This is a genomic window from Pauljensenia sp. 20925_1_25, from assembly GCF_041433955.1.
Lineage (GTDB): Bacteria > Actinomycetota > Actinomycetes > Actinomycetales > Actinomycetaceae > Pauljensenia.
Genome location: NZ_JAPWCL010000017.1, coordinates 1 through 55,813 on the forward strand (window position 1 = coordinate 1; position 55,813 = coordinate 55,813).

At 65.3% G+C, this 55,813-nt stretch carries 57 protein-coding genes and 2 pseudogenes (1 of these 59 cut by a window edge); 28 read left to right on the forward strand and 31 right to left on the reverse strand.

The features are described 5' to 3' along the window. Nucleotides 1-823: 823 nt before the first annotated feature. Nucleotides 824-1,069: pseudogene (locus O3932_RS07875) on the forward strand (LLM class flavin-dependent oxidoreductase); the annotation flags it as partial. Between the two features lie 36 nt (nt 1,070-1,105). Here the strand turns inward: O3932_RS07875 and O3932_RS07880 are convergent. The 3 genes and pseudogenes from O3932_RS07880 to O3932_RS07890 all read right to left on the reverse strand — a co-directional run bounded on the left by O3932_RS07880 (nt 1,106) and on the right by O3932_RS07890 (nt 3,916). Next, nucleotides 1,106-3,010, reverse strand: coding sequence for a heavy metal translocating P-type ATPase (locus tag O3932_RS07880; RefSeq protein WP_371537526.1), 1,905 nt, complete (start codon nt 3,008-3,010; stop codon nt 1,106-1,108). Then, nucleotides 3,007-3,375: a helix-turn-helix transcriptional regulator gene (locus tag O3932_RS07885; protein WP_003780589.1), complete on the reverse strand. Its 369-nt coding sequence runs from the start codon at nt 3,373-3,375 to the stop codon at nt 3,007-3,009. Before O3932_RS07885 ends, O3932_RS07880 begins: the two co-directional genes overlap by 4 nt. An 88-nt stretch (nt 3,376-3,463) precedes the next feature. Next, nucleotides 3,464-3,916: pseudogene (locus O3932_RS07890) on the reverse strand (hypothetical protein). Nucleotides 3,917-4,118: 202 nt separating this feature from the next. Between O3932_RS07890 and O3932_RS07895 the strand changes: the two are divergent. From O3932_RS07895 to O3932_RS07910, 4 genes are all read left to right on the forward strand, one after another. Next, complete coding sequence (locus tag O3932_RS07895; RefSeq protein WP_371537528.1) at nt 4,119-4,583, forward strand: hypothetical protein; 465 nt, start codon at nt 4,119-4,121, stop codon at nt 4,581-4,583. A gap of 294 nt (nt 4,584-4,877) precedes the next feature. Then, on the forward strand, nt 4,878-6,290 hold the full coding sequence (locus tag O3932_RS07900; RefSeq protein ID WP_371537530.1) for a DASS family sodium-coupled anion symporter: 1,413 nt from the start codon (nt 4,878-4,880) through the stop codon (nt 6,288-6,290). 7 nt (nt 6,291-6,297) lie between these two features. Then, nucleotides 6,298-8,400 (forward strand): sensor histidine kinase, encoded by a 2,103-nt coding sequence (locus tag O3932_RS07905; RefSeq protein ID WP_371537597.1) that lies wholly within the window; start codon nt 6,298-6,300, stop codon nt 8,398-8,400. After that, nucleotides 8,397-8,867, forward strand: a complete 471-nt coding sequence (locus tag O3932_RS07910; protein ID WP_009647416.1) for a response regulator — start codon at nt 8,397-8,399, stop codon at nt 8,865-8,867. Before O3932_RS07905 ends, O3932_RS07910 begins: the two co-directional genes overlap by 4 nt. 810 nt (nt 8,868-9,677) lie before the next feature. Here the strand turns inward: O3932_RS07910 and O3932_RS07915 are convergent. From O3932_RS07915 to O3932_RS07935, 5 genes are all read right to left on the reverse strand, one after another. Beyond that, complete coding sequence (locus O3932_RS07915) at nt 9,678-9,944, reverse strand: hypothetical protein (RefSeq protein ID WP_009648429.1); 267 nt, start codon at nt 9,942-9,944, stop codon at nt 9,678-9,680. Continuing rightward, nucleotides 9,941-10,450 carry a hypothetical protein gene (locus O3932_RS07920; RefSeq protein WP_371537532.1) on the reverse strand — a complete coding sequence of 170 codons (510 nt, stop codon included), beginning with the start codon at nt 10,448-10,450 and terminating at the stop codon, nt 9,941-9,943. The genes O3932_RS07915 and O3932_RS07920 overlap by 4 nt, the downstream gene beginning before the upstream one ends. Continuing rightward, a complete protein-coding gene (locus O3932_RS07925) occupies nt 10,443-10,718 on the reverse strand; it encodes a hypothetical protein (RefSeq protein WP_371537534.1) in 276 nt (91 codons plus the stop codon). Before O3932_RS07925 ends, O3932_RS07920 begins: the two co-directional genes overlap by 8 nt. Nucleotides 10,719-10,978: 260 nt before the next feature. After that, the gene (locus tag O3932_RS07930) at nt 10,979-11,635 is read right to left on the reverse strand and encodes a hypothetical protein (protein ID WP_299239252.1); all 657 of its coding nucleotides are present in this window, start codon (nt 11,633-11,635) and stop codon (nt 10,979-10,981) included. A 106-nt stretch (nt 11,636-11,741) separates the two neighbouring features. Then, nucleotides 11,742-12,491, reverse strand: a complete 750-nt coding sequence (locus O3932_RS07935; RefSeq protein ID WP_009648431.1) for an NADPH-dependent oxidoreductase — start codon at nt 12,489-12,491, stop codon at nt 11,742-11,744. Nucleotides 12,492-12,514: 23 nt separating this feature from the next. On the opposite strand from O3932_RS07935, the gene O3932_RS07940 reads away from it, so the two are divergent. Together O3932_RS07940 and O3932_RS07945 are read left to right on the forward strand one after the other, a co-directional pair. Continuing rightward, entirely contained in the window at nt 12,515-13,450 is a 936-nt protein-coding gene (locus tag O3932_RS07940; RefSeq protein WP_371537536.1) for an alpha/beta fold hydrolase, read from the forward strand. 72 nt (nt 13,451-13,522) lie between these two features. Further along, complete coding sequence (locus O3932_RS07945) at nt 13,523-13,918, forward strand: hypothetical protein (protein WP_009648428.1); 396 nt, start codon at nt 13,523-13,525, stop codon at nt 13,916-13,918. Nucleotides 13,919-14,003: 85 nt separating this feature from the next. Here O3932_RS07945 and O3932_RS07950 read toward each other — a convergent pair whose 3' ends face one another. From O3932_RS07950 to O3932_RS07990, 9 genes are all read right to left on the reverse strand, one after another. Further along, a complete protein-coding gene (locus O3932_RS07950; RefSeq protein ID WP_371537537.1) occupies nt 14,004-14,522 on the reverse strand; it encodes a GNAT family N-acetyltransferase in 519 nt (172 codons plus the stop codon). Beyond that, a complete protein-coding gene (locus O3932_RS07955; RefSeq protein ID WP_371537539.1) occupies nt 14,522-14,830 on the reverse strand; it encodes a DUF1778 domain-containing protein in 309 nt (102 codons plus the stop codon). Before O3932_RS07955 ends, O3932_RS07950 begins: the two co-directional genes overlap by 1 nt. Nucleotides 14,831-15,644: 814 nt before the next feature. Then, nucleotides 15,645-16,427: an amino acid ABC transporter ATP-binding protein gene (locus O3932_RS07960; RefSeq protein WP_371537541.1), complete on the reverse strand. Its 783-nt coding sequence runs from the start codon at nt 16,425-16,427 to the stop codon at nt 15,645-15,647. After that, complete coding sequence (locus O3932_RS07965) at nt 16,427-17,299, reverse strand: amino acid ABC transporter permease (RefSeq protein WP_009648433.1); 873 nt, start codon at nt 17,297-17,299, stop codon at nt 16,427-16,429. The genes O3932_RS07960 and O3932_RS07965 overlap by 1 nt, the downstream gene beginning before the upstream one ends. Before the next feature lie 12 nt (nt 17,300-17,311). After that, nucleotides 17,312-18,175: an ABC transporter substrate-binding protein gene (locus tag O3932_RS07970; protein WP_371537545.1), complete on the reverse strand. Its 864-nt coding sequence runs from the start codon at nt 18,173-18,175 to the stop codon at nt 17,312-17,314. Between the two features lie 235 nt (nt 18,176-18,410). Beyond that, nucleotides 18,411-18,563 carry a hypothetical protein gene (locus tag O3932_RS07975; RefSeq protein ID WP_009648419.1) on the reverse strand — a complete coding sequence of 51 codons (153 nt, stop codon included), beginning with the start codon at nt 18,561-18,563 and terminating at the stop codon, nt 18,411-18,413. A gap of 187 nt (nt 18,564-18,750) precedes the next feature. Next, nucleotides 18,751-20,043: an amidohydrolase family protein gene (locus tag O3932_RS07980; protein WP_371537547.1), complete on the reverse strand. Its 1,293-nt coding sequence runs from the start codon at nt 20,041-20,043 to the stop codon at nt 18,751-18,753. Between the two features lie 83 nt (nt 20,044-20,126). Then, nucleotides 20,127-21,593, reverse strand: a complete 1,467-nt coding sequence (locus O3932_RS07985) for an adenosylhomocysteinase (protein WP_371537550.1) — start codon at nt 21,591-21,593, stop codon at nt 20,127-20,129. A 110-nt stretch (nt 21,594-21,703) separates the two neighbouring features. Next, complete coding sequence (locus O3932_RS07990) at nt 21,704-21,907, reverse strand: hypothetical protein (protein ID WP_009648420.1); 204 nt, start codon at nt 21,905-21,907, stop codon at nt 21,704-21,706. Nucleotides 21,908-22,148: 241 nt separating this feature from the next. On the opposite strand from O3932_RS07990, the gene O3932_RS07995 reads away from it, so the two are divergent. The 9 genes from O3932_RS07995 to O3932_RS08035 all read left to right on the forward strand — a co-directional run bounded on the left by O3932_RS07995 (nt 22,149) and on the right by O3932_RS08035 (nt 28,916). Continuing rightward, nucleotides 22,149-22,934: an ABC transporter ATP-binding protein gene (locus tag O3932_RS07995; protein WP_296502640.1), complete on the forward strand. Its 786-nt coding sequence runs from the start codon at nt 22,149-22,151 to the stop codon at nt 22,932-22,934. Further along, entirely contained in the window at nt 22,931-24,298 is a 1,368-nt protein-coding gene (locus tag O3932_RS08000; protein WP_371537553.1) for an ABC transporter permease, read from the forward strand. Before O3932_RS07995 ends, O3932_RS08000 begins: the two co-directional genes overlap by 4 nt. 292 nt (nt 24,299-24,590) lie before the next feature. Continuing rightward, entirely contained in the window at nt 24,591-25,091 is a 501-nt protein-coding gene (locus O3932_RS08005; protein WP_034505540.1) for a hypothetical protein, read from the forward strand. Nucleotides 25,092-25,227: 136 nt separating this feature from the next. Then, the gene (locus O3932_RS08010) at nt 25,228-26,091 is read left to right on the forward strand and encodes an HAD-IIB family hydrolase (RefSeq protein ID WP_009648920.1); all 864 of its coding nucleotides are present in this window, start codon (nt 25,228-25,230) and stop codon (nt 26,089-26,091) included. Between the two features lie 169 nt (nt 26,092-26,260). Continuing rightward, complete coding sequence (locus tag O3932_RS08015; RefSeq protein ID WP_371537556.1) at nt 26,261-26,758, forward strand: hypothetical protein; 498 nt, start codon at nt 26,261-26,263, stop codon at nt 26,756-26,758. A 134-nt stretch (nt 26,759-26,892) separates the two neighbouring features. Continuing rightward, entirely contained in the window at nt 26,893-27,402 is a 510-nt protein-coding gene (locus tag O3932_RS08020; protein WP_371537559.1) for a hypothetical protein, read from the forward strand. A 22-nt stretch (nt 27,403-27,424) separates the two neighbouring features. Further along, nucleotides 27,425-27,985: a hypothetical protein gene (locus O3932_RS08025; RefSeq protein WP_299239150.1), complete on the forward strand. Its 561-nt coding sequence runs from the start codon at nt 27,425-27,427 to the stop codon at nt 27,983-27,985. Nucleotides 27,986-28,069: 84 nt separating this feature from the next. Next, nucleotides 28,070-28,495 carry a hypothetical protein gene (locus O3932_RS08030; protein ID WP_034505534.1) on the forward strand — a complete coding sequence of 142 codons (426 nt, stop codon included), beginning with the start codon at nt 28,070-28,072 and terminating at the stop codon, nt 28,493-28,495. Nucleotides 28,496-28,535: 40 nt separating this feature from the next. After that, the gene (locus tag O3932_RS08035) at nt 28,536-28,916 is read left to right on the forward strand and encodes a hypothetical protein (RefSeq protein ID WP_009648919.1); all 381 of its coding nucleotides are present in this window, start codon (nt 28,536-28,538) and stop codon (nt 28,914-28,916) included. A 134-nt stretch (nt 28,917-29,050) separates the two neighbouring features. Here O3932_RS08035 and O3932_RS08040 read toward each other — a convergent pair whose 3' ends face one another. Next, complete coding sequence (locus tag O3932_RS08040; RefSeq protein ID WP_296502656.1) at nt 29,051-29,647, reverse strand: hypothetical protein; 597 nt, start codon at nt 29,645-29,647, stop codon at nt 29,051-29,053. A 151-nt stretch (nt 29,648-29,798) separates the two neighbouring features. Between O3932_RS08040 and O3932_RS08045 the strand changes: the two genes are divergently transcribed. The 3 genes from O3932_RS08045 (at nt 29,799) to O3932_RS08055 (ending at nt 32,179) form a co-directional block, all read left to right on the forward strand. Next, a complete protein-coding gene (locus tag O3932_RS08045; RefSeq protein WP_299239335.1) occupies nt 29,799-30,320 on the forward strand; it encodes a peptidylprolyl isomerase in 522 nt (173 codons plus the stop codon). A gap of 107 nt (nt 30,321-30,427) precedes the next feature. Further along, on the forward strand, nt 30,428-31,306 hold the full coding sequence (locus O3932_RS08050) for a rhomboid family intramembrane serine protease (protein ID WP_371537562.1): 879 nt from the start codon (nt 30,428-30,430) through the stop codon (nt 31,304-31,306). 111 nt (nt 31,307-31,417) lie between these two features. Further along, nucleotides 31,418-32,179, forward strand: a complete 762-nt coding sequence (locus tag O3932_RS08055) for a Rossmann-like domain-containing protein (RefSeq protein WP_296502664.1) — start codon at nt 31,418-31,420, stop codon at nt 32,177-32,179. A gap of 98 nt (nt 32,180-32,277) precedes the next feature. Here O3932_RS08055 and O3932_RS08060 read toward each other — a convergent pair whose 3' ends face one another. Then, nucleotides 32,278-32,541, reverse strand: coding sequence for a cell division protein CrgA (locus O3932_RS08060; protein WP_009649261.1), 264 nt, complete (start codon nt 32,539-32,541; stop codon nt 32,278-32,280). Between the two features lie 125 nt (nt 32,542-32,666). On the opposite strand from O3932_RS08060, the gene O3932_RS08065 reads away from it, so the two are divergent. The 4 genes from O3932_RS08065 (at nt 32,667) to O3932_RS08080 (ending at nt 35,227) form a co-directional block, all read left to right on the forward strand. Further along, a complete protein-coding gene (locus O3932_RS08065) occupies nt 32,667-33,371 on the forward strand; it encodes a DUF881 domain-containing protein (RefSeq protein ID WP_291452761.1) in 705 nt (234 codons plus the stop codon). Next, entirely contained in the window at nt 33,364-34,125 is a 762-nt protein-coding gene (locus O3932_RS08070) for a class E sortase (RefSeq protein WP_371537565.1), read from the forward strand. The genes O3932_RS08065 and O3932_RS08070 overlap by 8 nt, the downstream gene beginning before the upstream one ends. A 10-nt stretch (nt 34,126-34,135) precedes the next feature. After that, on the forward strand, nt 34,136-34,297 hold the full coding sequence (locus tag O3932_RS08075; protein WP_009649255.1) for a hypothetical protein: 162 nt from the start codon (nt 34,136-34,138) through the stop codon (nt 34,295-34,297). A gap of 291 nt (nt 34,298-34,588) precedes the next feature. Next, on the forward strand, nt 34,589-35,227 hold the full coding sequence (locus tag O3932_RS08080) for an aminodeoxychorismate/anthranilate synthase component II (RefSeq protein ID WP_009649264.1): 639 nt from the start codon (nt 34,589-34,591) through the stop codon (nt 35,225-35,227). Nucleotides 35,228-36,136: 909 nt separating this feature from the next. Here O3932_RS08080 and pknB read toward each other — a convergent pair. From pknB to nrdF, 8 genes are all read right to left on the reverse strand, one after another. Beyond that, complete coding sequence (gene pknB / locus O3932_RS08085) at nt 36,137-38,155, reverse strand: Stk1 family PASTA domain-containing Ser/Thr kinase (protein ID WP_371537568.1); 2,019 nt, start codon at nt 38,153-38,155, stop codon at nt 36,137-36,139. Continuing rightward, nucleotides 38,128-40,662: a protein kinase gene (locus O3932_RS08090; protein WP_371537571.1), complete on the reverse strand. Its 2,535-nt coding sequence runs from the start codon at nt 40,660-40,662 to the stop codon at nt 38,128-38,130. Before O3932_RS08090 ends, pknB begins: the two co-directional genes overlap by 28 nt. Before the next feature lie 11 nt (nt 40,663-40,673). After that, nucleotides 40,674-42,125 (reverse strand): penicillin-binding protein 2, encoded by a 1,452-nt coding sequence (locus tag O3932_RS08095; RefSeq protein ID WP_009647443.1) that lies wholly within the window; start codon nt 42,123-42,125, stop codon nt 40,674-40,676. Nucleotides 42,126-42,128: 3 nt separating this feature from the next. After that, nucleotides 42,129-43,508, reverse strand: coding sequence for an FtsW/RodA/SpoVE family cell cycle protein (locus O3932_RS08100; RefSeq protein ID WP_009647447.1), 1,380 nt, complete (start codon nt 43,506-43,508; stop codon nt 42,129-42,131). Beyond that, nucleotides 43,508-44,794 (reverse strand): PP2C family serine/threonine-protein phosphatase, encoded by a 1,287-nt coding sequence (locus O3932_RS08105; RefSeq protein ID WP_371537574.1) that lies wholly within the window; start codon nt 44,792-44,794, stop codon nt 43,508-43,510. The genes O3932_RS08100 and O3932_RS08105 overlap by 1 nt, the downstream gene beginning before the upstream one ends. 1 nt (nt 44,795) lies before the next feature. Beyond that, nucleotides 44,796-45,296, reverse strand: coding sequence for an FHA domain-containing protein (locus O3932_RS08110; protein ID WP_009647439.1), 501 nt, complete (start codon nt 45,294-45,296; stop codon nt 44,796-44,798). Between the two features lie 4 nt (nt 45,297-45,300). Then, entirely contained in the window at nt 45,301-46,002 is a 702-nt protein-coding gene (locus tag O3932_RS08115) for a DUF3662 and FHA domain-containing protein (RefSeq protein WP_009647442.1), read from the reverse strand. A gap of 862 nt (nt 46,003-46,864) precedes the next feature. Next, on the reverse strand, nt 46,865-47,827 hold the full coding sequence (gene nrdF, locus O3932_RS08120; RefSeq protein ID WP_034504317.1) for a class 1b ribonucleoside-diphosphate reductase subunit beta: 963 nt from the start codon (nt 47,825-47,827) through the stop codon (nt 46,865-46,867). Nucleotides 47,828-48,170: 343 nt separating this feature from the next. Here nrdF and O3932_RS08125 point away from each other — a divergent pair, with 343 nt between their 5' ends. From O3932_RS08125 to O3932_RS08135, 3 genes are read left to right on the forward strand one after another with little or no spacing between them, the layout of a single operon-like run. Next, nucleotides 48,171-48,530 carry a hypothetical protein gene (locus O3932_RS08125; protein WP_371537577.1) on the forward strand — a complete coding sequence of 120 codons (360 nt, stop codon included), beginning with the start codon at nt 48,171-48,173 and terminating at the stop codon, nt 48,528-48,530. Between the two features lie 58 nt (nt 48,531-48,588). Further along, nucleotides 48,589-49,974 (forward strand): AAA family ATPase, encoded by a 1,386-nt coding sequence (locus O3932_RS08130; RefSeq protein WP_009647444.1) that lies wholly within the window; start codon nt 48,589-48,591, stop codon nt 49,972-49,974. A 39-nt stretch (nt 49,975-50,013) separates the two neighbouring features. Beyond that, a complete protein-coding gene (locus O3932_RS08135; RefSeq protein ID WP_371537581.1) occupies nt 50,014-51,093 on the forward strand; it encodes a tetratricopeptide repeat protein in 1,080 nt (359 codons plus the stop codon). Nucleotides 51,094-51,240: 147 nt separating this feature from the next. Here the strand turns inward: O3932_RS08135 and O3932_RS08140 are convergent, their stop codons facing one another. The 4 genes from O3932_RS08140 to O3932_RS08155 form a co-directional block, all read right to left on the reverse strand. Then, a complete protein-coding gene (locus O3932_RS08140; protein WP_371537584.1) occupies nt 51,241-51,747 on the reverse strand; it encodes a peptidase S9 in 507 nt (168 codons plus the stop codon). 59 nt (nt 51,748-51,806) lie between these two features. Further along, nucleotides 51,807-53,117 carry an alpha/beta fold hydrolase gene (locus O3932_RS08145; protein WP_371537586.1) on the reverse strand — a complete coding sequence of 437 codons (1,311 nt, stop codon included), beginning with the start codon at nt 53,115-53,117 and terminating at the stop codon, nt 51,807-51,809. A 121-nt stretch (nt 53,118-53,238) separates the two neighbouring features. Further along, nucleotides 53,239-53,568, reverse strand: a complete 330-nt coding sequence (locus O3932_RS08150; protein WP_314567776.1) for an AzlD domain-containing protein — start codon at nt 53,566-53,568, stop codon at nt 53,239-53,241. Then, nucleotides 53,565-54,353: an AzlC family ABC transporter permease gene (locus O3932_RS08155; protein ID WP_314736543.1), complete on the reverse strand. Its 789-nt coding sequence runs from the start codon at nt 54,351-54,353 to the stop codon at nt 53,565-53,567. The genes O3932_RS08150 and O3932_RS08155 overlap by 4 nt, the downstream gene beginning before the upstream one ends. A 247-nt stretch (nt 54,354-54,600) precedes the next feature. On the opposite strand from O3932_RS08155, the gene O3932_RS08160 reads away from it, so the two are divergent. Beyond that, on the forward strand, nt 54,601-55,497 hold the full coding sequence (locus tag O3932_RS08160) for a cysteine ABC transporter substrate-binding protein (RefSeq protein ID WP_371537590.1): 897 nt from the start codon (nt 54,601-54,603) through the stop codon (nt 55,495-55,497). Between the two features lie 88 nt (nt 55,498-55,585). After that, nucleotides 55,586-55,813: the 5' portion of an amino acid ABC transporter permease gene (locus O3932_RS08165; protein ID WP_299239322.1), read on the forward strand. The gene runs 432 nt beyond the window's last position; 228 of the gene's 660 nt are visible here — the first part of the coding sequence; the start codon lies at nt 55,586-55,588; the stop codon falls past the right edge of the window.

The window sequence follows — 55,813 nt, forward strand, 5'->3', positions numbered from 1 at the left end:
AAGGGTTAGGGTTATAGGACAAAACGTGTTGGTTTTGTGGTGACTTTTCGGCTTTATCGCGCGGAAAAGTCACTATTTTAGTTGGTCGTGCTTGCCTCGTTCCTGGGGTTATAGGACACTGCGTGTTGCTGGAGGGTGGCGGTCTGCCCCGCTCGCCTTCCGCCCCGCGAGCTTTGCTCGGCGTGTCGGCTCGAAGCTCGGCCAAGCCCTCCCACAATACCTGTGGCCTACCCCCAACCAACACGTTTCGTCCTCTCGCACCTATACTCAGTAATCTCGCACGTAATTCCTCTGCGGCTCCTTCAAACATTGAATTTGCATCGTTGGAATTGCAACGTTTTCCCGCGGTCTCGAAAAATTACCGTCTTAAATTATGTGCGAAATTTGTCTGGGTCAGGCCTGCCATCGCCCGCCGTCGTCGCGGCCAGGCCCTCTCACCGCCTACGGGCACTTCGGCCTGGTCCGATAGCCGTGGGCTCTTCGGCACCTTCCATGCCAGAAGCAGTGGGAGTTTTGCAGCAGAAGCCTCGCCGCGGCGCGCCCCTAATGGTGCAATTCCCCCCGTTTGGTGGTGGTGAAGCTGGATCTCAGACTGGTGTGGTGCCCAAAGTGCAGTCCACCTCGGCGAATAACGGTAAAAATGGGGTGTTGTGGGCGAAGTGGTCTGTGTTTTGGGCACAACTCTGTGTCGGACATGGTGTGTGTCCGCCTAGGGCCTGCGCGCTGACTTGAAACGCCGAAATTGGCTCCAGGTAGCCCTGCTATCTCGCATCCCACACCCCGTATAGTTGAAGATTCAACTGTAGCCCCATAGGCTGAACCCATGAAATACTTCGGATTCCTGAGCTTCGGCCACTACTCGAACGGCGGCCGCCACGGCATCGCCGCCGCCGAGTCCCTTCACCAGGCGATCGACCTGTCCGTCGCCGCCGACGAGCTCGGCGTCAACGGCGCCTTCTTCCGCGTTCACCACTTCGCCCCGCAAGCGGCCGCGCCGATGCCGCTTCTCTCCGCCATTGCCTCGCGCACGAAGGCCATCGAGGTCGGAACCGGCGTCATCGACATGCGCTAGCGCATGTCTGAGTTATGGCGTTGGACGGAACACCTATTGCTTGCGGGCACGCGCAGCCCGCAGTCCGTTGGCGATGACGACGACTTCGGCGACCTCGTGCACGAGGACGACCGCTGCCAGGCCGAGCACGCCGGTGATCGCCAGCGGCAGCAGCACAGTGATGATCGCCAAGGACAGCACTATGTTCTGGTTGATGATCCTGCCGCCGCGGCGGGCGTGGCGCAGAGCCTGCGGGATGAGGCCGAGGTCGTGGCCGGTGAAGGCGACGTCGGCGGACTCGATCGCGGCGTCGGAGCCGGTCGCGCCCATCGCGATGCCCACGGTCGCCCTGGCCAGGGCGGGCGCGTCGTTGATGCCGTCGCCGATCATCGCGGTCGGCGACGTCTCCGAGAACCCGGCGACGATGCGAGCCTTGTCCTCGGGACGCAGCTCGGCGTGCACGTCGCCGATCCCGGCCAGCTTCGCCAGCGCAGCAGCGGTGCGGAAGTTGTCGCCGGTGAGCATGCTCACCTTGACGCCCTGGTCGCGCAGGGTCCGCACGACCTCGGGGACCTCGGGGCGCAGCTCGTCGCGGACGCCGATCGCCCCGGCCAGGAAGCCGTCGACGGTGACGAGCACGCAGGTCTGCCCCTCGGCCTCCAGGTCCTCGACCCGGGCCTTGAGCGGACCGGCGTCGATCCAGCGCGGACTGCCCACCGCCACCCTGCGGCCGTCGACCAGGCCACCGATGCCGTGCCCGGCCTCCTCGGCCACGTCCTGCGCGGCGGGGGTTCCCCGGCCCGCGGCGGCGATGGCGGCGGCGAGTGGGTGCGTCGAGTGCTGCTCCACGGCGGCAGCCCAAGCAAGCACCTGCGCATCGTCGAACCCATGGGCGGCGACGATGGCGGTTACCTCGGGCCGGTTGCGGGTCAGAGTGCCGGTCTTGTCCACGGCCAGGTGCCGGATGCCGCCGAGGCGCTCGAAGGCGGCCCCGCTCTTGATGACGACGCCGAACTTGGTCGCCGCGCCGATCGCGGAGACCACGGTGACGGGCACCGCGATCGCCAGCGCGCAGGGGCTGGCCGCGACGAGGACGACCAGGGCGCGGGTGATCCAGGTCTCCGGGTCGCCGAGCAGGGACCCGAGCACGCCGACGAGGACGGCGAGGACCATCACGCCGGGCACCAGCGGGCGGGCGATCCGGTCAGCGATCCGGGCTCGGTCGCCCTTCTCGGCCTGGGCCTGCTCTACCAGCTCCACGATCGTGGTCAGCGAGTTGTCGGTGCCCGCGGCGGTCGCCTCGACCTCCAGCACGCCGGCGCTGTTGATCGCGCCCGCCGACACTGCTTCTCCGGGCGCGACCTCGACCGGGATCGATTCACCGGTGATCGCCGAAGTGTCCAGGCTCGACCGACCCGAGCGGACCAGCCCATCGGTCGCGACCCGCTCGCCAGGGCGGACCAGCAGCACGTCGCCGACGGCGATCTCCCTGGCCGGGACCGAGGCGGAGGTCCCGTCACGCAGCACGGTCGCGGTCTCCGGCACGAGCTTCAGCAGCGCGCGCAGCCCGCCGCGGGCGCGGTCCATCGCCTTGTCCTCCAGGGCCTCGGCGATCGAGTAGAGGAACGCCAGCGCGGCCGCCTCCTCGACGTAGCCGAGGATCACCGCGCCCACGGCGCTGATCGTCATCAGCAGCGCGATCCCGAGCTTGCGCTTCACAACGAGATTCCGGATCGCACCGGGCACGAACGTGTACGCGCCCAGCAGCAGGCCCGCCCAGAACGCGACCAGCGCCGCGATGTGCAGCCCCGACCACTCCAGCGCCAGGCCGGTGCCGAACGCGACGCCGGAGAGGATCGGCACGACCAGGCCGGGATCACGCCACCACGGGCGCTCTGCCTCTTCTGCCTCGTCCGCGGGGCTGGTCGTTGGCTCGTCGCAGCCGCAGGCGGCGCTCACGAGGCGTCCCCCGAACTGCTCGCGGCGCAGCAGCCCGGCACCGAGCAGGCCGGGTCGATGCACGGCGCGCTCTCGTCCACGGCGAGGGTCACATCGACCAGTGCCGTCAGCGCCGCGGCCAGGTGCGGGTCGGCGATCTCGTAGCGAGTCTGGCGGCCCTCGGGCTCGGCGACCACGATCCCGCAGTCGCGCAGGCAGGTCAGGTGGTTGGACACGTTCGAGCGGGTCAGCCCCAGCTCGCGCGAGAGCACCGCGGGGTGGCTCGGGCTGTCGAGCAGGGACATCAGGATGCGGGAGCGCGTCGGGTCGGCCATGGCCCGGCCGAGCCGGTTCATGACGTCAAGACGCGAAGCAATGGTCAGCATGCACTGAACTATACAGTAGCTGCTGACCTAATGTCCAGTTGTCGCCGCTGCCGCACGCGCTGCGCGCGCTTGCCCTCGTGAGGCGTGATCACCTCTTGCGCCAGCGGGGCCACTTCGGCATCCCGCGGCCCTTCCAGGTCTCCACGAGACCCGCAACCCAGCGGACGGACGCGAAGACCCCGTAGCCGGCCCCGGCGAGGCCAGTGCCGACCACGAGCCACCGACCGATGCCGAGCCACACGCTCACGTCCACGTCCAGCGCCCACTGAACACCCGTGATGAGCCCGGCGATGCCCATCCAGAGACCGGCGACGACCATGGCCACCGGCAGGAGAACGAGGCACATCGCGGCGGCGGACCAGAGCTGTCGCGCCTCCAGCTTCGCCGTCGCGGCGATGATCCGCTCCGCCCGCGCGTTCGAGGCGTCGAGGCTCGCGGTCATCGTGGCCTAGGCCTCCCCGGCGACCTGCTCGACAGCCTTCTCGACCCGTTCCTCGGTGCGCTTCTCGATCCGCTGGACCGCGCCGCCGACCTGGCTCACGAGCTTCTGGTTCGCTGTGACCTGCGCCTTCAGACCCTCAATCGCCGAGGCTGCGCCCCTGCATGAGCAGTATCCGACGCAGATGAACCCGGGTACGCCTCTGCCGATCCTCCCGCACTCGCCGGGCCTGCGCAGCCGCATCTGGTACGGTGCTGCAACCAACGCTTCGGCGATCCAGGCGGCGCGTGATGGCGTGAACCTCATGAGTTCGACCCTGGTCTTCGAGCACGGTGACAAGCCTTTCGGGGACATTCAGGCCGATCAGCTGCGCGCCTACCGCCGCGCCTGGCGCGAGGCTGGTCATGACTGGACGCCGCGCGTGTCCGTGTCGCGCTCGATCTTCCCGCTCCTGTCCGAGCGTGACCGCGGCCTGTATGGGCTGAGCGCCTCGGGCGACCAGGTCGGCCACCTCGACTCGGGCATCGCCACCTTCGGGCGCACCTACGCAGCCGACCCCTCGACGCTCATCAAGCAGCTGAGTCAGGATCGCGCCCTCGCGGAGGCTGACACCCTCCTGTTGACCATCCCCAATCAGCTCGGATTCGAGGAAAACTGGTCGATCATCCGCAACTTCGCCGACTATGTTGCCCCCGCGCTCGGGTGGGAGCCTGCCCGTCCGGGTCTCCTCCCGACGGGCTACGACATCGACGAGGCCGTGGCTGAGTAACGGGGAGCGGGAGCGCAGTGGGTGCCTGAGCGTTCGTTCACGTGGGCTGCACAAACGTGACGTTACCAAGCGTCAGCGATCATGACTGAACGTCTGCGCCCTCGAGGAGCGCAGGCCCGCTAACGTCGCAAGCGTCAAGCCGGGGTGGGGGAGGGAGTCCCCACCCCGGTTTCACTTTCTGTGTGTGCTGTCCTACACTAATTGGACAGTATCCACGCAAGACAACGAGGTCTCTTCGTAATGGCTCGACGCTCCAAGGGCGCGGTGTCAATCAATCCGCGGTCCGCTCAGAATATGTCCACCCGACAGGCAGATTTCTCTAAGAAGAAGGGGAAAATCAGTCCAGTCAAGGCTTTTGGTGCTATTGGTGCGCTGATCTGCATCGTGGCATCCCTTTTTATTCAGCTGCCAGGCCTGGATGTGTCAGGCACTCGCATGTTCGGTATCTTCCTGGCGGCGATTTTGCTGTGGGTGACGGAGGCGGTGCCGCTCGCGGGCACGGCGGTCCTGGTCATTTTCCTGGAGGTCCTGTTCATTTCGGACCACGCGCTGCTGAGCGTGGGTGAGGGTGCCCCGGCGTACACGAAGTTCTTCGGGGCGCTGGCTAACCCGGTCATCATCCTGTTCCTGGGTGGCTTCATGGTGGCCGACGGTGCTGCCAAGTACAAGCTGGATCGCGCCCTGTCGGCGGTCCTCCTCAAGCCTTTCATGGGCAAGCCGCGCCTGACGGTTATGGGCGTCATGCTGATCACCGCGATTATGAGCATGTTCATGTCGAATACGGCGACCACGGCGACGATGTTCGCCGTCATGATGCCGGTCATCATGGCCCTGCCCGAGGGCAAGGCGCGCACAGGTATCGCCCTGTCGATCCCCGTGGCCGCGAACGTCGGCGGTATGGGCACACCGGTTGGCACGCCCCCGAACGCGATTGCCCTGGGCGCGCTGGAGAACGCGGGCGTCACAGTGACCTTCCTGCAGTGGATGCTCGCGGCCGTGCCGCTCATGCTGGTGCTTCTGGCCCTGTCGTGGGCGTTCATCGCGTGGCGCTACATCCCCTCCGATGCAAAGTTCGATATCGACACGTCGGCGCGCTTCGAGAAGTCCCGTAACGCGATCATCTTCTACTCGGTTGCGGGTCTGACGATCCTCCTGTGGATGACGGAGTCGCTGCACCACATTTCGGCCAATGTCGTCGGCTTCCTGCCGGTCGTCGTCCTCCTCATGACGAAGGTGATGAGCGGTGACGACTTGCGCGCCCTGGATTGGCCGGTCCTGTGGTTGGTCGCGGGTGGTATCGCGCTGGGATCGGGAGTGTCTGCGACGGGCCTCGACAAGTGGATGCTCGGTTCGATCCAGTGGGCCTCGATCCCCGGTGTCCTCCTGATCTTCGTGTTGGCCCTTGTGGGCTGGGTGACCTCGAATGTCATTTCGCATTCGGCGTCGGCGAACCTCTTGATCCCGATGGGTATGGGCCTGGCGGCGACGGTGTCCACGAGCGCCGCGGAAATCGCGATCGTCATCGCACTGGGCTGCTCGCTGGGCATGTGCCTGCCGATTTCGACCCCGCCTAACGCGATCGCGTACTCGACGGGCACGACCCCCACCCGTGAAATGGCGGTCGTCGGCATTGTTGTCGGCGTCGTCGGCATTATTCTCCTGGCGTTTGTGGCACCGCTGACCTGGGGATTTATCGGGGTGATGTGACGTGTCCATGGACGAGGCCGTGGTCGGCTCGGGCGCGAACGGTCGCCCCAGGCCGGGGCTGGCCCACGGGTGGACGCAGGGTCCCGCGCAGGAGGATGCCTCGGTCATGGCGCGCACGGATGTGCGCTGCGGAGGTCACCGCGCGGGGTACCCGATTCATATGCTGGTGATCGGTGACGATTCGCGGCATATCGCGGCCCCGGTAACCAGGGACCTGTCGCACGCGTTCCCGCGCTTGTGCCTGGATCGAGTGGACGGCATTGGGGACTTGGCGGCCTACGAGGCGAGCCTGCGCCCCGGCGATCATGTGCTGATGGGTCTGGTGACCTCGGAGGTTTCCGACATTGACGCGATGATCGAGTATGCGGCGTCGATTCCCGTGCTGACACGCGTGCAGTGGGTGGTCGTCACAGATAAGTCCGAGCATCGTGACCTCACGGGCTGCATGCAGTCGGGGGCGCTGTCCTCGGTGTTGAAGGCGCCGTGGACGGTGCCGCTGCTGGCGGGCCAGGCGTATTCGACGATGGTGCGTTACCTGAGCGGGTGCGGCTATTCGCAGCGCCAGATCCGCAACCTCATCGCGGATCCGCCGCCGTTCGCCGTCCAGGGTCCGCTGTTGGAGGGCCTGGACCGTGACGAGCGCGAGGTTGTCATGGAGCTCCTTGCGGGCGTCGAGCGGGTGCTCGGCCAGCGTCCGCGACTCATTATCCCGGAGGGGACGCAGCTGGTCACGCAGGGTCAGCCGGTGGGTGCCGTGTACCTGGTGCTTGACGGGCAAGTGTCCCTGCACAGGGATTCCCCGCAGGGCGAGGTGCTCGCGCACTTGGCGACGTCGGGCCCGCTCATTGGCCTGGTGTCGCTGGCCAGGGCGGAGGACGCGTTCTTCACGGGCGAGACGGCGACCGAGGCGACGGTCGTGCGCCTGACGACTGAGCAGCTCCAGATCGTCATCTCCGAGGACCCGTCGATTGGTGGAACCTTGACGGCCTTGGCGATTCGTTCGCTGACGCGCCGCCTCATGCGCGCCGAGGACCTTCACTTGCAAAACGCGATGCTCGCCGAGGACCTTGAGGCCCAGAAGGAGGCCCTGGCGGCCACCCTTGAGGACCTGCGCGCGACCCGCGCTGAGCTGGTCGAACGTGCGCGCTTCGCGATGCTCGGTGAGCTGAGCGCCGGTATCGCCCACGAGCTCAACAACCCGGTGACCGCCCTCGTGCGCGCCGCCAAACACCTGCACGAGGACGTCGATGCGGCCCTCGCAGCCCCAGCCACGGCCTCGTCGAGGGAGGCCATGTCCCGGGCGTTGACCGCGCCCCCGCGCTCCACGTCGGTCGAGCGCGCCCTTATGAAGGAGCTCCTGCCCGTCGTCGGTGACCGCACGCTCGCGCGTCGGCTCGTGCGCGCGGGGATCCAGGGGGCGGACGGTGCGCGCGCGCTCGCACAGATCCCGGGAGGCATCGACGCGTACGAGGCCGGGGCGCGCCTGGGTGGGTCCCTGCGCTCGGTGCTCGCCGCGGGTGATCGCGTCATCGAGCTCACCCAGTCCCTCAAGGGGTATGCACGCCCGGACGCCGAGGATCTCAAGCCTGTGGACGTGCGCGAGGGCATTGACGACGTGCTGCGGCTGACCGCCCACAGGGTACGGGGTATCCGCATCGACTGCGACTACGAGGACGTGCCGCTCGTGCGCGCGCATCCCGCGAAGCTGCAACAGGTGTGGACGAACCTCATCGTCAACGCGGCCGAAGCCATCGAAGACGAGAACGCCGACTTGATCGCGGCGGCGGAGGCGTCGGGCGGCGTGCCTGAGCTGCCGGCACGCGGCGAGGCCGAGGCGTTGATCCGCATCACCGTGCGGCCGACGCCCGAGGGAGTTGCCATCACCGTGTGCGATAACGGTCCGGGTATCGACCCGGGAATTGTTGACAAGATTATGGAGCCGCACTTCACCACTAAGGCGGGGCGCGTCCGATTCGGGCTGGGTATGGGCATGTCCATCGTCCGAAGCATTATCGCCGATCACGGGGGAACACTCGTGATCTGCTCTCACCCGGGGTCCACCACTATGAGGATCTCGTTGCCCACTCAACCACAAGAGGAGGAATCATGACCCTGACAATCCTGTCCCTCGAGGACGAGGCCGACGTGCGAGACGCGCTCGAGCGTGATCTTGAAGAGTTTTGGGACAAGATCCGGCTTGAGGTCGCCGAAGACGTCGACGACGCGTGGGCCGTGATTGATGAGATCGTCGAGGATGGGGACGAGCTGGCCCTGGTTCTCTCGGACCATCGCCTGCCCGGTAAGTCGGGTGTGGATTTCCTCGTGGAACTCATGCAGGATGATCGTTTCACCGCGACCCGAACGGTGCTGGTCACCGGTCAGGCCGACCAGTCCGATACGATCCGCGCGGTTAACCATGCGGGCCTGGATTACTACATCGGTAAACCGTGGGACCCCGAGGAGCTGCGCAACACTGTGCGCGACCAGCTGACGGAGTATGTCCTCGAGGCTGACATTGATCCCTTGCCGTACGTGACCGTGCTCGATGGTGTGCGTGTCATGGAGGCGATTCGCTGAGTGTGAGTGCGGGGCCGCCGCTCGACCGTTGTTGGTCGGGCGGCGGCCCCGCACTATGCGTCTGTGAGAGAGACGAGGCCGTGGTCGCGTTGCGCTGATGGGAGTGTTCGCTGGTTTCCTGGTGCTTGAACTCGGCGGATGAGGCAGAACCCCAGTCCCCGCTAGGGGGACTGGGGTTCCTATCAAGCGTTGCCTCTCAGAGCAACCCTTTTCCTGATTGAGGGTTTAATCAGGAGAAGAGGCCAAGAATGGTACCAACAAAGGTGAGGAACGCGTTGATAACTGCGGTGATCTGCTCAAACATCGCTGCTTCTTTCTTCTGGTCAGCTCCCAGTCCACCTGGAGGGCTTGGTTCGTCGAAATTTCGTCTCCGGAGGCCTTAAATATATCTAAAGGTGATCGCGTGGTCAAGTTTTACACCCGTTATCTTTTCGTGATTTTTAGCTGAGGGATTTGAGTTATTTCTTTCATTTCATACGAGTGTAGTTTTGTTATATTTACTCGTAATACGTACATTCGCGCTTTATTTGCGGGGTAAGTGTGGGTCGCGTTTTGCAGTTGTGGCAAGTGGTTGCAAAACCGAGCTAGAAGAGATGGTCGTCACTATATTCCTGACCAATAGGTCAGTTGAGCGTGATGTGCCCGGAATCTGCGTCGGTGCCCGCGCCTGGCATACGATCCGCTGAGGCTAGGTGAAGGGCCGCCACTCGACCGTGGATGGTCGAGCGACGGCCCTTCGTTATCGTGTTGCCAGTGGCCGGGGGATAGTGCGAGGCTGGCACTTCGCTGCCCGTCTCGCCCTATCGTCCCTTACCGGTGCAGGAGCAGCGCAGTGTCGATGGTGCGGCGAGGCAAGCGTGTCACGTGGTGCATGATGCGGGCGGCTTGCGCCCGATCTCCGTGCGCCTCGCGTAGCGCGGCACCAGCGAGCTGGTGAAGCTCCTCGTACCTGTGTGTCGTCGCGTATGACGGCTTGCGTCGGCTGGTGAAGAAGCGGGCCGTCGCCCACAGGAGAAAACCGACGAGGTAGGCAGCGAGGCCCACGCCGACGACGCCGAGAACTGCGGTGGTGCTCATCGCTCGTGCCCCGATTCGGTTGTTGCCCCGCGCGTCGCGGATGCCTCCCTCGTGGCGGAATCGGATGCCGAGGCCTCGTCCGGCTGGAACTGCGTGGTGCCCGGTCGGGATGACATCGGGTAGGAGTGTCTCGTGCCGACCTGTGGTGCGGCCGAACCAGGATGCGCCATCGGGTAGGGGCTGGAGGTGAGCGGGGCGGCGGGTTCACTGCACACGAGGATCTGGGCGACGTCGATGGGCAGCCCTGCGGCCGAGGAGACGTATCGGATCGTCGGTACGATCCCGATCATGGGGATGAGCCGGTGAATGTGCTCCATGAGCAGGGGTTCGTCCTGCCGGATGCGCTCGAGGTCGAACCCGTAGAGCTGTACCAGGCGCTCGCGCTCCATCTGGAGGTTCTTTTCGCGCACGCCCGTGACGACCGCGTAGAACATGGGCGCGAGCATCAGGAAAAAGAAGATGACGAAGAATACGACAAGGGTGAAGGGCAGTGCGTCGTTATGCATGATCGGTGTAGAGGGAGAGGAGGGTATTGATGGTGGCAGCGGGGAGCAGGGTCTTGCGGCGCAGCTCGCGGGCGGCTTTCGTGCGGTCGCCGTCCGTGTCGGCCAGGACTTGGCGTACGAGGGGGTCGAGCTGCGAATAGCGGGTGTTGAGAGATCTCCGCTTGAATTGGGTGCCAAGTGCCTTTCCGAGTGGCGACACAAGCACGATAAATATCATCATCATGATCATGAAGATGAAGAACAGTGTCGAGCTGGCTTCGTATGTCACGGGCGCGCCTCCTTCCAGATCATCCGCTCAGTGCGGTCCAGGTGTCACGCGTGGCGAACCCGTCTCGTACCGTGCGGTAGATGTATGCGCTACCACCATCCTATGGGCTATCGGGGCGCGGGTCTAGTTTCGGAGGAAGGCGCGAGAAACGGGAAAAACTTGCCCAGAACCTCCCGGTGGAACCTGCGATAACGCTGTCATAGTGGATGACACAGGGGTCGGAGCAGGCCTCGACGATGGTGAAGCAGCGGCCCAGGCTGTCAGCCTCTGGCACGCGGGTTGCCCGGATCATTACACATGGTAATGCCCTCGAAACCAGCGGCACCCAGCACCTGGAAGATGTCGTCGAGGAGGACCATTGGCTCGGCTGTGCCCGCCGCGAACTCTGGGTGGCGGATCTCGATGGCGGCCATGCCGCGAGGGTCCGAAACGGGTTCGGTGTCGAACTTCTCCGACAGCAGCTGGTTCGCTTCCTCCAGGTCGGCAGGGGAGCCGAACGCCCAGGTCACGGCCTTGTTGCCCGCGCCCGTGGGGGTGCGATGAATGTACATGCGGGTCATGAGGATGCGTCGACCGTGGCGCGGGAACACGTCACCCACGCGCATAAACAGGGCGATGTCGGCCAGCTCCCCACCCAGCGACGAATCCACGAGCGCGTACCCGTAGGCGCCGATACCGCGCAGGGTCAAGGCGTCCGCGAGAAGCCCGATGACCTCATCCCCGAAGGGCTCGGGCTGGAAGTACACGCCCTCGCCGACCTTCGGCGCATTCGGGCCGAGCAGTGTGATCTCGAAGCCGGCGTCCGCCAGCGCGTCCCGAACGAGCGCCACGTTGTGCTCCGGGAAGGGATGCAGCGCGGCCGCGTTCGCGGCGATGCGCTCGATGAACACGTAGGTGGAAAAACCAAGCTCAGCCATACATACATTGTAAGCGCGTGTCAAGCTCCGCATGCGACGAGGCCGTGGCACCCCGGGCGGTCAGGTGACCACGAGGGGAGACCACGGCCTCGTCAATGAAAACGGGTCAGCGCAGACACAGCCCCTGCTCGTGGAGAACCTCCATGATAGGAGAGACGTGCGCACCGCCCACGCCGATGTTCGTGGCGACCAGGTGCGAGAAGGACTCGAGGCGCGACCCCGAGCGCAGGTCGTAGTACTCGGTGACCTCGCGGTCGTAGTCGGCGAGCGTCTCGGAATAGGATTCGACGCGCGGGTACGTGTTCTGTGCGGTCATGACAGAGCGGGGCATGCGCGGCTTCTGGCCGGGCTCCTGGTCCGGGTGGCCGACAAGCAGGCCGACGATCGGGAAGGTCAGCTCCGGCAGCTCCAGCGCCTTCACGACGGTGCGCGGATCGGCGAGGATCGAGCCGAGGTAGACGGTGCCCAAGCCCATCGACTCGGCGGCCACGACCACGTTCTGCGCGGCCAGGAGCGCATCCTCAAGGGCCGTGAGGAATAGGTTGATCGACCCCAGGGCCTCCGAGGAGATACCCTGCTCGGCGCGGATGCGGCTGTTGCGGTACAGGTCGGCCACGAAGATGAACAGATCGCCCTTCGTGCCGCCCACGTAGGGCTGGCCGGAAGCGGCGCCGATCGCCTCACGCACCTTGGGGTCGGTGATGTGCAGGATCGTGCAGGACTGCAGGAACGAGGAGGTGGCGGTGTGGCGGGCCACGTCCATCAGCGTGGTAACCTCGGCCTCGGTGAGAGGCTGATCCTTGTAGGCGCGGATCGTGCGGTGGGCGAGCTGGCTCGCAATCGTCTCGTTTGTCATGCGTTCATTCTACGATTGGGTGCGTGAAACAAATAGATCCCTTCGGACCTTTTGCGCTGGCAGCAAACGTCACGCCCGTCGCCGTGCCCTCCCCGGCCGGCGAACTGAGCGGCCTGCTGACCGGCCCGAGCGCACCCGCCCTCGTCGACGGTACCCCCGCGATTTCCGCCGCCTCGGCCCCGGACGCAGCGGGGGAGAACCGCGCGCTCCTCGTTCCCGGCTACACGGGATCCAAGGAGGACTACGCGCCCGTCCTGCCCTTCCTGGGGAAGGCGGGCTGGGACGTCCTCGCCTATTCGCAACGAGGCCAGGGCGGGTCCGCCGCGCCCGCCGGCCTGGGTGCGTACGGGATGAGCGACTTTGTCGGTGACCTCATCGCCGTCGCCGAGGCCTGGGCTGGGACCACGGGGCGCGTGCACCTCGTGGGACACTCCTTCGGCGGCATCGTCGCGCGCGCGGCAGTCGTCGCCCGGCCTGACCTCTTCGCCTCCGTCACCCTGTTCTGCTCGGGTCGCGTCGTCTACGACTGGATGAACACCCTGCCGATCCTTGACCCCCTGCCCACGGGTCCCGGCGCGCGTGAGCAGGTGCTGCGCGCCTACTTCCCCGACATGAACTTTGACGAACCCGGCGTCGGATGGGCCGAATTCCAACGTGTTCGCGCACTGGACACGGCCTCGGAAAACCTGGTCGGCATCGCCCGTATCCTCTCCCAGCTGCGCCCCGACACCCCCGCGCTGGCGGCCACGGGCGTGCCCGTGCACGTGCTGTACGGGGATCAGGATGAGGTGTGGCCGCCCGCCTGGTACGCGGAGGAGGCCTCGGATTTGGGTGCGCGAGAGAGTGTCATCCGCGGTGGCGCGCACAGTGCACAGCTGCAGTTCCCGCAGCAGTGGGCGGATCTCGCGCGAGCATTCTGGGTGGACGTGGAGTCGGGGGCGCTGGTCTGGTCCCTGTGACGCGTGTGTACGTTGTCCCAAAAGCTGGCATCGTGACGCATCGTTGTAAGGTCCGCTGCCTATGATGGAGATATGAACAAGCGTTCCATCCTCACCGCAGTGCTCGCACTCGGCCTGGGCGTCACCGCCCTGACCGGCTGCTCCGACAACACCGGCGCCAACTACGTGACGCCCAGCAACGTCGAGACCATCCAGAACACCATCGCCGAAATCGGCGACCAGGGTGTCAAGGTCCCCGAGAAGCGCGACCTCAAGGTCACGCTGCCCGAGTCTGACAAGGCAGCCGACTACAAGGTTGAGGTCTCTGACCCCGAGACCCTCTCCGTTGGCAAGCCCGAGAAGAACGTCATCACCCTGCATCCCCTCAAGGTGACCGGTGAGGACGCGGACCCCGTCACCGTCACCGTTACCGACAAGGACGGTATCACCACCGACTTCAAAGTGACCGTGACCGAGGGCGCCAACTGATCTGGCACTATTGACACTGACCCTGTGAGGGCCCGGGATCGCCGCGATCCCGGGCCCTCACATATTGACACCCAATCGGGGTGCCTCACAGAGCATCGATAAACTCCCGCAGGGCACGTAGCGGCAACACCAGGTGGTTCTCCGCTCCGGGGCAGGGAACAAAGTTCGAGGACTGGTTAAGGTAGAACTCGCGTGCTCGGTCGTTAGCGCAATGGACGAGGAGCGCAGTGAATCCGACGTCGTTGCTCAGTCGATAGGTCCGCAGGAGGGCATCTGTGAGCAGGGCTGCGCCGATGCCTCGTCCTTGCGCGCGCAGATCGACGGCGAGGCGCGCAAGGAGGAGAACGGGGCATGGGTCCGGACGTCGTCGCGGCTTGAGAGACTCTGGGAGTTTGATGCGCTCCACGGATCCCGTGGCAAGGGCGTAAAACCCTAGCGTTTCCGGCCCCTGCGTAGCGACGAAGACGCGCGCGCTACCGGTCGCGTGGTGCTGCCATGCGAATCGGTGGAACCAGTCGTCGATCTCGGGGATCCCCGATTGGAAGCGTGATCGGTCATCCCTCCGCTCAAGGGGGCGAGGCTCCTGCAGGACTGTTGTGTACATCAGTGGTCGGAAGCGTTTGGTGCACTCAGGTTGATGTGAGTGCCGAAGGGCGAGGGGCGATCAAAGAGTTTGCGCAGCTTGGGGTCGTCCGTCGGTGAGGCCTCAAGGATTTCTTCGAAGCGGGCGTGGTCCTCTTCGTTCAGTATGAAGAAGCGCTGGTCGGCGAGACGCCGCTGTGCCTCCAATGTGGCGGCGGAGAGAACGAAATCGCTGATGCTGCGGGCGTCCTGTTCGGCCGCCCGACGGATGAGCGCGTCCTGTTCTTCGGTAAGACGCAGATCCAGGCGTCGTGTCTTTGTGCTGCTCATGTGAGCCTCTCTTTCGTCTGTACGGAAGTTATCCGTACATGGGCTAGCGTAGCATGATCCGGTGCCAGAGTTAATTGGCTCTTCGCATTTAAGGGTGTAGGAGGTGTCGGAGTGGGCCGGAGTGGGCCGGAGTGCAGGTGGTGGCGTGGGCGGCGTGCCCATCCCGCCGCCAGTAGGGCCCAGGTGCGCATGGAGGGGTGTGGCGGTGAGTGGTTCGGTGTGCCAGTTCCGCGTTTGTTCTTGTTTGTTGGGGCGCTGCACCCGATCCGTAGGCAATGCACCTCTTCTGTTCGGGTGCACCGCCACGTAACGGGTGCACCGCCACGTAACGGGTGCAGTGCCCCCGTGCTTGTGGCGGTTGTGGCGGCTGTCGGGGTTGCGGGGGTCTTCTGTGCTTGAGTTGTCTTCCGCTTGGGTTGTCTTCCGGGCTTGGGGTGTCTTCTGCTTGGGTCTTTGTGGCGCCTCATGTTGTGGTTCCTCAGACATGTCGCACGCAATTCCCCGACATGTATTTCAAACGTTGAAATCGCACCGTTGGAATTGCAACGTTTTGGGGTGCTGCACAAAGTTCGGGTATCCGAATTGCGTGCGAGTTTTGGTTGATGAGGCTCCCGAGGCGAGCTCCTGTGTTCGGTCGTCGTCCCACGACACTGTCCACAATCCCCGGGACGCTTCGAACACCACCCCCACACCCCAAAATGCGAAGAGCCAGTTAATTTCTTTTGTGTCTTTACAAGTGATGTGCGACATGCTGTTATGACACAGGCCCGGACTGGTTCACGACCAGTCCGGGCCTTCCCGTATTGATGAGGCGTCAGCGCAGGATGCGCGCCAGGAAGTCCCTGGTGGCCTGCTCGCGCGGGTCGTCGATCACCTGCTCCGGTGGGCCCTGCTCAACGATCTGGCCGCCGCGGAGGAACACGACGCGGTCGGCCGCCTGGCGAGCAAAACTGATCTCGTGCGTCGCCATGAGAATGGTCGATCCCTGAGCCTTGATTTCGCGCACGAGGTCCAAGACCTCGCCGACGAGCACCGGGTCCAGCGCAGCCGTGATCTCGTCCAGCAGAAGCAGCTCCGGGTTCGTGGCGAGCGCACGGGCAATCGCGACGCGCTGCTGCTGGCCGCCCGACAGGCGATCCGGATACTCCTTCGCCTTATCCTTCAGCCCGATGCGGTCCAGCAGCTCCAGGCCGCGCTCGTGCGCGCGGCCCTTCTTCCAGCCGTGCACCTTGCGGGCCGCCAACGTCACGTTATCCAGCACCGACATGTGCGGGAACAGGTTGTAGTGCTGGAACACCACGCCGATGCGCGCACGGATCTTATCCGCGTTCGCGCGCGGATCCGTGATGTCCTCGCCGCCCAAAAAGATCTGCCCGTCATCCACCCGCTCCAGCAGGTTGGCGCAGCGCAGCAGCGTCGACTTTCCCGAACCCGACGCGCCCAAAAGGACCACGACCTCGTGCGAAGCGACGTCCAGGTCCAGGCCGCGCAGCACGACGTTGTCGCCGAAGCGCTTGACGACGCCCACGGCACGCAGGACCGGGGTGGCCGACCGAGCGGCGTGCGCCGATGCCTCGTTCATTTCGATAACCGACATCAGACGGTACCTCCCATCTGCTCGCGCTTACGCAGCCGGGCCGTGTACCAGTCCGACAAGCGAATAAAGGGGAACGACAAAACGATGAACAGTAGGCCGGCAACCACGTACGACGTCATGTTGTAGGTCTTGGCCTGAACCATCTGCGCCGAGCGGATCGCGTCCACCGCGCCCAAGACCGAGATCAGGCCCACGTCCTTCTGCATCGAAATGAAGTCGTTCATCAGCGCGGGCGTCACCTTGCGGATCGCCTGCGGCACGATGATCATGCGCAGCGTCTGCCCGTGAGTCAGGCCCAGCGAACGGGCCGCGTAACGCTGGGATGGGTGCACCGAGTCGAGGCCGGCGCGCAGCACCTCGGCCACATACGAGGAATACGTCAGCACCAGCGCAACAGTGCCCAAAACAGCGGTCGGGATACGCGTCGTCGGATTGAGAGCGGGGATACCGAAGCCGATCAGGTAGAGGACCACCAGGAAAGGGACGCCTCGGAAAATATCCGTGTACGCCGCCGCCAGGAAACGGATCGGGAAGAACACGGGCCCGCCCAGCGTACGCGCGGCCGCCAGCAGCGTCGCGAACACGGCGACGCCGAGGACCGCGACCAGCAGGATCCGAATGTTCAGCCACAGGCCGGACAAGACCTGCGGGAAAGCCTGAACGAAGTACTTGCCGTTGAAGAAAGTGTTGCGGGTGGCCTCCCACCCGTCGGAGTTGACGACCACGGCGATGAGGATGCCCGCCACCACGATCGTGGAGGCTAGGGAGATGAGGACCGACCGGGTCGTCTGCTTGCGTCGATAAGCGCGCCGACCACGCTCCACCGCTGAAACGGGAGGCGTGGCCAGCGCGTCACTCGAGTAGTCACTCATGAGCCCGGGGCCTCACTTGAGGATCGGCACGTTCTGTGCCTCGTTCAGCCACTTCTCCTGCAGCTCGTCGAGCTTGCCGGACTCAGCCAGGCGATCAACAGCTGCGGAGACCGTGGGGGTCAGCTTCGAACCCTTGGGCAGGACGATGCCGTAGTTCTCGCCGTCCTGGGCGTCCGCGAACTGGCCGACGACCACACCGTTGTCAACCTGCGTGGCGATCATGTTGAACGCGGTGGGCAGGTCAACGACGATCGCGTCCACGCGGCCCGTCTGCAGGGCTAGAACCGTGTCGTCGGAGGAGTTGAACATCTGCAGCTTCTGGGACAGCCCGGGTTCCAGGGTGTCGGACGCGAACTGCTGCGACGTCGTGCCCGCCTGGACGCCGATCAGGACGTCCTTCAGGTCCGCGATAGACTTCGCATCGGCGGCGGGGGTGCCGGCCTTGGCGATGATGGCCTCGGAGGTCGTGTAATACGGGGACGTGAAGTCGACGGCGTTACGACGCTCGTCGGTGATGGAGAACTGCTGAATGTTCAGATCCCAGTCCTTCGCACCGGGAGTGATCGACGATTCGAAGGTGGCGCGCACCCACTGGACGTTGTCCGCGTTGTAGCCGAGTTCCTCGGCTAGGGCGTAGATGACGGCCGACTCGTAGCCTTCGCCCGAGGCCGGGTCGTTGTTCAGGATCCACGGCGAGTAGGCGGGATCGGAGGTGGCGACGGTGAGCTTGCCTTCCGTCACGGTCGGCAGGGCACCGGGGCCGTAGGTCTGCTCGGCGTCGGCGGAAGACGATGAGCTCGTACCGCCCGAGCAGGCGGCCAGGCCGAGGGCCGCGAAGGCGGCGACGGCAGCGAGGGAACGGACAGAGCGGCGCATGGGGCCTCCCAGTGACGTGGGGGGATCCCGCCGTGATCGGCGGGTCTGACCTGTTGAGAGTATCGACGCTCCGACGGGCATGCTGGCGTCGTTTCAAAGCACGAAACAATGGAACAAGGTAGGGGAGAGGAAACGTTGCAAGTGCGGGGAAAACAAACGATAGGGGAATGGGACACAGTGACGCGCAGATGTGGAAAGGGACCGGGCCGCGTGGGCCCGGTCCCTTTCCGTCAGGTCACTTCTGGAACTTGTCCTTCAGACCGGAGGCAACCTCGGTCGCCTTGTCCTTGGCGACCTCAACGATCTTCTCGACGTTCTCTTCGCCGATCGTTTCCTTGGCCTTCTCGAAGCCCTCTTCAGCCTGCTTCTTCAGATCTTCCAGACCCATGTGTCCTCCTTAGAAAAAACCGCTCGAATGTTCCGGGCGGATGCGATCATCCTAGGGGTGTGTGCACGTGAGTGCGCTGTGAACGGGTGGGGCGCGAGACCTATGGCGTTAATCAGCGGGGACACGTCGGTTATGCGACACTCCAAACGAAGAGAAAGATCCGCTGAACGGCAAGGAAACGACAGGGTCAGCGCGAGGCCGAGTAGCGCACGCGCCCGGACACGACGGTCTCGACGACGCGCCCGGCGCCGTGGCGGGCGACGGTGTCGATGGTGTCCACGATCGAGGTGACGGGCACGTCGACGACGCACATGTCGGCGACCGCGCCCGACTGGAGCTGACCCAGGCGGTCGGGCCCCATCGCCAGGCCCATCGCGGTAGCACCGCCCAGGGTCGCTGCCTGCAGGAGGCGGCGCGCCAGATCCTGATCCTCATACCCCTGAGCTCGCGCCAGATCGAAGAGGAGAGCGACGTCCTCAAGCAGGTCGAGGGAGGGGGAGGATGACAGGGAGTCCGTGCCCACTGCGATCATGTTGCCCTCGGTGAGGTAGGCGGCGACGGGCGGTGCATCCAGGCCGATCACCCGATTCGAGCGCGGGCACAGTGCCACGGCCGTCTGCCGGGCGCGCAGCCGTCTGCGGTCGTCGGCGCGCATGTACACGCCGTGTGCGACGTGGCAGTCGGGTCCGAGGACGCCCAACTGATCGACAAACTGCGTCGAGGAGAAGCCGCCGCCGCGTGAACGCATCGCCGTGAACGACGAGGAGTGCTCACTCTTCCACAGGTCGGCCAGGGCGGTTGTGCGCGTCTCAGACCATTCGGCCTCGGAGTGGGACTCGCCCAGGTGAATGTGGATGCGCATGCCGCGACGCCTCGCCATGTCGGGCAGGTCCAGCAGAGGCTCGGCGTCGAGGGAGTAGGGGGCGTGCGGGGAAATACCCACGCCCGGAGGGGTCGGCATCGCGTCCAGAGAAGCGGAGACCTCGCGCTCGCCGCGAGCCTTCCACTCCTCGTTCGACCAGCCCATGACCTCCCAGTAGGCGACGCCGTGCAGCCCAGCGTCGTGCAGCGCCGAGGCCGCGGCGGCGTCCGTCACCACGTCGGCGGCAGCGGTCGTGCCGCTTCCTAGGAGCAGCCGCGCGCCTTCGGCTGCGTCGCCTCCCCAGTCCAGGCCGCCCGCGTCGTAGACCTCGTCGAAAGCGCGCGCCCAACTGTCGAAACCGCGGTACTGCCCGGCTCCCACGGACGCCATACCCGTGTACTGCAGGTGCGTGTGCGCATTAACGAGGCCGGGGAGCAGCACGCCGTCGAAGTGGCGTTCGGTGAAGGAAAGGCCACGCTGCGTGAGCGTGTCGATAACCCAGCCGCGCGCTCCCACGTGCTCGATGCGCCCGTCGCGCACGGCAACAGCGCCGTCGAGGATCGAGGGGGCGGTGATTGGGATGACCATGCCGGCGGACCAGACGACCACGTCGCTCATGGGGGACCTTTCGGTGGGGGACGCTGACTAACAGTGTAGGAGTGGGGCGGGCGCGCCCGCCCGCAGGTGGGCGTGAGCTGCGACTATGACAGGGACAGCGCACGCAGCGCAGCCGCCGCGACCGCGTCGTCGGCCTCGCGCGGCAGGTCGTGCACGCCGGGGGCCAGCTCGCTGCCACGGGTGAGGAGCTCGCGCAGGGACGCCAGCTGCACGCCGAAGCTCATGTCCATGATCTCGATGGGGTTTCCCTCACCCGCCGTGTAGTTGATACCCTCCCCGCGCTCGAGGACGCGCAGCGTCTTACCGGAGGGGCTGGTGAGGGCCTGCACGTGGGGATCACCCGACTCGGCCATGATCCAGGAGGCGGCCACGGCCTCGTCGATGGACACCTCCCCGTCGACGCCGCCGGCGACCGTGACGATTGCGCCGTCCGGAGCGGCCTCCAGCGCGCTCAGCGGGATTGTCGCCCGCTCGCCCGTCGCGGAAATCAGCATGCCCGCGCTCGGGACAGCATCCTCCAGCGAGGCAACCGTGAAACCGTCCATCGACGCCTGCAAGGCGCGCACGGGATCCAGCTCCACGACGGTCACGCGGGCACCGAGCGCCGCGCCGAAACGCGCGCAGCCGCGGCCCACGTCGCCGTAGCCGATGACGACGACGCTCATCCCCGCCACGGGCGCGCCTCCGCCGCGCGGGTCAATCAGGTCCAGGATCGTCGTCCAGCACGACTGACCCGTCCCGTAGGCGTTGTCAAACAGGGTCTTTGACCGCGCATCGTTCGAGGCCAGAACCGGAATGCGCAGGTCGAAAGAACGCAGGGGGCGCAGCCCCGAAGTGGTCTCCTCCGCCGCGCCGACCAGCGCGTCCAGAACGCCCGGGCAGCGTTCCGTATCGTGCGCCAGGCGGATCAGGTGAGAGCCGTCGTCCAGCAGGAATTCGCTGCGCTGAGCCAGGAAATCGCGCGCGAGCTGCCACTCTCGCTCGCGGGATGCGCTCGAGTCCGCGAACACGGGGATGCCAGCGTCGCGCAGCCTGGCCGCGACGTCCTCGCGGGTTTCCGACGCCCAGCCGAAGACGCTCACGCGCGCCCCGGCCTCGGCGAGCATGAGGGCCAGGGACGCCGTCTTCGGCTCCAGGACGAGAGAAAGCCCCACGCTCCTGCCCGCAACCAGGGGAGCCAGGGTGCGTGCCGCCGCCTCGGTGACGGGCATGTGGGTGCGCGCCCACTCGATGCGCCCCTCGTCGCCGGGACCCGTGATGGTGCGCCCGTCGGGGGCGACGACCGCCCGGAAGGTGCCTCCGGGAGCCAGGACTGTGATCGCCCCGAGCCTGGGGGTCGCGTCCTCCTCGAGCGCGAACACGACCGGGGGCGAGGCCGGGGTTCCCTCGGCGTCCGACAGCGGGCCCACGTACGCACCGAACGCGCGCAGCAGGGCGGCCAGCGTCGGGTCGTCCGTCGCGAAGGAACGCCCCGCGATGAGCATATTCGTGGCCCGCGCGTAGGCGCGTAGCAGCAGCTGAGCGGCGAGGGGATCCAGGACGGCAGTCATGCGTCAAACGTAGCAACTGCGGTACCTGCGCGTCCCCGCGAGTATGCGCGAGGACTCCTCGCGGGTATACAAAAGGGACCGGGCCCTGCGGCCCAGCCCCTTTCGTCAGATCACTTGCCGAGCTTGTCCTTGGCCTTGTCGGCAACCTCTTCAGCCTTGCCCTTGGCGGCGTGGGTGGCTTCCTTGGCCTTGTCCTTGGCCTCGCCAGCCAGTTCGGTGAGCTTGTCCTTGGCTTCCTCGGCCTTCTCCTTGGTCGCGTCGACGACCTTCTCGATGTTCTCTTCAGTCTGCTTCTTCAGATCTTCCAGACCCATGGTGCTCTCCTTGGAGTAATGCCGTTCTGACAGTCAGAATGGACAAAACCGATCCTATCGGTCATATGCCCATGTGTCGTGAGGTGTGGGAACAAAATTCCACATGCCGATAAATGATTGACATAGTGCCGTGGGGAGGGGAGATTTCCGCCGTCTCTGTCGACGTGTCGGGGGACTCTCAGGGGGCAACCAGGGCAGCCCCTCATGGAAGTGAGATGTGCCTCGGGAATAACGTGGAGGCATGACTGAGAACAACGCGGGCCTGGTGACCCGAGCACTAACGAAGACATACATGCGCGGAAACACTCCCGTCCACGCGCTGGCGGGTGTCGACCTGACGCTCCCGCAGGGCACGCAGGTCGCGATCATGGGTCCTTCCGGCTCCGGTAAGACGACCCTCCTGCATTGCCTGGCGGGCGTGCTGCGCCCCAGCTCCGGGTCGATCACCCTGGATGGCGAAGAGATGACGACCATGTCGGAACGCGCCTTGTCCACCCTGCGTCTGCGCCGCTTCGGCTTCGTGTTCCAGGACGGCCAGCTCCTGCCTGAGCTGCCCACGCAAGAGAACATCGCGATGCCCCTCATGCTGGCGGGCACACCCAAATCGGAGGCTATCGCTCGGGCTCGCGAGATCCTCGCGAACCTCGGCCTCGACGGTGCCGGCCCCTATCGCCCCGGCCAGCTCTCGGGCGGCCAGGCCCAGCGCGTCGCCATCGGTCGTGCGCTCGCCACCAACCCCTCGGTGATTTTCGCCGACGAACCCACGGGAGCCCTCGACCAGGCGACCGGCGGCGAGGTCATGTCCCTCCTGACCAGCGCCTGCACCTCCACGGGCGCATCCCTCGTCCTCGTCACCCATGACCCGGCGGTCGCCGCGCGCCTGCCGCACACGATCCACGTGCGTGATGGCCGCGTTTCCCTCGAGGGACGAGGCAGTGGCGCGCCCAGCCCGGCCCCGGCCTCGTCGGGAACGACCCCGGGTGCCTCCACGGTGGCCGGCGTGGCGGGCCAGGGGGTGGCCCGATGAGCGCGGTGCGCACAGCCGCCGGGGCGCTCCTGCGGTCGCGCGACCGGGCGACGAGTGCCCTGACGGTCGCGGCCTTCGCCCTGCCGCACGCGTTCCTGCTCGCGGTGACGGGCGGCGTCATGGCTTTCGGGGCGCGGGCGGCCGAGGCTGCGGCCTCCGGCACGGGCGACGATCCTTCGACCCTGGATGGGATGGGACCCTTCTACGTGATACTCGCGTACTTCGCGGCGACCCTGCTCATCGTCCCTATCATTTCGATGGGGGCTGCGGCCGCGCGCCTGGGCATGAGCAGGCGCGAGCGCGACCTGGCGGTCCTGAGGCTCATGGGCCTGGCACCTGGGGCGACGAAGCTCGCCTGCATCCTTGAGACCTGCGTGTTCGCGGTCGTCGGCGTCGTCGTCGGTTCGATCCTCTACGCGGTCACGCTGCCCGCGTGGGGTGCCCTGTCCTTCCAGGGCCGCCCGATGGGGGCCGGTGAGATGTGGGTGGGAGTCATCGCCCTCCTCGCCGAGGGCCTCGCCATGATCCTCCTGGCCTCCCTGTCCTCATGGCTGGCCATGCGTAAGGTCGCCATCACGCCCCTGGGCGTCGCGCGGCGCGACCGTGCCGACCGGGTCAGCGCGGTTGGGCCGATCATTGGCCTGGTCCTCCTCCTCGTGTGGCTGACCGTCGGTGCCCTCGCGATGAACCTCGGCACCGCCATCGGCATGGCCGTGTTCATGGGCTTCATGGGCGCGATCTTCCTCATCATCAACCTGGTGGGCGTGTGGTCGATCAGCCTCATGGGCCGACTCATGGCCTCCATGGCGCGCACCCCCCAGATGATGGTGGCGGGGCGTCGCATGGCCGACGATCCGCGCGCCGTGTGGCGCTCCTTCGGGGCGGTTGCCCTCGTTGGGTTCCTCGTCGGCATCATGTATCCGGCCACAAACGCGATTTCGATGAGCGGGGATGGCATGGACGAGGTTGGGCGCATTGTCATCGGCGACATCAACAGGGGCATGATGCTCACCTTCGCGATCACCCTCGCCCTGGGTGCCGTGTCGACCGCAGTCAACCAGTCGATCCGCGTCCTCGACTCCGCCGACCAGGTGCGCGCCCTGTCCTACATGGGCTCCCCGAACGGCTTCATGGACCGCAGCCGCCGCCTCGAGGTCGCGATCCCCGCGTTCGTCATGATCGTCGGCTCAATGCTGCTCGGCATGGTGTTCCTGTCGCCGCTGCTCGCGGCTGACGGAGCCAAGGGTGTCCTCGTCGCCCTCGCCTCGGCGATTGTGGGCGTCCTGCTCATCGTCGCTGCCTCCGAGGCGACCGTGCCCCTGCGCCGCCGCATCCTGTCTAGCGTGCGCGAGGGACGCGAGTAACGCGCTGCGTCCTTGTGCCGAATAACCGGCCACGGCCTCATCCCCCTATCGACGAGGCCGTGGCCGCCCGAGCGACGATCCGCACAATTGCAGTGTCAAACCCCGACGGTGAGCGTCTGGTCGGTCATACCATGGAGCTGTATCGGAACGTACGACCTCAACGCAGGGCGTGCGCTTATTCTGTTGTGTTTCCCCCTCGTCGGTGAAGGGCGCGGACACGAGCGCGGCATGTGAGTGGCTAGCGTTCCGGTTGACGCAGAGATCACTCCAATGCGAACGAAGAGGTTCGACGATGACCAACAACGCTATCGGCTCGATGCCCGGCACGATACCTGAACAGATGACGGCACCGAGAATGCAGCCGCCACCGTCCTCCACGCTTGTGTGGTCGAGCGCGGGTCCAGGTTGCGCTCCCGTGCCTGCCCACCACGTTCGGAGAAAGCCGCGAATCCCCAAGATCTGGCTCATCTTTGCGCTCATCACAACCCTGGTCATCGTGAGCCCGACCATCCTGAAATTCTTGCTCGACTTGCAGCCAGGGGATCACACTGACAACGGTGACGGAACATACTGGCTATACGGGCTGTACTTGGTCTTCGTTCTATTTACGGCCCCACCGCTGGTGGCTCTGACGTTGTGTGTCGCGATCACTGAGGGCGTCATGTGGATAATAGACGAATGGCGGATACACGGTATAACCGTCCGCCTATGGCTTCTGCCCTTGCTCGTCGTCGCTACGTTGATGGGTGGGGTCATGTACTGGTTGCATAGTCTGAATCTTCTCTTCATATGACGGAGACAGAATCGGTGTACGGGAGGGGTAGTGTCCTCGCGACAACGAAGCGAAGTCCGCGCTCAGCAGCGTGAGGTTACCCCGGCCTCGTCGCAGGTCGTGAGCACCCGGTCCTGCGGTCGGGCACAATGGAGACATGACGATCCCCACCGACCCCGCGCGCTACGTGGGCGCTGACCTGCGCCTGGCCGCCATCGACATGGACGGCACCCTCCTCGACGACGACAAGAACTTCCCGCCCGGCATGGATGAGCTCCTCGATCTGATGGACGAGCGCGGCGTCACCTTCGCGCCCGCGTCAGGGCGCCAGGTGTGGACCCTCATCGACATGTTCCCCGGTCGCCCCGGCATGACGGTCATCGGTGAGAACGGCGGCATCGTCATGCGCGACGGCGTCGAGGTCTCCTCCAGCCCCGTCGACGCCCCCACCGTGCGCGAGGTCATCCGCCTGGTCCGCGAGGCCACGTCGGGCCCGGACGGGATCGACGGCGGTCTGGTCATGTGCGGCAAGCAATTCGCCTACGTCGAGCGCACCGATGACCTCTTCGTCGAGGGTGTCGCCCCCTACTACCACCGCACCCAGTGCGTCGAGGACCAGGAGGCCGTCATCGACGCCATCGAGGCGGGGCAGATCGACGACGCGATCGTCAAGCTGGCGGTCTACGCCATCGGCCCGGTCGGCGTGCTCGCGGAGGCGACGCTGGCGCACTTCGCCGACACCCACCAGTACGCGATCTCCGGTGCGAACTGGGCCGACCTGCAGATTCGTGGTGTCGACAAGGGTAGCGCCGTGCGCGACCTACAGCGTTTCCTCGGCGTGGATCGCTCCCAGACCGCGGTCTTCGGCGACGCCGGCAACGACATGTCGATGATGAGCGAGGGCGACCTGTCTTTCGCGATGGCGAACGCCTCGCAGGACGTCATCGAGGCCGCGCGCTTCATCGCGCCTTCCAATAACGAGGCCGGGGTTGCCCAGGTGCTGCGCGCTCTCCTTGGGTGAGTGCATCTTGCGCGGGTCCTCCCTCTTCGATAATCTCAATTCTTGAAAGAATTTTCGGAAAGGGGATGTGGGGGCTCTTCACAGCATCGTTGTCTGTGCTGCGCATTTGTGGCACACCAGTCGAGAGACGGATTGTCACCGCATGTCAGTGCAACAGAGGAGGAACTCGATGAGCATACCTTATCCTCAGCAGCCTGTGGGACAGCCCGCGGTTCCCTACGTGCCCGGACAGCCCGTGGTTCCCTACGTGCCCGGACAGCCCGTCTATCAGGGGGTACCCCAGGGGTATTCGACTGCGCCGCAGGGATTTGCACCGGGCTATGCGCCCGTGCCTCAAGGGCCTGTGACGCGGAAGGTGAACTGGGTATCGATCATCTTAGGTGTTGTCGGGTGGATCCTCATCGGCCTGACGGTGCTGGCCATGTGGATGGCCCTGCGAGCTAGTGCGTCCGATCCTGACCCGAGTGGCAAAGAAATAATCGGCTTCTTTCCACTCTTCGCCCTGATGTTTATTGGCCCGGTGAACCTCGCCGGTGGCATTATTGGAATCGTGGGGGCTACGGGGACGCCGAAGGTACGGAAGCTCAACTGGCTGGGAATCCTTCTCAACGCAAGCCCCTACGTTATGTTCGGTGTCTTAATGTTCGCGCTGATGCTTTTCGCGTAGGTCGCTGAGGCGAGGCTCAGCCCACGCGTCCAACAATGTTTGTGGGTGCATGCCCGCCGTCGGCGTACTCGCGAGGGCGTGCGGCCGCGCTGGAATTTCCGCGATGATCACCTCATGAAGGAGCGATTGTGACAATGTCGGATTCTCGCGCCCGGAACTCAAACACCTATCCGAGCGGAGGATATCAGGGCGGGATGCCCGCGGCTCCCTACGCGCCCGGGCAGGCTGCGCCGCAGGGAGCCAACCCGTACCAGGTCGCTGGCCCCTACCAGGGGTATCCGCAGTCCTACCCGGTCGGCCCCCAGGTGCAGATGCCCCCGCGGGTCAACTGGGTGTCCATTGCTTGCGGGGCGGCGGTGTGGGCGCTGCACCTGACAACCTATCTGGGGCTTTGGCTGCTGACCAGCACGGAATTTGGGAAGACCCATCACTCAGTCTTACGTTTCGTCGGCTTTATTCCGCAGATGACACTTTCGGTCATGGTCCCCCTCAACATGACTGGCCTGATCATCGGGATCATGAGGCTCTCGGATCGGTCGAGGAAGTGGCGGTTGAATTGGTTGGGGATCGTCCTCAACGTGAGTCCATATATCTATTTCGCAATCTGTTTTATCATCTGGGTGATGAACGGCAGCACGCACTAGATATAAGGGCAAGGAGCAGTGAATGACTGTGCCGATCAACAATCCTCAGCCGGACAGCTACGGAGATAGTGTGCCGTATCAGGGGAGTATGCCCTACCAGAGTGGCGGACTCTATCCGGGTGATGGGTTCTACCAGGGCGGTGTCCCCTACCAGAATGGCGGGTTTTACCAGGGTGGCGTCCCCTACCAGAATGGCGGGTTCTACCAGGGTGGCGGACCCTACCTGGGATACCCTCAGACCTATGTCGCCCAGCCCCAGGTAAGTTTCCCTCCGCGGGTTGACCGGGTCAGCATCTCCTGTGGAATCGCAGGGTGGGTCGTCATTGTTCTGGCTCTCCTGGCCACATGGCTGTCCTCCAACGCGGATTGGACGCAGGACTCTGTGAGTGGGGAGTTGATCATCTCTCTCTACTTGGTCATTGCCTGGATGCTGGTTGTTCCCCTGAATCTGATTGGTGGGATCACAGGGTTGATTCGTCTGCTCGACAGGTCTGGGAACTGGAGGCTCGCGTGGCTGGGACTCATCCTGAACGTCAGCCCGCTTTTCATCACAGGAGCGATCAACTCCTTTCATTCGGCGTAGCGAGCGCGCAGTACCAGGGGCAGGGATAGTATCCTCAGCCGAACGTGGGCGCATTGCAGTAGACCGTCACGCGAAGGAGAGACAATGAGCGCACCACGCAATCGTCCCTATTCCGGATATCCGGGGTATCAGCAGCCCAGGTTTTCCCAGCAGGAGAAACTGCGGGGAAGCGACAAGGTTGCGCTCTGGTGCGGAGTCGCGGGATGGATCATGATCATCCTCTTGCTTGCCTGCGGATTCGTACTCTACGCGGCTTCTGTCAACGGTGAACACTCCGAGTACGCCGGGCTTTCCTTCATCGTCCCTTTCATTTTCGGTGGAAGCTTCCTGGGAATCGTGAACCTCGTGGGTTTTCTCGCGGGATTCATCGGCATTGGGTCGAGTGTGACGCCGCGTCAGCGGTCGTGGTGCCGACGAGGGATCATCCTGAACGCGGCCCCGTGGGTCATTGTCGGCGTTGCCTATGTCCTGATCGACGTGTGGGTGCGGATAAGCATCTCGTCGTATTGAGCGCTGCCGATACCGCGAAAACGAAAGGATAGTAAGAAACATGAGCATCCCGAATCAGCCCGTGAATCCTTTCTCGGCACATGCGAAGCAAGAGGTGGACTCTCAGCAGCCGGGTCCGGTCTATCAGGGATATCCCCAGAACGACCAGAGCTTTCATCAGGGGATGACATGTCAGTCGAAGAAACCTCGTAGCGCCGCGTTTGGATTCGCCACGTTCTTTGTAGTGATCGGGTTTGTCATTATGTTGTCTCCCGTGTTATCGGCGATCTTCGTCGGGATGATTCCCGGTGACCATGGTGACAGTGGCGATGCGCTGGGATGGCTGCCCGTCCTATTCCTCTTCTGGGTGGCCCCCTGGGGCCTTCTGATGGTGATCATCGGTGGCATTATCGCGATAATTAGATACTTCTCTTCGCGATGAAACGTATCGGAGGGCACGCACAGCGACGCCCGGGTCAGCGACGCCCGGGTCAGCGACGGCTAACGCGCACCGAACACATGGGGGCCGCGACGCAACGCGTCGCGGCCCCCCAGAGGCGCAAGAACCTCAGAGCATCAGCGCTCGGAGGTAGCCTTCTCGGCGTCCGTCTCCGGCACGAAGGAATCCGTGTCCAGATCCGCCCAGTACTCCTCGGCCCACGGATCCTCGATCGGCTGCGAACGCTTCCAGAGGATGTAGCCCGCACCGGCGGTCGCGCCGACCAGGGCGGTCAGGCCAACAGCGCGCAGGAAACGGCACTTGCGGCGCTTGCGGGTGGGCGTCGTCAGGGCGGCGGCCGACACCTCGGAGGCGCGGCGTGCGCGGTCAGACAGCGAACCGCGTGCCGACAGGGCGGCACCCGCCTGGTTCACGGCGAGGGACGCGCGCGGCAGGTAGTCCTCCACCAGGTGCTCGCGGGCGTTCTCAATCGCGGGGCCGGCGTGCGCAGCGGCGGCCTGCGCGCGTGCTGCAGCGTTCTCAATCGCGGGAGCTGCGTGCTCGATCGCGCTTGTCAGTGCAGCCTGGGCACGGGGAGCGGCCCAATCGACGCCCTGGTTCGCCAGATCGGCAGCCCGAACGGCAACCTTCCCGGCGTAAACGGCGGCAGCGTCGCGAAGCTGCTCAGAGGTAGCGCGCAGCTTATCTGCATCGAAAGTCGGCGAGGTAGCCATGTTGTCTCCGATCCTGTCCATATTAACGGGGGCGCACATGCGCCACTCACGTCCTATTGTGCTACATCCGCCTGTGATGTGCAGCCCACTAGTCGGCGTGAGCTGAACGACCGTCAGGAAACACACAGGAAAAGATGACACCATTGTCAACATGAAAGCTATTCTGCACACCACCGCCGGAGACATCACCGTCGAGCTGTTCCCGAACCACGCTCCCAACACCGTCACCAACTTCGTGACGCTGGCCAAGGGCGAGCGCGAATGGGTCGACCCCAAGACCGGTCAGAAGACGTCCCGTCCCCTCTACGACGGCACCATCTTCCACCGCGTGATCCCCGGCTTCATGATCCAGGGTGGCGACCCCCTCGGCACCGGCACCGGCGGCCCCGGCTACCAGTTCAACGACGAGATTCACCCCGAGCTGAACTTCAACGAGCCCTACCTGCTTGCCATGGCCAACGCCGGCAAGCGCATGGGCCGCGGCACCAACGGCTCCCAGTTCTTCATCACCGTGGCCCCCACCCCGTGGCTGCTCGGCAACCACACGATCTTTGGCAAGGTCGTCGACGAGGCCTCCAAGCGCGTCGTCGACGCCATCGCCACCACCCCCACGGGCGCGAACGACCGCCCCGTGACGGAGCAGGTCATCAACTCGATCGAGATCGTCGACTGACCTTTTCTCTTGTCAGTGACGAGGCCGGGGCCGCCCCCGCTGCTCAGCGCAGTTGGCGGGATGAGGGACCCCGGCCTCGTCCCTTACCCACGAATGAAAGGGACGCTATGAGCCTGCCGAGCTACGGTCAGCGGTCCGACCCGCGGGCCGCCCCCGACTGTCCGCGCCACCCGGGCGTGCGCAGCGTCGACTACTGCAAGCGCTGCAACCGGCCAATGTGCGTGGACTGCTTAATTCCGACCGAGGTGCGCTCGATCTGCGTGGACTGCACATCCTCGAAGCGCGGATGGGTGCGCCAGGCGTCGCGCGCGGCGCAGATGGGTGCCCCGGTCGTCACCTACGCGATGATGGCGATCTGCATCCTCATGTACCTGGCGACCTGGGTGTTCCCCTCCCTCAAGTCGTCTCTCGCGTTGGTTCCGCTCTTCCTCATGTCGCGCCCGTGGACGATCCTGACGGGCGCGTTCCTGCACGGCGGGCTGCTGCACATCCTGTTCAACATGCTCTCCCTGTATTGGGTGGGTCGCGCGACCGAACCCGTCCTGGGCTGGTGGCGTTTCCTCACCGTCTACCTGCTGAGTGCGCTGGGTGGATCCGCCTTCATCCTCGCCTGGTGCCTCATTCAGCCGTCGGAACTCCTCGTGGGCACGGTGGGGGCGTCGGGTGCTGTGTTTGGCCTCTTCGGCGCTGTGTTCGTCCTGCAGCGATTGGGGGGAGCCGATACGACGCCGATCTTGACGCTGCTGGGCATCAACCTGGTATACGGTTTCTTGGCCAGTGGCATCTCGTGGCAGGCGCACATCGGGGGCGCGGTCGTCGGCGTGGCCGCTACGTGGGTGCTTGCACGCCTGGCTCGCCCGCGCTCGGGCATCACGGAGGCGGCGCAGAATCGTCGACAGCTTCTGGTGGCTCTCGGCATGATCGCGGGTATCGTCGCGCTCAACGCTCTGGTGTTCCGCCTCCTTGTCGAGGTCTATGGCGCGTAATCGGGGTGTCGTCGCCTCTGCAGGGCCTCGGCACGTCTTCTGAGGATGACCTAACATAGGGAGGGTCCGGCACAGTGCCGGACCCTCCCTCATGCGCCCACAGGAGACACCATGACCAGCCCCTGGGACCTGTACGACCAGCTCATCGACGAGATCCCCTCCGACATCACCGTCACCCAAATCCACACCGACGGCAAGTGGCGCCGCGTCGCCTCCAGCGACGACGGCGTCGGCATGGCCTTCGGCATGAACGTCCAATCACGGCCTCGTATAGCGGACGACCCCTCCGAGCTGATCGGTCGCCCCCTGCGCAACGTCGCCGCCCTGGCCAAATCCTGGAACTTCGAGGACGCAGGCATCGGCATGGCCGCCATCAACGCCTACCACTCCCACCCCGAGGTTGCCCTCGCCCGAGGATTCACTCCCTGCGAAGAAAACAACTGGGCGCGCACCTTCCACCCCTACGCGCCCCTCGTTGCTGGCAAGCGCGTCGCCATCATTGGACACTTCCCCTTCGCGGCCGCAGCCATGCCCGACGCCGCCGAACTCAACATCCTCGAACGCAACCTTTTCGAGGGCGACTACCCCGATTCCGCCTGCGAATACCTGCTCCCCGACATGGACTACGTCTTCATCTCCGGCTCCGCCTTCGTCAACAAAACCATGCCGCGCCTCCTCACCCTCGCCTCGAACGCCCACACCGTCGTCCTAGGACCCTCTACGCCCGCGTCCCCCGCGCTCCTTCACGCCGGCGCCACGACCGTCATATCCTTCGCCAGCGCCCACCCCGCGCGCCTCGAAGACGGCCTCGCCGGACGCTCCCTCCGGGGCATGTACGACGCCGGCGTGCGCGTCCAGCTCAGCCGAGCATAATCACCCGGCCAGCCACGGCCTCGTCCATACGCGAAGTGGGGCGTCCCGGCAACAACCGGAACGCCCCACACTCACGTTTCACGCGAAACGACGCACGCTCAGCGCCAACGCAACGTCATCAGGAAACCCACCATCATCGTGCCCAAGCCCACCGCAATATTCCACTGACCGATCTTCGGAATCGGGTACACGCCCTGGGAAATGTAGAACACGACAACCCACAGCAGACCCACAATCATGAGCGTCACGAACGTCGGAGCCCACCAGACCGGGCTGAGCGGAATACCATCCGTCCAATTCTTGATCTCGGTATCGTCCTCGACCTCATGCCCATTCTTCTTGCGCTTTTTCGATTCGGCCACGTCGGGTCCTTTCTACTGGCCCGCGCGGGAAGACAAACCGCCCGGCGGTGATGAATTAGTCGATACTCTAGCGTAGTCTCGGACATAGGAAGTACCCAAACGCAGCGCCACAGAAAGAGAGAATGATGCAGCCACGCAAGGTCCGCCACACGGCCGCCATCCTCGCCGTCACCATCGCCTCCGGCCTGCTCTTCTCCATCTCCTCCCTCAACGAACGCAAAAACCCCGCCGGGACCTCGGACCTCACAACCCTCGTGCACACCCGACAAGCCCAGGTCGCCGCCCTCGACGCCGAGGTCGGTGCCCTTGACGCGCAGATACAAAACTTCTCCACCTCCCAACCCGGCGCGCCCACCCCCGACGAAGACGCCTTCACCGCCAAATCCACGCGCCCCGTCTCCGGTCCCGGCGTCCAAATCACCCTCAACGACGCGCCCCCCGGACGCATCCCCGCCGGCGCAACCCCCAACGACCTCGTCATCCACCAGCAGGACATCGAAGACACCATGAACGCCCTGTGGGCTGGCGGCGCTGAAGCCATGACAGTCCAAGGCGTACGCATCACCAACCGAACCGTCATCCGATGCATCGGAAACGTCATCCTGGTCGACGGAACCAGCTTTTCTCCGCCCTTTGTGATTCAAGCAATCGGTGATCCTGACACCCTGCGCGCGACGGTTACTGCAAACCCACGTATGGTGAATTATCAGGCTTATGTGTCAAAGTACGGCCTCGGGTGGGACATGCAGACCAAAGACTCCCTAAGCTTCGCGCCTGCAACAACCTCGCTCACCGTCAACTATGCAACCGTGGAGGAAACGAATGGGTGAACACATCGCTCGAGCCGTTCCGACAAAGAAAAAGAGCTCCAACATCTTCTGGAACATCGTCGGCGTCATCGGCGAGCTGCTCATCACCTTCGCGTTCGTCATCGGCCTGTTTTCCGTGTGGCAGCTCTACTGGACAACCTACCAGGTCGCCGGCCAGGTCACCCAGACCATTGCCTCGTACGAAGAAGAACACCAGCCCTCCAAGCGCACCCAAGGCGAGACACGAACGGACGCACCCCCCGAGTTCACGCGCGAGGTTGCATCCGGCGAGGTCTACGGCCTCGTCCACGTACCCACCTGGGACTGGATGAAGATCCCGCTGGCCGAAGGCACCACCTCCTACGTCCTCGACCAGGGCTGGGCCGGCCACTACGACATGACCACCCAACCCGGCGGCGTCGGCAACTTCTCCGTCGCCGGCCACCGCCGCACCTACGGCAACAACTTCCGCTGGATCGACCGCCTCACCCAGGGTGACAAGGTCGTCGTAGAAGTCGACGACCGCTACCTCGTCTACTCTATGGTCTCCTCCGAGATCATCGACGCCACCGACCCCTCGCAGATGCGCGTCGTCGCTCCCGTCATCGACGACCTCTCCTGGTCCAAAACCCCCACCGAGCGTTGGATGACCATGACAACGTGCCACCCCGAATACGGCAACTGGCAGCGCTACATCGTTCACCTCAAGTTCGAATCCTGGACCCCCAAGGACACGGGCGTCCCCGCCGAACTCGTCGACGAACCCACGAACTAAAGGACCCCACATGTACGCATGGATCTTCCGCCACCTGCCCGGCCCCACCTGGTTCAAAGTCATCGAATCCCTGGCCCTCATCGCCGCGGCCATCGCCGCCCTCTTCACCTGGGTCTACCCCTGGGTCCAGTCCTACCTGGAACTGGGACAGTCCTCCGTCGGCGGCGCCTGAGCCACCCGCTTGTGGATGGGACGAGGCCGGGGACACCCCGGCCTCGTGTCGTATCCGCGGGCGTTGAGCGGGGTCGCGAACCGTGGATGTGGGAATTTCTGCTCGGCTGTGCCCACGGGTGCGGGGTCGGTCTCCCACCTCTCATTCGTGAATGCGTCGCCGCTTTCCACGCCTCCGCTTTCCGCACCGCACCGCCCGTTTGTCGGACAGCGGTCGCGCGCCCACTGTGGGAGCGCCCTACGATGGAGGCCGGAGAAAGGGGCCACGGCCTCGTACATGAAAGGACCGGCGATGGCACGAATCCTCTGCGTCGACAACTACGACTCGTTCGTCTTCACGATTGTGGGCTACCTGCGCCACCTGGGCGCTGTTGTGGACGTCGTGCGTAACGACGTCGTGGATCCCGCGTGGTTCGAAGCCGGCTACGACGGCGTCCTCATTTCCCCCGGACCCGGCGACCCCAAGAGCGCCGGCGCGTCCCTGCAGACTATTGCCGACTGCGCCGAGCGGGAGATCCCGATGCTGGGCGTGTGCCTGGGCCATCAGGCCCTGGGCGAGCTGTTCGGCGCGACCGTGGGGCACGCACCCGAACTCATGCACGGCAAGACCTCCGTCATCACCCACGACGGGCGCGGCGTGTTCGAAGGCGTCCCCTCGCCGCTGACTGTCACCCGCTATCACTCCCTCACGATCGACCCCGCGACCATGCCCGACGAACTCGAGGTCTCCGCGAGCACCGAATCCGGCATCATCATGGGCGTGCGCCACCGCTCCCTGCCCCTCGAAGGCGTCCAGTTCCACCCCGAGTCCGTCATGACACAGTCCGGGCACCTCATGTTCGCCAACTGGCTGGCCGCCTGCGGCGACACTGACGCGCGGGAGCGGGCGGTGTCCCTGAAGCCCGTCGTCGCGGAGCGCTTCAAGCTGTAGGGGGCGCGTCGCCAGCCCACTGGCTGGACACGTTCAGTGAGTACAGCCGCGACGTCGGTGGTATTGAAGGCACGCCGTCGGTGTGCTTGCTTGTGGGTGGCCGCATGCGGATAGGAAATGACGTCACGGATAGGTTACGAGCATGCGGATAGGCTAATAACCTATCCGCGAACGCATAACCTATCCGCATACGCATAACCTATCCGCGTAGGTGCGCGCCCGGCGCGGAAACGTCGTCGTCCTGTGCATCCGCCGACGAGGCCGTGGCTGGGATCGTGGCAACTCGTAATCTTTGAGTGGAGTGTGAACCCGCTAGACGGAGACTGGGCCTTCTGGCTGGAGCGTGAGCCTTCTGGGTCGAGCGTGGGCGACCCCGCCCACGCTCGACCCAGCGGGTTAACGTGCGCATCAGGGGGTTCAACCGCCGGTGAGCAGGCTAAGGCTCCCAGTTAGGCGTCCCGCGTGCGGGGAGAACCGCGAGGACGCGCAGGCACCGCGTGGAACCCGCATAGCTGCCACGGCTTCGTATTCGCACTGAAGGCCAGAACAGTCCTCGCAAGCCGCCCGAATGACGCACCGAAGCTCAAGACAGTCCGCGCACGCTGCGTGAATCCCGCCACGGCCTCGTACCCGCCCTGACCATTGCACGCGGCCCGTACCGATGCGGGAACCGTGCCACGGCCTCGTACCCGCCCTGACCATTGCACGCGGCCCGTACCGATGCGCGAATCCCGCCACGGCCTCGTACCCGCCCTGGAAGCCGTGACAGGGGCGCATGCACGCGGAGCGGAACCCACCCCGCACACGACGGGCCCGCACCCCGCACGCAAGGCCAGCATCGCATACGACAGGGCCCGCACCCCAGGAGGAATCCTGTCGGTGCGGGCCCTGATCGTTGGGTGAGTCGGACTACTTCTTGGTAGAGGGCGACGGGCTGGGCGTCGGGAAAATGGAACCCTTCGAGACCTTGAGCTTCACAGTCGAGTTCTTGTCCACCTTCGAACCCACGCCGGGTTCAACGGCGGTGACCTGACCGGCGGGCTGGGTACCGGTGACTTCCTCGACGGTCACGGTCAGGCCCAGGGCCTTGAGCTGCGCCTCAGCGTCCTCGCGGCCGATGCCGACGACGGAGGGGATCTCCACCTGTGCGGCCTTGCCACTGGACACGGACACGGCGATGCTGGTGCCCTTCTTGACCTTGGAACCGCTATCGGGATCCTGCTCGACGATACGATCCTTCTCCTTGTCGGAGTCGACGGTCGACACGTTGCCGAGTTCCAGGCCGACTGCCTTGAGGGCGCTGCGCGCCTGGTCCTGGCTCATACCCGACAGGTCGGGGACCTCAACCTGGTCGGAGCCGGAGGACAGGTAGGCGGTGATCGTCTGACCGGCCTTGACCTTCGAGCCGGGGGAGGGGTTGGTCTGCGCGACCTTGCCCTCGGGCACGGTGTCGGAAGCGACCTTACTGGAGTTGACATCCCACTTCAGGCCCAGCGCCTCGACGGCCTTACGGGCGTCGTCGGGACTCATACCGACCAGGTTGTCGGGTAGGGTGACCGAGTCGGGGCCGGACGAGATAGTGACGCGCACGGTGGCGCCCTTCTCGGCCTGGGTGCCGCCTGCGGGGTCGGTTGAGGCGACCGAGTCCTTGTCGACGGTATCGGAGGCGACCTTGTCGGGGTTGAGTTCCCACGTCAGGCCGGCGGCTTCGATCTGGGACTTTGCGTCTGCTTGAGACAGTCCAACGACGTTGGGGACGGCGACGGTCTCCGGCTCAGCGGCGCTGCGGCTCAGCGCCCAGACGCTGCCGCCGATGAGGAGCAGCGCGATGGCGACGAGGGTCGCGATGATCGCGGTGCGGCGCTTGCGGGCAGCGGCAGCATTACTCGTCCCATCGTCGTCGGAGGAGACGGCGGGCAGCGACGTTGACGTCGATGTCGGGGGGGTCCCTGCCGCGGACGTGCTCACCGTGGAGGTGGTCGTCGGTGCTGCGGCGCGCGCGCCGACGAGGCCGGCTGCGGGCAGTACCTCGGTCGCCCACGAGTCGGCAGGCGGGGCGCCCACGTCCATGCCGCGTGCAACGCGCTGTAGGTCCGAGAGCATCGCGGTGGCGCTCGAGTAGCGGTCGTCGCGGTTCTTCGCGAGCGCCTTGAGGACTACTCGGTCCAGGGAATCCGGGATGTCGGACAGGATCGACGAGGGGGTGGGCGGGATCTGCTCGACGTGCTGGTAGGCGACGGCGACGGCCGAGTCGCCCTTGAAGGGCGGGCGACCCGTCAGCAGCTCGAAGAGCACGACGCCCGTCGAGTACAGGTCGGAGCGCTCGTCCACGGTCTCACCGCGCGCCTGCTCGGGGGAGAGGTACTGCGCGGTGCCGACGACGGCGTTCGTCTGCGTCATGGTGGCCTGCGAGTCGGTCAGGGCACGGGCGATGCCGAAGTCCATGACCTTGACCTTGCCGTCCGACGTCAACATGATATTGCCCGGCTTGATGTCGCGATGCACCAGGTGGTTGTCGTGCGAGTACTGCAGGGCGGACAGGACACCCGACACGATCTCGATGGCTTCGTTGATCGGGACGGCCGTGCCGTCGGAGATCAGCTCCTTGACGGTGTGCCCCTCGACGTACTCCATGACGATGTAGGGGATCGCGATGGACCGGTTGGTCGCGTCCGAGACGATTTCTTCGCCGGTGTCGTAAACGGCGACGATGTTTGGGTGATTCAGCGACGCTGCCGACTGAGCCTCGCGGCGGAACCTCGCCTGGAAGATCGAGTCCAGCGCCAGGTCGCGTCGTAGCATCTTGATGGCGACGACGCGCGACAGGCGAGTGTCGAAGCCCAGGTGAACTTCGGCCATTCCGCCTCGCCCGATGAGCGAGCGGACCTCATATCGGCCAGCTAGACGGTGGGCCATGGGCTGTGCCATGTCCTAACCTCCTCGGTGATGGTTGCCCCCGCGTTGCTTGGGATGAGGGAGCTCAGCATGGATTTGATCGTAAAGGCTGCGAGTACGGTCAGCGCGATCACGATGAGTGCGATGACCGCAATGCGGATTAATTTCTTAGATGCAGGGACCGGCGGGGCAACGACACTACGCGAGTAGGCGGTCTTCGCTGCCGGGCGCTTGTGCTCGGTGGTTCGGGCGTCAAGTTTGTGCCAGTGCGGTCCGCCCGAGTCCTTCTTGGGCTTGGACTCGTACACGGAGCGGCGTGGGCGCGTGGACGCATTCTTGTTTTTCTTGTCCTTGCCGCGGGGTTGGGGAACGGTCCCGAAGACGCGCGGCGTGGAGCTGGTGGTCGTCGTGGTCTTCGACGAGGCCTTGGTGGACTTTGCGCGCTCGTCCTTGACGTCGCGGGACGGCTGCGGGTCGGGCGCGGAGGAGGTGCGCGCGGACTTGCGCTGAGCCTGCTCGGCTTCGCGCCGTTGACGGGCCTCACGGCGTTGGCGCTCTTCGCGGGCTTCGCGTAGCTCACGCTGGCGGGCCTCTTCTTCGCGAGCGACCTGGGCGCGACGGTGTGCTTCGGCGGCGTCCTCGGCTTGGCGGTCTTGTGCCCGCTGGCGCAGGCGCTCGTTGAGGGCGGCGCGCCGCTCGGCTTCCGTGGGCGCAACGGGCGTAGCGGGTGCCTGTGTGGGCGTGGGGGTTGGCTCCTTGCGCGGGGTCGACGAGGCCGTGGTTGGCTTCTTGGGAGCCGGTGCCTCGGCGCGCGTGGGTGTTGCCGGGCGCTCGGCGGCCGTGGGGCGCGTGGGCGTCGCCGGACGTTGGGACGGCTTGGGGGCCGTGGGTGTTGCCGGGCGCTCGGCGGCCGTGGGGCGCGCGGGCATTGCCGGACGTTCGGCGGCCGTGGGGCGCGTGGGGCGTGCGGGCGTCGCCGGACGTTCGGCGGCCGTGGGGCGCGCGGGCATTGCCGGACGTTGGGACGGCTTGGGGGCCGCGGGTGTTGTCGGGCGCTCGGCGGCCGTGGGACGCGCCACGGGCTTCGTCGGTGTAGCTGCCTGCGATGGGTCAACAAGCGTGGCCGGAGTGGGGGTCGCAGTTGGCACCGCGGCCTTCGCGGTGGGGGTCTTGGTGGTGGGGGTCTTCGCAGTGCGGGGTGAGAGTGATTCTGGAACCGCCGCGGGCTTGGAGACGACGCGCGTGGGGATCGAGGTCGAGATCGGACCCTGTGGGTTCGAGGGAGCGACCGTGTGGCGTCCCGTAGATGTCAGGGAACGCACGGAACCGGACACCAGTGTCTGTTCGCCGGTCGTATCGGGGATGATGCGACGCACCCGCGTGGGTGGAGACAGGGGGTTGGTGGACGGTGGCGGTGCGGGTTCGTCGATGATGCGTGGGAGCATGGTGTGGCGTCCTGTGATCGGGATCATCGAGGATGAGGGCGCGACGGTCGTCGCCTCGTCGATGATGCGGGGAACGACGGCGTGGCGACCGGTCGCGGCGCTCACGTGGGGTACGAGGCCCGACGGGGGCTGGAGCATCTCGTCGGGGAGCGTGCGGCGAGTTAGGTGACGCACGGGTGCGAGGATCGGGACGGAGGGCTGGACGGGCGTGCGCGTCTCGGGGGCGAGCTGCGCGGCCTTGGGCAGCGGCAGTGGGCGAGGTGTCACGGATATGCCCATGGCCTTGGCGGCACCGGCGATCTCGCGGACGGCGGCGGCACCGGATTCGGGGCGCTTCGCGGGGTCCTTTTCCAGCAGGTGCAAAATGACGTCGGCGAGGGGCTCGGGGACGAAGTCCGGCAGTGGAGGCACCGGGTCGTTGACGTGCGAGAACGCGATGTCGACCTGGGTTTCGCCCGTGAAGGGGCGCCGGCCAGCGGCGGCCTCGTAAGCGATGACGCCGAGGGCGTAGAGGTCACCGATGGGCGTGGCGGTCTCGCCCATCGCCTGTTCGGGCGGCAGGTATTGGGCGGTACCCATGACCATGCCCGCGGCGGTCAGATTGACCTGGTCCCTCGCGCGGGAGATGCCGAAGTCGGTCAGTTTCACCATGCCGTCCGGGCGAACGAGGATGTTCGCCGGCTTGATGTCGCGGTGCACGACGCCTGCGCGTGCGGCGGCACCGAGCGCCATCGCGACCTGCACGAGGATCGGCATGAGGTATTCGGGCTCAATGCGTGTGCCACCGCGCAGATAGTCCGTCAGCGGGTAGCCGTCGACGAGTTCCATGATGATCCAGCCGATGCCGTCTTCTTCACCCGAATCCTGGGTGTTCGCAATGTTCGGGTGCGAGATCGACATCGAGTTGCGGGCCTCGAGGCGCAGGCGCGACAGCGAGAGTTCCTCGCCTGTCAGCTCGGGACGTAGAACCTTTGCGGCGACAATGTGGCCGCTGACGCGGTCGCGGGCCTTCCACACTTCACCCATTCCACCCTGTGCGATGGGGGTGAGCAGTGTGTAGCGGCCTCCGAGGACGCGGCCGGCACCGGATGTCATGCGCGGGACACTCACTGGAGCCCCGCTTCCAGGACGGCCCGGGCGACCGGGCCGGCCACGTCTCCGCCGTGCGGCGCGGGAACATTGTCGTCACCTTCGACGATGACGGCAAAGGCGATCTGGGGGTTGTCTGCGGGGGCGAAGCCCATGGCCCACGCGTTCGCGCGGTCGCCCTCGCCGGTCTCGGCGGTTCCGGTCTTGGCTGCCACCGACACGTTGGGGATGGCCATCGGGGTACCGGAGCCGTACGGCTGGGAGACGACGGCCTGCATCATGCTGGTGAGCTTCGAGGCTGTGTCGGCGGAGATCGGCCGACCGGCGTCCGTCGGTTTGGTCTTACGCATGGTCTGGTTGTCAGCGTCGACGATCTGCTTGATCAGGTAGGGCGCCATCATCTGGCCGCCGTTGGCGATCGTCTGCGCGACCTGGGCCATCTGCATGGGAGTGGTCTGGACCGTGTACTGGCCGATTGCGCTCATGGCGAGCTGTGCGCGGTCCGCGTCGGAGGGGAACACGGAGGGGATGACCGTCAGCGGGATTTGCTGTTCATGATCGAAACCGAAGCGGTTTGTGACGTCCGTGAGTTGCTGGTTCGTCAGCTGCTGGGAGGCCAGCACGAACGTTGTGTTGCACGAGCGTGCGAATGCCTCGGTCAGGGTCGGGTTGCCGTCGCCACAGGTCGAGGATTCGATGTTGGAAACCTGTGTGACCGTGCCCGGAAGGGTTGTTGTTACGGGCGAGGCCATGTGAGTGTCCGGATTGGCAATGCCATTCTCGATCAGGGCGATGGACGTGATGACCTTGAACGTCGAGCCGGGCGCGTAGCGTTCCGAGATCGCGCGGTTGAGCATCGGTTTCCTCGGGTCGGCTTCCAGCGCCGCGTAGGCATCGCTCACCGAGCCCCCGTCGCTGGAAGCCAGCGTGTTCGGGTCGAAGGTCGGGGAGGAGTAGAGGGCGAGGATCGCGCCGGTCTTGGCGTCCAGTGCCACAACGGCACCCTTGCGGTCACCGAGCGCGGTGGCTGCCGCCTGCTGCATGGAGGCGCTCAGTGTCAGCTCGACGCCGCCGCCCTGGCGCTTTTCGCCCGTCAGGAGGTTGCGCAGGCGCTGCCCGAGCAGAGTCTGAGACTGGCCGTCGAGAACGTCCGCCTCAGCTTCCTCAATGCCGGTTGCCCCGTAGCCGATTGCTGAAAAGTAGCCCGTGGCCGATACGTAGAGGGGACCCTCGTCGTAGACGCGTGTGTAGCGATTGGAGTCCTCTTCGAGTTCAGAGGAAGCGATCGCCGTTTTTTCCACGATGATGGGTCCGCGGTCGACTTCCGCGGCGTGGCGGGTCGTGCGCACGTTACGCGGGTCTGCGTTGAGCGAGGGCGCGGAAATGAACTGCGTGTTTGTTATCGCCAAGCCCAGCATGGCGAACATGATCAGGACGACGACGAAGATCTTGCGAATCTGTGCGTTCATGCGTTACTCGTTCACCCCCAGTGCCGCCGGAATACCGGAGTTCCACGGGGACTGCGTGGACGCCGGGCGGCGGGCAGCGTCTGACACGCGGATCAGCAGTGCGACGGTTATCCATGAGGACACCATTGAGGAGCCACCGGCCGCCAGGAACGGTGCCGTCAGGCCCGTCAGCGGGATGAGACGGGTGATGCCACCGAGCACCACGAAGAGCTGGACGGCCAGCGAGAAGCTTAGACCGGTGGCCAGAAGCTTACCGAATCCGTCGCGCACCGTCAGGGCTGCGCGCAGGCCGCGCTGGATGAGGATCAGGTACAGGATCAGGATCGCAGCCATGCCGGTGAGGCCCAGCTCCTCGGCCAGGGAGGAGAGAATGAAGTCGGAGTTGGCCAGTGGAACCTGGTCCGGATATCCGCGTCCCCATCCGGTACCCATGAGGCCGCCCGATGCCTGGCCGAAAATACCCTGCGCAAGCTGGTAGGAACCGCCGTAGTAGAACTCGGGTTCGAAGGCGTGCAGCCAGCCGTTGAAGCGCGTCTGCACGTGGGAGAAGAAGCGGACGGCGAGGGCGACGGCGGGGGCGAAGAGCGTGAAACCGATGAACAGCCAGGATACGCGGTTGGTGGCCACGTACAGCATTGCGACGAACAGGCTGAAGAAGAGCAGCGACGTGCCAAGGTCGCGTTGGAGAACGAGGATCGCGATGCCGATGAGCCAGACGATCATGATGGGGCCGAGGTCGCGGGCGCGCGGTAGGCGCATGCCCAGGAATTTGCTGCCGCCGATCGCGAGATTGTCACGGTTGGTGACCAGGTATCCGGCGAAGAATATGGCGAGCGTGATCTTGACGAGCTCACCGGGTTGGATCGAGACGGGACCCAGGCGGATCCACACGCGCGCGCCGAAGGTCTCCTGGCCGAGGCCGGGGATCATCGGGAGGAGCAGCAGGAAGAGGGACAGTGCGCCGAAGGTGTAGGTGTAGCGGCGCAGCATGCGGTGGTCGCGTAGCGAAATCAGGATGATGGCGGCGACGACGATTGCGATGCCCACGAAGAGTGCCTGCTTGTAGCCGACCTCGGCCTCGTCGTTTTTCGCGTAGGACAGGTCCAGGCGGTAGATCATCGCTAGGCCCAGGCCCGTCAGTGCCACCGCGATCGGCAGGATGACGGGGTCCGCGTAGGGTGCCAGGAAGTGGATGCCGACTTCGCCGATGATCGCAAGGGCGATGAGTACCCCGATCTGAGGGATCAGGTTCGCGGGCAGGGTTTTCGTCAGGTTCAGTGAGGAGAGTACGTAGCCGGAGATGCCGACGGCCAGGGCCAGGGCCGTGAGGCCTAGCTCGAGGAATCGGCGCGGCTTAGCGGGGGCGATCGAGACGGTTGCCATCAGAAGTGTTCTCCGCTCTGGGCCCCGGATTGTACCTCACCCGACTGCGGGACGGGTCCGATGTGCCCGGTCGGAGGCGTGACGGCGGAATGCTTGAGGCCCTCAATGTACTCGTCGATTTCCTCGCGGGAGGAGCGCAGCACCGGAGTGTCGAGGCGTTGGCGGTCCACGGGGGACAGGTCCGAGAGTGCGACGTCGGAGACTTCGACGGCGTGGGAGAGGCGCCAGGGGCCGATGGCCTGGGGAATGCCCTGGTAGATGACGACGTATCCGTCCTGGCCGATCGCGTAGTACTGCGTTTGCGTCCACTTCCAGGACAGCCAGGACGCGGCTACCACGAGGACGGTCATGAGGGACACGAAGATGGGGGTCCACCAGGAGGTGCGGGGCTTGAGTTCGATGGGACTAGCGTCATAGTCAGCACCGTGGCCCGAGGCCTTGGCTCCTAGTGCGGCCGCGCGCGCAGCCGCTCCCTGGCCGCCGCGCGACTTGGCGTTGCGGTCGATGGCAGCGGCACCGACGATCTGCGGGGGTGCGGGCGGGAAGGATCCGGCGGGGACGATGTCCGCGATAACGCACGTGATGTTGTCGGGTCCACCGCCCAGGAGAGCGAGGCGGATGAGTTCTTCGGCGCATTCGCCGGGGTCGGCGAAGTCAGCCATGACCTGGCCGATCGTCTCGGGGGAGACGAGGCCGGACAGGCCGTCGGAGCACAGCATCCAGCGATCACCGACGACGGCCGTGCGGATGGTTTCATCGGGGGACACGTCGGCCTGCGCGTCGCCGAGGATTTTCAGGACGACGTTGCGGTTGGGGTGGTGCTCGGCTTCCTCGGGCGTGATCTGGCCGGTGTCGACCAGGTATTGCACGAAGGAGTGATCGGTCGTGACCTGAGTGAGCGTGTCGCCGCGCAGCACGTAGGCGCGGGAGTCTCCGATGTGGACCATGGCCAGGCGGTTGCCGGAGCGCATGAGGGCGATGCAGGTGGTGCCCAGGCCTTCGAGGTCGCGGTCGCGGCTCGAGCGGTCGGTGAGTTCCTCGTGGGCGTCGAGGAGGGCCTCGCGCAGGAGGGGCAGCATGGAGTCTGCGGGGTGCGAGTCGGTGTCGAGGGGGACCAGGTGCGCGAGGGCAACTGATGACGCGATGTCACCGCCGGCAGGCCCACCCATGCCGTCGGCGAGGACCAACAGGTTCGCTCCGGCGTAGCCGGAGTCCTGGTTGTTGGAGCGCACGAGGCCCACGTCAGAGCGGGCGGCATAGTGGAATTGAACGGCTTTCCCTGGCATATCAACCCACCAATTCGAGAGTTGTCTGGCCGATGCGGATGATATCGCCGATTCTGAGTTGACGCGGTTGCATCAGGCGCTCGTCGTCGATAAACGTGCCGTTTCGGCTCGAGAGGTCCTCGATCCACCAGCCGTCGGCCTGCGGAGTGAGCGCTGCGTGGCGGCTGGAGGCATACTCGTCTTCGAGCACGAGGGTGCACGCGGGGGAGCGACCGATGACGATGGGTGCTTCGCCGAGGGGCAGCATGGTGCCGACCAGCGGCCCGCCGGTGACAAGGAGGTCTTTGGGCATCAGCGGGTTGGTGGAGGTCCGCTTCGTCTCCTTGCGCCGGGTGCGCGAGGCCTTGCGCCGGGAAGCGGCCTTGTCTCGTCCCTTGCCGCGTGGGGTGACGACGGTGCCGAAAATGTCGCGTCGCAGCGTGTTGACGGCTGCGAGCACGAGGAGCCAGAGCAGCACCAGGAACCCGATGCGGAATACGGTAAATGCGAGGTCAGTGGTCACTTCATTAAACTCCGCTCTGGTCAGGATGCGTCCAGAAGAGGATCTTGGTACGTCCGATAACGATCTGGTTGCCGTCGAGCAGGGTTGCTGCATCGATGCGATGGCCTTCGACAAAGGATCCGTTGGTGGAACCCAGGTCGGTCGCGATCACTCCGGTGGGGGTGATGCGAAGTTCGAGGTGGCGGCGCGATACGCCGGAGTCGTTGACGACGATGTCGGCTTCGGAGCCGCGACCGATGACGGTGACGGGTTCGGTGAGCAGCCATTTGTCGCCGTCGATGTCGATGATGGGGTGTTCGGGGGAGGCGGACGAGGCAGTGGCGGGAGCTGCGGCACCCCTGCGGTTTTCGGCGGCGACCTTCAGGGTGCCGGCGGCTTCGGTCGAGTCGGCGACGAATTCGATGCTGACGGGGCCGAGGAGGGAGTAGTCGTTGTTGGAGGCGTGCTCGGTGGCCTGCTGGGCGAACTCGTCGGCGAGGACGTCGAGGGAGGCTTCGAGAGAGAAGAGGTCTTCACGTGAGGCGTAGACGGTGAAGTGGTTCGCTGCGATGATGCGCGAGGCGGAGACCTCCTGGACGGAATCGTCCATGGCGCGGCGGATCGCCGTGGTGATGTCCACGGGCTTGATCCCCGACCGGAACACGCGTGAGAAGGCGCCATTGACGCCCCTCTCCACGGCATTCTCGAAGCGGTCGAAGATACTCATAGTCGTGCTCTCCTCATTCCCCCGCGCTGTGCGCGACGTACGGTCGGTGTGGAAGCTATTCCGCTCCCGGTCCCAGTCTAACTGCCGCGGGTGGTGCTGTGGTTGTAAGTAGCGGGATGTTCGCGATCGGCTGCCCCTCTATCTACTTGGTGAGATGCGCGTTATGACGGGGAATACTCCGACATGATGCGCCTGGGGCATATGGTGTGCTTGTTGCATGTGTGACATTAAGTGTGTGAGAGGTAACAATGTGTAGGGTTCTGAGTAGGTGGGTGTCATGTTGGTCCGCACTTGGAGCGCGGTCTAAGTCTACTGTCGTCCTCTTGTTGGGGTGTGGTGAGGGCGGGTCTGTACGTGCTCGTGCGGGGAGTTAACTGGGGGAGTGGTAAGGGCGTGTGGAGAAGTTGTCGATCATGGGTCAATTAAAGGGGAAAACTGGAGGGTAGTAAACCTCAGTAGTTGGGCGCAAGTGCTCAGGTAGCCCCATAATTCTACCGATCACCTGCACCTTCATCAACCAGCTGCAGGCCTCAAACCTGCGCCTCAACAAGAGCCTTGATGCGGTTGATGACGGGATGATCGATAGCATCACTGTCACCTACCGCATCACCGTGACCAGCGATGGAAACGCTAATAACGAGGCCTGTGCGCCTGCTCGCCCTCGCCGCGGGATGTGGCTGGATGCGCCGCAGGGAGTATGTACTGGCCAAGTAGTCACGCATCGTGATGTCGCCCATCGTACGGGGGTGTCCGCCATACGGCGGACACCCCCGTTGTGCTGCGGCACCCCCTGACGACGCCGCCGGGCCGCGCACATACAACGCGGCCGGGCTGCATGCAGCCCGGCCGCGAGTCGGCAGGATCAGAAGTCCCAGTCCTCGTCCTCGGTGTCCACGACCTCGCCCATCACGTAGGACGAGCCGGACCCCGAGAAGAAGTCGTGGTTCTCGTCCGCGTTCGGGCTCAGGGCCGCCAGGATCGCGGGGTTCACGTCGGTCGCGTCGTGCGGGAACAGGGCCTCGTACCCCAGGTTCATGAGTGCCTTGTTCGCGTTGTAGCGCAGGAACTTCTTGACGTCCTCGGTCAGACCCAGCGGATCGTAGAGGTCCTCCGTGTACTGTTCCTCGTTCTCGTAAAGCTCGTACAGCAGCGAGTACGTGTAGTCGCGCAGGTCGTCCTGGCGCTCCTCGCTCGACTCATTCACGGCCAGCTGGTACTTGTAGCCGATGTAGTAGCCGTGGACGGCCTCGTCGCGGATGATGAGGCGGATCAGGTCGGCCGTGTTCGTGAGCTTGGCGTGCGAGCTCCAGTACATGGGCGCGTAGAAACCCGAGTAGAACAGGAAGGACTCGAGCATCGTCGAGGCGACCTTGCGCTTCTCCGGGTCGTCGCCGTCGTAGTACGACTTGATGATCTCAGCCTTCTTCTGCAGGGCCGCGTTCTCGTTCGACCAGCGGAAGGACTCGTTGATCTCCTCCGTGGACAGCAGGGTGGAGAAGATTGACGAGTAAGACTTGGCGTGCACCGACTCCATGAACGCGATGTTCGTGTAGACGGCCTCCTCGTGTGGGGTGCGCGCGTCCGGGATCAGCGACACTGCGCCGACTGTGCCCTGCAGCGTGTCCAGCAGGGTCAGGCCCGTGAACACGCGGTTCGTCATGAGCTGCTCGTCCTTGGTGAGGGTCTTCCAGCTCGGCAGGTCATTGGAGAGCGGAATCTTCTCAGGCAGCCAGAAGTTGCCCGTCAGGCGATCCCAGACCTCAAGGTCCTTGTCGTCTTGGATCTTGTTCCAGTTGATGGCCTCGAACACGGGCTCGGTCGCCATGGGGGCTCCTCTATGTGCGGTGATGGACGGATGAGGCCGGAGTTGCCTCGCGCTGCTCCCACCAGGATACCCGTGGGCGCGTTTGTCGGGGTCACGTAGTGTTGCGTTTTAAAGCGCATCGTGGCTGCGTGCCGCACAGGACCGCAGAATCCTGGGATTGTCTGGACGAGGTCATGCCCAAGAGCATGGGGTCGGTATCCTATCCGCGTGACGATGCCCACCTTCGCCGACGCTGAGGCCGCGATTGCCGCCCGCGACTACCGGGCGGCCCTGAGCATCCTCGAAGCTCTCGACGTGGTCGGCGAGGACGCCTGTTACCGGCGCGACATTCAAGCCGCCGCCTGTGCCGACCGCCTACCGCACCATGCTGCGCCGCGTGCGCACCGTGCTGACCAATGCCTGGAAGGGTGCCGCCATCGCCGCCCTGTGCTGCGGACTCTTCTACCTGTTCGTCGCCCGTGGAGTCTTTCCCGGTGCCCGATGGGGAGTCTTCCTGCTGTACGTCGCCGCCATCGTCAGCGTCTACTTCTACGTGGGTCACCAGATCGCCACGTTCAACCGGACCCTGCCGCGAGGCGTGCGCCTGACCTTCATGCGCTTCTGCACCCGATTCACCGAGCTGGGTGGCCGCGTCTTCCTCTTCATGCGCATCTCCCTCATCTCCGGCTTCTTCCTCATAGCCTTCATGAACGGCATCGGGTAAGCCGCCCGCCGTCGCATTCGGGGCGGAGATGAGGCAAGCAACCGGTAGGCTTGCGGGCATGACCAATCCCCTCATTGACTCCCTCACGGCCGTCGTCGCCGAGCGACCTGGGGACACGCCTCTGCGCCTGCACCTCGCCGAACTTCTGATCGCCGACGGGCGAGGTGCCGACGCCGTCCCCCACCTCGGTATCGTCCTCGCGTCCGAGCCGACCAACGAACGCGCCACCGCCCTCATGCGCGCCGCACTCGGTGTGCCCGCCCCCGGTCACGAGGCCGTGGCACCCTCCGCTGCTCCCGCGCCGACTGCGCCCACCACCGCTGCGCCCACACCCGCTTCACTCGCACCCGCTTCACCCGAGCCGAGCGTGCCCACGCAGGCCACCCAGGCCTCGGGCAGGAAACCCGAAGAGGCGACCCCGGCCTCGTCGAACAAGCCAACCCGGGAAAGCGAGACCCAACGCTTCGACTGGCGCAGCGCCGAGGAACAGGTCGGCGGCCCCGCGCCCGCCTTCGTCAACGGTGCCGAACCCGTCTACAACGAGGCACCGCCCGCCGCCGAGGACGTGTGGGACGTCGAAACCGCCACCTCCACCCTGGCCGACGTCGGCGGCATGCAAGACGTCAAAGACCGCCTCAACATGGCGTTCCTGGCACCCCTGCGCAACCCCGAACTCCGCAGGCTCTACGGCAAGAGCCTCAAGGGAGGACTCATGCTCTACGGCCCCCCGGGATGCGGCAAAACCTACATCGCGCGTGCGCTCGCAGGCGAGATCGGTGCATCCTTCATCAACGTCACCCTCACCGACATCCTCGACCAGTTCATCGGCAACTCCGAAGCGAACCTCCACTCCCTGTTCGTCACCGCCCGCAGGCACGCACCCGTCGTCCTCTTCCTCGACGAGATCGACGCCATCGGGCAGAAGCGCAGCCAATCCACCAGCGCCGCGTGGCGAGGCGTCACCAACCAGCTCCTCATGGAAATGGACGGCATCGGTGCCGACAACGAAGGACTGTTCATCCTGGCCGCCACCAATACGCCGTGGGACGTCGACCCCGCCCTGCGCAGGCCCGGGCGCTTCGACCGATCCGTCGCCGTCCTGCCGCCCGACGCGCCCGCGCGCCACTCGATCCTCTACCACTACCTGAAGGACAGGCCCATGGAGGGGATCGACCTGGGTGTCCTCGTGCGCCAGACCAGCGGATTCACCGGCGCGGACCTGGCCCACCTGGTCGACAGCGCCGCCGAGTTCGCCATGATGGACTCCCTGCGCACCGGCACCGTCCGCATGATGACCATGCAGGACTTTACGAACGCCCTCAAGCAGGTGCGCCCCAGCGCGGGTCCGTGGTTCGCGTCGGCGCGCAATATCGTCGAATACGGCAACCGTGACGGCCAATACGACGACCTGGCCGCCTACATGAAGGCCAACAAGCTGCTGTGACCACCCTTCCGGGTCTGCCCCTGCCGACGAAAGGACACGATGTCAGGCGAAAGCTCCGCCCATGAGCAGATTAAACGCGCCCAGGCGCTCATCGACCTTGGGCGACAGGAACAGGCCGTCGAGCTCCTTGTCACGATCCCGCAGACGACCCCTCTTCTCGTTGCGGCCGTCAACTGCTTCCTCGCGTACGCCTTCGCGGGATTGGGCAAGAAGGACGAGGCGTACGCTTGCGCGCGGCGAGCCCTCGAAGCAGAACCCAACAACGACACCGCGCTGTTCTGGCTGGCCATCGTCGAGCCGGACGACGCGACCGCCCTTCAGCACACGTCACGCCTGATCGAACTCGATCCCGACTGGGTCCCGTACCAGTCCCTTCACGCGATCAGCCTCTTGCGCAACGGTCGGAAAGAAGAAGCCGAAGCCGTCGCGCGTGAAGCCGCACGTCAAGCCCCGGAAGACGTCTACGTGCTGGGCAACCTCGGGGATGTCCTCCACGATAAGCGCTCCCCGGAAGCCGAACAGGTCTACGCGCGCATCCTCGAGATGGAACCCGACGACCTTCACGCGCGCAAGGCACTCGCCCGGATCAAGCAAAAGGACGAGGCCGACGAGAGCGCCCGACTCTACACCGACATCCTCGCCACAGACCCCGACCAGGGCGGTGTTGCGCTCCAACTTAACTGGATGGTCTTCGGGAACATGCTCAGCGCGTGCGTGTACGTGTTCACTCGGTACGCTGTCGCGTGGCTCTTTGCCGGCCTGGTGTATGCGGTCGGCCTGCGCACGGTCGCCGTCGTGATCGGTCTGCTTGCTTCCCTCACCTTTGTGTCTCGCGTGGCCCGATCCTTCAGGTCGGACACCGCGAAGCTCGGCAAGGCCCTCGGGATGAGTCCCCGCGCAGCCTTCATCAGGATCTACGGAAAGCTCCCGGTCAGCTCGATCATGGCGACACTGGCCACTATCATGATGACCCTGCCTCCGCTCATCTGGGCGGTCTTGGCGCTCGTGGGGAGGGCCTCGTCGTGGTGGGCGGCCGTGGGTCTCCCGATTCTCATCATGGCCTGCGGCTGGGGCCTGGCACACGCAGCCGTCTGGGTCGTTCGGACGTATCAGCGCTGACGGGCACGCAGCACAGACCCCGCGCAAGACACACGCCAAGGCGTGCACACACGCCCGCGCGGCCGCGGCACCCCGATACCGGAGCGCCGTCAACCGCGCGGATCGCACATTGCTCGCCCAGGCCTCGTACGGCCCGGCACCGCACGTCTACGCGCCGGTCGGACAGCTGCCCCGCCCCTCGCCAGCGAGCGTCGCCACAGTTGCAACCGCCTCCAGGACACCGAGAGCCAGCCCCTGCCTCGTGTGAGCGAGACGAACGCCCGCGGCGCGGCGGCGCTCACCGCGGCGGAACAGCCAACGCTCCACGGCCACCGTCACGACCGCCGACCCCAGCACCGCGCCCGCCAGGACAGCCAGCTCGCGCGGCTCCGCCTCCGTGACCCCATCGAGCGGGTCCTCGGTCTTTGCCTCCGAGCAATCCATCTCATCGTCGTACGGGGGTAGCTCGTCTCCTTCGGGCATGAGCGACACCAACGACCAGCCCATCGCGCCGAGCAGACCCACCTTCACGAGGCCGCGCAGCGGGCGCGAGCGCACGACATCGGGCAGCGCGTACCAGGCGATGGTCGCCCCCGTGCCGACCGCGAGGCCCGCGGCGCGCGTCGGTGTTATCGAGAGGTTCAGGGGGCAAGGGCAGGAGCAGGGCGAGGTCATGGTCAGTCCTTTCACAGAGCGTCGCTGAGCGGGTGGCGGGGGCGTCGAATGCACGCGGGTCAGTCCGCGAGCAGGTCCAGCAGGTGAGAGACGACTTTTCCGCCCGAATAGGCGGATCCGTCGTGCTGGTACTCGTTCGTAATGTAGTGGTGGGCGCCGATCAGGTCACCCGTGTCCAGGGACAGCTCGCGCGGCACGAACATGTCATCGTAGTACACGGCAGCGGCCACCGGTACCGTGTTCTCGGCCAGAACGTCCGGCAGGTACACGGGGGTGGCCTGCGTCGTCGAGGCGAGGATCTCGGCGACGCCCTTCAGCGGCGCCAGGCCCGGGTCCTCGTCGAAGACGCGGCGCATGAAGTGCTCGCCCGTCAGGTAGAACGGCTCGCTCTCGTCCAGCGGGTCCGCGTCCTTCGCGAAGCCCGGAATCTCCTCAGCCAGTCGATCCGCCGCCCAGGCCGTCGCCGTGCCCGCCAGAGACGGCGTTGCGCACGCGTAGATGTACTCCTGGAACACGCCGTAGATCGGCGCGACGTCCACCTGCGAGCCGATGGCTGCCAGGAACTGGGACGAGAGGCGGCGCTCGCCTCGAACCGACGTCCACGGACCCTCGAGCAGGTAGTGCAGCTGATCCGTGTTGCCCTGCCCGCCCAGCATCATGCCGATCATGCGCAAGCGCGCGGGGGACAGGCGCTCACCCGTCGGCAGCGTCTCCTCCGTGTTCGCCAGGTGCGCGCACAGCTCGCGCACCGTGCGCTCGTCCCCGGGATGGCGGCGGAAGTACGCGCGGTTGCGCGCCGCCGTACGCTCATACGTCAGGCGGTAGATGTCATCCACATGGACGAGGCCGGGCAGGCCTCCCGTGATCAGGCTGGCCTTCAGGCCCTGGGGAGCCAGCGACAGGTACGAGGTCGTGATAAAGCCGCCGAAAGACTGGCCGAGCGTCGTCCACGGGTCATCGCCGCACAGCTCGCGGCGCAGCGCCTCCGCGTCGTAGACGATCTGGTCCTGGCGGAAGTGGCGCAGGTACGCGGCCTTCTCCTCGTCCGTGTCCAGGTGTGAGAGCGCCTGGGCATCCATGCGGGTTGACTGGCCCGTGCCTCGTTGATCGAGGAGCACCACGCGGTAATCCTGCAGGAGACGATTCATCCACCCGCCCGTGAACGAGCCGAAACGCGGGCTCGGGTAGCCTGGGCCGCCCTGGAGGAACACCGCGTAGGGGGAGTCCTCGCGGCCCTTGCGCACGACCTCGCGGGCGAACACCTCGATCGTCGGGTTGTCCGTGCCGACGGGGCGCAGATGATCCAGGGGGACCTGGAGGCGGTGCTCGTAAACCGTGTGACCGTGGTGAATGTACGACTCTGTGTGCATGGACACAATGGTAGCGGTTTTGGTGTGGTGCCGTTGTCCTCGGTTTTGTCGGGCGCTGTCGGGCCAGGCTGCTTGACGTGCCCGTGGGTGGCGACCCGCCCGCCCTATCCGCCCGCGCGGGTCAGAGCCAGTTCAGCAGCGCGATGTAGGCGACCGTTCCGGCACCGACGCTCCACAGGAGCTTGCGGCCGGACAGCAGGTGCACGACGACGGTGATGCCTGTGGCGACCAGTGCCGCCCACCAGCGTCCGCCCGCCACCTGCATGCCCTGGGACAGCGTCGAGAGCACCAGGATCAGCATGATGCCCGGCGGCATCCACACCGCCATGTCGGAGACAAAGCGCGAATCGCGCAGCGGCTCGAGGATCTTGAACGGCAGAGCGCGCAACGTAAAGTCGATAACGAAGACGATCACCAGGAGCGCCAGCAGGTAGCCCAGCGTCGGAGTCACTGTGCACCCCCTTCGGGAGTCGCCTGCCCCTGCCCATCGGCCGAGGCGGGAGATTCGGGGGAGTGGAGGATGCCTCGGCGATGAAGGACGTGACGACCCGTGAGACATGCGACGAATAGCAGGAGCGCCACCAAGAGGCGTTGCGTCGGCGCCACCACCATGGCCACCGCAAAGGATGCGCCGGCCAGGAGGACCGAGGGCAGTGCGCGCCTCGTGCGCGCCGCGTCCAGCGTCAGTGTGATGAACAGGGCTGTCAGCGCGAAGTCCAGGCCCTCGATCTGCGTGGGGATCAACGACCCCGCGAACACGCCCACCAGGGCCGATACGACCCACGTCAGATTGAAGAGAACCTGCATTGTCAAGAGCCGAGGCTTCGTCCACCCGTTAGGGCGGGCGGCGGTCAACGCGTAGGCCTCGTCCACGAGGGCGTACATCGAGAAGAGGCGCGCGAAACGCCCCTCGATGACGTGCAGCGGGAATGAAAACGCGAAAAACAGGAGGCGGAAGTTCACCAGCAGCATCGTCACAGCGATGACGGCCAGTGGCGTATTTTGTGCTGCCAGGGTGACGACGAGCAGCTCGGCCGACCCCGAGTACGCGGACAGGGACAGCGCCGGAGCCAACCACCACGGCAGACCCAGCTGGATGACGAGAACGCCGTACGCGAGGCCTAGCGGGATGTATCCGGCGGCAACGGGCGCGGTAATCCGCAGGCCTTCAAGGATTTCGTAGCGGGTAGGCTTCGCCGGCACGGGGAAGTTCACTGTGCGCGGGAGCTTAGGCATGAGTGCAATTCTTGCGCGCTGATCCAGCCAATTGCGAGCGGGCGCACCATAGCATGACGGTTTTCACGTTTTTCTGGGTCCTAGGTCCTGGCGCGGAATCCTGCGGATTGGCAGGACATCTGTTTGTCACATAGTTTCAAAATTGGAAACGCCCCTCGCGCATGCGCGCTCGTAATGGAAACATCAGTGTCAAAGCCAAGTATGCACCTCGGCATTGTTCATTCAAACCCGCAGATCAGGAACCCTCATGAGCGCCACGAACGCACGCACAACGCCATTCCGTCGACTCGCTACGGCCGCCGTCGCCGTGCTCGCAGCCCTTGGCATGGCTGCATGCTCCGGCGGCGCGGGCTCCTCGGCCTCCTCGGGCACTCAGGTCGGCGACCGCAGCCCCGAGCAGATCAAGGAAGCCGGCGAGATCGTCATCGGCATCTTCTCGGACAAGGCCCCCTTCGGCTACATCGACGCCAACGGCAAGCCCGCCGGATACGACGTCGTCTACGGCGACCGCATCGCCGCCGACCTGGGCGTCACCGCCAAGTACGTCCCCGTCGACGCCGCCGCCCGCACCGAGGTCCTCGCCTCCAACAAGGTTGACATCACCCTCGCGAACTTCACCGTCACGCCCGAGCGCGCCGAAAAGGTCGACTTCGCGAATCCCTACTTCAAGGTCTCCCTCGGCGTCGTCTCGCCCACCTCAGCCGAAATCACCGACGTGAGCCAGCTGGCCGACAAGACCCTCATCGTCACCAAGGGCACGACCGCCGAAGCCTACTTCGAGGCCAACCACCCCGAGATCAAGCTCCAGAAATACGACCAGTACTCCGACGCCTACCAGGCCCTTGAGGACGGCCGCGGCGACGCCTTCTCCACCGACAACACCGAGGTCATCGCCTGGGCAATCCAGCACCCCGGCTTCAGCGTCGGCATCAAGAGCCTGGGCGACACCAGCTACATCGCGGCCGCCGTCAAGAAGGGCAACACCGCCCTCCTCGACTGGCTGAACAACGAACTCGTGGACCTCGGCAAGGAAAACTTCTTCCACAAGGACTACGAGCAGACCCTCGCCCCCGTCTACGGTGACGCCGCGACCCCCGACGACCTGGTCGTCGAAGGCGGCGTGGACACCACCTCCACCAACTAATGCAGGCACGAGGCCGTGGCTCCCTGACGGGTTCCCCCACCGCGGGTGATCGCCCGGCGCGGCCACGGCCTCGTCCCTTCGTGTGCATATGAATTACGAGATTCTGGCGCGATACGCGCCCCTCTACGTCGACGCAGCGATCCTCACCCTGAAGATCGCGGCTATCGGTATCATCGGCTCCCTCGCGCTCGGCCTCCTCGTGGCTGCGATCCGGCACTACCGGATCCCCGTCGCCACCCAAATTGCCGCCGCCTACGTCGAACTGTCGCGTAACACGCCCCTGCTCGTGCAGCTCTTCTTCATCTACTTCGGCCTG

Coding starts and splice junctions, on each gene's coding strand:
- O3932_RS08140 (WP_371537584.1), bottom strand. CDS start 51,747: ATGACCTCGCCCTGCTCCTGCCCTTGCCCCCTGAACCTCTCGATAACA.
- O3932_RS07920 (WP_371537532.1), bottom strand. CDS start 10,450: ATGCATAACGACGCACTGCCCTTCACCCTTGTCGTATTCTTCGTCATC.
- O3932_RS07995 (WP_296502640.1), top strand. CDS start 22,149: ATGACTGAGAACAACGCGGGCCTGGTGACCCGAGCACTAACGAAGACA.
- O3932_RS08035 (WP_009648919.1), top strand. CDS start 28,536: ATGAGCATCCCGAATCAGCCCGTGAATCCTTTCTCGGCACATGCGAAG.
- O3932_RS08065 (WP_291452761.1), top strand. CDS start 32,667: ATGCAGCCACGCAAGGTCCGCCACACGGCCGCCATCCTCGCCGTCACC.
- O3932_RS08080 (WP_009649264.1), top strand. CDS start 34,589: ATGGCACGAATCCTCTGCGTCGACAACTACGACTCGTTCGTCTTCACG.
- O3932_RS07985 (WP_371537550.1), bottom strand. CDS start 21,593: ATGACTGCCGTCCTGGATCCCCTCGCCGCTCAGCTGCTGCTACGCGCC.
- O3932_RS08055 (WP_296502664.1), top strand. CDS start 31,418: ATGACCAGCCCCTGGGACCTGTACGACCAGCTCATCGACGAGATCCCC.
- O3932_RS07980 (WP_371537547.1), bottom strand. CDS start 20,043: ATGAGCGACGTGGTCGTCTGGTCCGCCGGCATGGTCATCCCAATCACC.
- O3932_RS07960 (WP_371537541.1), bottom strand. CDS start 16,427: ATGTCGGTTATCGAAATGAACGAGGCATCGGCGCACGCCGCTCGGTCG.
- O3932_RS08115 (WP_009647442.1), bottom strand. CDS start 46,002: ATGAGTATCTTCGACCGCTTCGAGAATGCCGTGGAGAGGGGCGTCAAT.
- O3932_RS08045 (WP_299239335.1), top strand. CDS start 29,799: ATGAAAGCTATTCTGCACACCACCGCCGGAGACATCACCGTCGAGCTG.
- O3932_RS08030 (WP_034505534.1), top strand. CDS start 28,070: ATGAGCGCACCACGCAATCGTCCCTATTCCGGATATCCGGGGTATCAG.
- O3932_RS08155 (WP_314736543.1), bottom strand. CDS start 54,353: ATGCCTAAGCTCCCGCGCACAGTGAACTTCCCCGTGCCGGCGAAGCCT.
- O3932_RS07930 (WP_299239252.1), bottom strand. CDS start 11,635: ATGGCTGAGCTTGGTTTTTCCACCTACGTGTTCATCGAGCGCATCGCC.
- O3932_RS08130 (WP_009647444.1), top strand. CDS start 48,589: ATGACCAATCCCCTCATTGACTCCCTCACGGCCGTCGTCGCCGAGCGA.
- O3932_RS08025 (WP_299239150.1), top strand. CDS start 27,425: ATGACTGTGCCGATCAACAATCCTCAGCCGGACAGCTACGGAGATAGT.
- O3932_RS08090 (WP_371537571.1), bottom strand. CDS start 40,662: ATGACATCCGGTGCCGGCCGCGTCCTCGGAGGCCGCTACACACTGCTC.
- O3932_RS07950 (WP_371537537.1), bottom strand. CDS start 14,522: ATGTACACAACAGTCCTGCAGGAGCCTCGCCCCCTTGAGCGGAGGGAT.
- O3932_RS07970 (WP_371537545.1), bottom strand. CDS start 18,175: ATGCGCCGCTCTGTCCGTTCCCTCGCTGCCGTCGCCGCCTTCGCGGCC.
- O3932_RS08020 (WP_371537559.1), top strand. CDS start 26,893: ATGTCGGATTCTCGCGCCCGGAACTCAAACACCTATCCGAGCGGAGGA.
- pknB (WP_371537568.1), bottom strand. CDS start 38,155: ATGGCACAGCCCATGGCCCACCGTCTAGCTGGCCGATATGAGGTCCGC.
- O3932_RS07935 (WP_009648431.1), bottom strand. CDS start 12,491: ATGACAAACGAGACGATTGCGAGCCAGCTCGCCCACCGCACGATCCGC.
- O3932_RS07915 (WP_009648429.1), bottom strand. CDS start 9,944: ATGAGCACCACCGCAGTTCTCGGCGTCGTCGGCGTGGGCCTCGCTGCC.
- O3932_RS08010 (WP_009648920.1), top strand. CDS start 25,228: ATGACGATCCCCACCGACCCCGCGCGCTACGTGGGCGCTGACCTGCGC.
- O3932_RS08075 (WP_009649255.1), top strand. CDS start 34,136: ATGTACGCATGGATCTTCCGCCACCTGCCCGGCCCCACCTGGTTCAAA.
- O3932_RS07895 (WP_371537528.1), top strand. CDS start 4,119: ATGAGTTCGACCCTGGTCTTCGAGCACGGTGACAAGCCTTTCGGGGAC.
- O3932_RS07885 (WP_003780589.1), bottom strand. CDS start 3,375: ATGCTGACCATTGCTTCGCGTCTTGACGTCATGAACCGGCTCGGCCGG.
- O3932_RS08145 (WP_371537586.1), bottom strand. CDS start 53,117: ATGCACACAGAGTCGTACATTCACCACGGTCACACGGTTTACGAGCAC.
- O3932_RS08015 (WP_371537556.1), top strand. CDS start 26,261: ATGAGCATACCTTATCCTCAGCAGCCTGTGGGACAGCCCGCGGTTCCC.
- O3932_RS08160 (WP_371537590.1), top strand. CDS start 54,601: ATGAGCGCCACGAACGCACGCACAACGCCATTCCGTCGACTCGCTACG.
- O3932_RS08095 (WP_009647443.1), bottom strand. CDS start 42,125: ATGAACGCACAGATTCGCAAGATCTTCGTCGTCGTCCTGATCATGTTC.
- O3932_RS08005 (WP_034505540.1), top strand. CDS start 24,591: ATGACCAACAACGCTATCGGCTCGATGCCCGGCACGATACCTGAACAG.
- O3932_RS08000 (WP_371537553.1), top strand. CDS start 22,931: ATGAGCGCGGTGCGCACAGCCGCCGGGGCGCTCCTGCGGTCGCGCGAC.
- O3932_RS08100 (WP_009647447.1), bottom strand. CDS start 43,508: ATGGCAACCGTCTCGATCGCCCCCGCTAAGCCGCGCCGATTCCTCGAG.
- O3932_RS07945 (WP_009648428.1), top strand. CDS start 13,523: ATGAACAAGCGTTCCATCCTCACCGCAGTGCTCGCACTCGGCCTGGGC.
- O3932_RS08135 (WP_371537581.1), top strand. CDS start 50,014: ATGTCAGGCGAAAGCTCCGCCCATGAGCAGATTAAACGCGCCCAGGCG.
- O3932_RS07910 (WP_009647416.1), top strand. CDS start 8,397: ATGACCCTGACAATCCTGTCCCTCGAGGACGAGGCCGACGTGCGAGAC.
- O3932_RS07990 (WP_009648420.1), bottom strand. CDS start 21,907: ATGGGTCTGGAAGATCTGAAGAAGCAGACTGAAGAGAACATCGAGAAG.
- O3932_RS07900 (WP_371537530.1), top strand. CDS start 4,878: ATGTCCACCCGACAGGCAGATTTCTCTAAGAAGAAGGGGAAAATCAGT.
- O3932_RS07965 (WP_009648433.1), bottom strand. CDS start 17,299: ATGAGTGACTACTCGAGTGACGCGCTGGCCACGCCTCCCGTTTCAGCG.
- nrdF (WP_034504317.1), bottom strand. CDS start 47,827: ATGGCGACCGAGCCCGTGTTCGAGGCCATCAACTGGAACAAGATCCAA.
- O3932_RS07975 (WP_009648419.1), bottom strand. CDS start 18,563: ATGGGTCTGGAAGATCTGAAGAAGCAGGCTGAAGAGGGCTTCGAGAAG.
- O3932_RS08070 (WP_371537565.1), top strand. CDS start 33,364: ATGGGTGAACACATCGCTCGAGCCGTTCCGACAAAGAAAAAGAGCTCC.
- O3932_RS08050 (WP_371537562.1), top strand. CDS start 30,428: ATGAGCCTGCCGAGCTACGGTCAGCGGTCCGACCCGCGGGCCGCCCCC.
- O3932_RS07955 (WP_371537539.1), bottom strand. CDS start 14,830: ATGAGCAGCACAAAGACACGACGCCTGGATCTGCGTCTTACCGAAGAA.
- O3932_RS08105 (WP_371537574.1), bottom strand. CDS start 44,794: ATGCCAGGGAAAGCCGTTCAATTCCACTATGCCGCCCGCTCTGACGTG.
- O3932_RS08040 (WP_296502656.1), bottom strand. CDS start 29,647: ATGGCTACCTCGCCGACTTTCGATGCAGATAAGCTGCGCGCTACCTCT.
- O3932_RS07905 (WP_371537597.1), top strand. CDS start 6,298: ATGGACGAGGCCGTGGTCGGCTCGGGCGCGAACGGTCGCCCCAGGCCG.